Here is a 55,577-nt window from a genome sequence, read left to right as displayed (position 1 = left end):
ATTGACTGATACACCGCTATCGCGAGCAAGCTCGCTCCCACAAAGGTTCCCGCAGAGGTAGCTACAACCCTACATCCCACTCCGGCGTCTCGGGAAACCTGAGCACCAGGAAGTCCAGCAGGCTGCGCAGCGCCGAGGGCATGTGCTTGCGTGAGGCGTACACCGCGTACATGTTCATCCGGCGCGGTTCGGCGTGGGCGAGCAGGCGTACCAGTTCGCCGCTCTGGATATGAGGACCGGCCTGGTAGCTCGGCAGCATCGCCACGCCCGCGCCGGCTATCGTTGCCTGGAGCAAGGTGCTGGCTTCGTTGGCGCTGATGTTGCCTTGCACCGGCACCGAGACCTGTTCGCCGTCCTGCTCGAAATGCCACAGGCTCTTGCCGACGTAGGAATGGGTCAGGCAGTTGTGCCGGCTCAGGTCTTCCACTCGCTGCGGTGTCGAGTGTTCCCACAGATAACGCGGGGCGGCGCAGATGACTGAGCGGCAGACTGTGAGGCGCCGGGCAATCAGGTTCGGGTCGAGGTCGTTGCTCATGCGGATCGCCAGGTCGATGCGTTCGTCCACCAGGTTGACGGTGCGGTCGAGCATTTGCAGGTCAACGCTCACGCCTGGGTAGCGCTGGACGTATTCGGCCATCGCGCTCGCCAGTTGGGCCTGGCCGAACGAGGTGCTGGCGCTGATGCGCAGCATGCCCCGCGGCGCGTCTTCCGGCGTGCTGACGGCTGCTTGCATGTCGCCGGACAGCTCCAGCATCTGTCGGCAGCGCGGCAGGACCTCCGAGCCAGCGGCCGTCAGACTCAGCTTGCGCGTGGTGCGATGCATCAATCGGGCGCCGACCCAATCCTCCAATTCGGCCAAATAGCGCGACACCACCGGTCGCGACAGGTCCAGATGTTCGGCCGCCGCCGATTGGCTGCCCAGGTCCACCACGGTGACGAACACCTGCATTGCTTGTAGACGATCCATGATTTGCCCGATTTCAGAAACAAACTATGTTCCAGCATCGCATTTTTTGTAATGAGTTTGGCAACTAAGCTCTGTTCATTCCCTTGCGGGCCTTTGCACGACGGAGCACCTCATGACCGGTTTCACCCCCATCAAACGTTTGTTGCTGGCGACCGCGGCGCTGGCCTTCACGGCTCAGGCCTGGGCCGCCGACTTGACGCTGGATGCCTATAACCCCGGCGCGGCCGCAATCTTCCCGGTGACGTCGGTATTGGTCAGCGGTGAAAAGGAAGCGATCCTTGTCGACGCGCAGTTCGGCAAATCCCAAGCCGAACAGGTCGTCGAAAAAATCCGCGCCAGTGGCAAGCGGTTGACCACGATCTACATCAGCCATGGCGACCCCGACTACTATTTCGGCCTGGAAACCCTGGTGGCCGCTTTCCCTGAAGCCAACGTCCTTGCTTCCGCGCCGACCGTGGAGCACATCAAGGCCACTGCCGACGGCAAGTTGAAATATTGGGGGCCGATCCTGAAGAGCGATGCGCCGTCCAAGACCTTCGTGCCCCAAGTGCTCAAGGGCGACAGCCTGACGCTGGAAGGCAAGCGCTTGCAGATCGTCGGCCTCGAGGGTCCGCAGCCAGACCGCAGTTTCGTGTGGATTCCATCGATCAAGGCCGTGGTCGGGGGCGTGGTCGTGGCGGAGAACATTCATGTCTGGATGGCTGATACCCAGACGCCTAAGTCCCACAAGGATTGGCTGGCGACGCTGGATAACATTGAAAAGCTGCAACCGGCCACTGTGATTCCCGGCCATTTCCTGGGCGAAAGTGCCCGCTCCCTGGCGCCGGTGCGCTTTACTGCCGGTTACATCAAGGCCTTCGACGAAGAAACCGCCAAGGCCAAGGATTCCGCCGCGCTGATCGCCACCATGAAACTACGCTATCCGGACCTGGGGGAAGACAGTTCCCTGGCGCTCAGCGCCAAGGTGGCGAAGGGCGAGATGAAGTGGTGAAACACGAACGTTGATCTGAACGCTTTTGTGGCAAGGGAGCTTGCTCCCGCTGGGCTCCGTAGGAGCTGGCGAAGCCTGCGATCTTTTGATCTTTCGATCTTTCGATCTTTTGATCTTTTGATCTTTCGATCTTTCGCTTAAGACTCAATTGGCCGTGAAAGGATCGCAGCCTCGCTTCGCTCGGCAGCTCCTACACAGTTCCTACAGACCCAGCGGGAGCAAGCTCCCTCGACACAACAGCATGTATTTCTGACATCGCTAATTTACTGGAGAATCACATGAGCAAAATCGCAATCATCGGCGCCACTGGCCGCGCGGGTAGCCAGTTGTTGGAAGAGGCCCTGCGCCGTGGTCACAGTGTGACGGCCATTGCCCGCAACACCGCAAAAATCGGCGAGCGGGCCGGGGTGGTCAGCAAGCAATTGGATGTACTGGACAGCGAGGCATTGACCGCCGCTGTCGCCGACCATGACGTGGTCATCAGCGCCGCGCATTTTGCCACCGTACCGGCCGACAAGATCATCGCCCCTATGAAGGCCGCCGGGGTCAAGCGCTTGCTGGTGGTCGGCGGCGCCGGGTCGTTGCTGCTGCCGGACAACAGCCGTGTGATCGACAGCGATGGCTTCCCTGAGGAATACCTGGCCGAAGCGTCGGCCGGTGCCTTGTTCCTGGATGTGTTGCGCAACGAACAGGACCTCGATTGGACCTTCCTTTCGCCTTCGGCGGAGTTCGTCGAAACCGAGCGCACCGGCCAGTTCCGGGTCGGCAAGGACCACCTGTTGTTCGATCAGGGCGGGCGCAGTTGGATCAGCTTTGCCGACTACGCCATTGCAATGATCGACGAGGTCGAGACACCGCAGTTTTCGCGGACGCGGTTTACCGTCGGCTACTGATCCAGCATGACCTGCACGACCTGCACGACCTGCACGACTTGCACGGCCCTGTAGGAGCTGCCGAGCGAAGCGAGGCTGCGATCTTGTCCTGGCAATTGAGTCGCGAGCGAAAGATCAAAATCAAAAAATCCTCCGAACGCGGCCCGAGCCTTCGGCAGCTCCTACCGGGGGATGTGCGTCGCCGCAGGCTCAGCCGTGGACTCTCACCCAGACGCTGACCAGCACCGTCGCCGCCATCAGCCACGCCACGGCGGCGACGGCCAATGAGGCTTCGAGGCGCATCCGGTCGACCATCACGTATAGCGTTGCGAGATAGACGAAGTACGGAATGATCGACCACATGCCAAACACGATCGTGGTCTTCAGGTCGTCCACCGAGCGGCCCTTGCCGACGATGTAATGAGCGATCAGCGCGAAGGTCGGGAACAGGGGCACCAGCCCGGCAATGTAGTAATTCCTGGTCTTGGCCAGCATCGCCAGGATGACCACCACGGCTGCACCTAGCGCTGCCTTGAATATCAGATCCACAGGTTACCGTCCGGTTGATTAATGGCTCAGGCCATATTTTTTGACTTTGTCGAACAGCGTGGTCTTGGCCATGCCCAGTTCCTGGCTGGCCTGGGTCAGGTTTCCGCCGCTGCGTTGCAACGCGTCCACCAGCAGGTTGCGTTCGAAGGCCTCCACTGCTTCGGCGAAGGCCAGGCCCTGGCTGCCGGCGCTGGCACCGGAGCGCTTGAACGCTGGCAGGCCGAGGGCATAGCGTTCGGCGACGTTGCGCAGTTCGCGCACGTTGCCTGGCCAATCGTGGCTCATCAGGTTCGACAGGGTCTGGTTGTCCAGCTCCGGCACGGTACGGTCGAAGCGCAGGGAGGATTGGCGCAGGAAGTGTTCGAACAACTGCAGGATGTCCTCGCGCCGCTCGCGCAGGGGCGGCAGCTCAAGGGTTACCACGTTGAGCCGGTAATACAGGTCGCTGCGAAACTGTCCGGCCCGGCCCATTTCGTCGAGGTCGGACTTGGTCGCGGCGATCACCCGGCAATCCACGGCTACGCTCTGGTTCGAACCCAGGCGCTCGAGGGTGCGTTCCTGCAAAACACGCAATAGCTTGATCTGCAGGGGCAGGGGCATGCTTTCCACTTCATCGAGAAACAGCGTGCCGCCGTCGGCGTGTTCGATCTTGCCGATCCGACGTTTGCCGGCGCCGGTGAAGGCATTGGCCTCGTGGCCGAAGATCTCGCTTTCGAACAGGTTTTCCGGCAGGCCGCCGCAGTTCAGCGCGACGAACTGTTTGTCGTGGCGCCGGCTGAAGTCATGCAGGCAGCGGGCGACCAGTTCCTTGCCGGTACCGGTTTCGCCTTCGATCAGCACATTGGCCGAGGTGTCGGCAACGTTGGCAATCAACGCCCGCAGGTGTTGCATGGCCGGCGAGCGACCGATGATCCGGCCTTCGAGGGAATCGCGTTCGGCCAACTGCCGGCGCAACGATGACACTTCCCGGGCCAGGCCGCGCTGTTCAAGGGCTCGACGGGCGACGTCCACCAGGCGTTCGGGAGAGAACGGTTTCTCCATGAAGTCATAGGCGCCTTTCTGCATGGCGTCGACGGCCATGGAAATGTCGCCGTGACCTGTGATCAACACCACCGGCAGGCGGCTGTCCCGTGCCTTGAGGCGGGTGAGCAATTCCAGGCCATCGATGCCCGGCAAGCGGATGTCGCTGATGACGATACCGGCGAAATCGTCGCCGACTTGCTCCAGCGCCTCTTCGGCACTGCCCACGCCGATGCACGGAATGTCTTCCAGGCTCAAGGCCTGCTGGCAGCCCAGCAGGACATGGGGATCGTCCTCGACGATCAGTACGCTCAGGTCATTGTTCATAGCGGCTCGGCAGGTGAAAGGCTTACCAACGGCAAACTGAGGATGAACGTGGTTCCACCGCCATCCGGATGCTCGACGCCCAGGTGTCCGCCCGCGGCGGCGCACAGGCTCGCCGAAAGCGTCAGGCCCAGCCCCAGGCCTTGTTCGCCGGGTTTGGTGGTGAAAAACGGTTCGAAAAGATGCTTGCGGGCCTCCGGGTCGATGCCATGGCCATTGTCCCGTACCCGCAGGCGGTATTTGCCGTCGCTGGTCTTGCCTTCGAGCCATAGCGTCGGCTCGGGCTGGGCTTGCATGGCGTCCAGGGCGTTGCCGATCAGGTTCACCAGGATCTGCTCCAGGCGCGTCTGGTCGATCTGCACCTGGACGTCATCGAAACCGGAATGTATCTGGATCGCCCGGTTTTCCAAGCGTCCGCCCAGCAGTTGCAGCGCGGCTTCGATGGCCTTGCCCAGGCTTGCGCGGCCCTTGTCATCGCCGCGGCGGGCAAAGGCGCGCAGGCTGGCGGTGATGCGGCCCATGCGGTCGATCAATTCGTTGATGGTCTTGAGGTTGGCGCTGGCAACGTCCAGCTGACCACGTTCCAGGAAGCGCACGGTATTGCCTGACAGGGTGCGCAGGGCGGCCAGCGGCTGGTTGAGTTCATGGGCGATGCTGGTGGACATCTGGCCGATCGCTGCCAATTTACCGGCCTGCACCAGTTCGTCCTGGGCGTGGCGCAAGGTTTCCTCGGCCTGCCGCCGTTCACGGATCTGGCCCTTGAGCCGTTCATTGCTGGCCCGCAGGTCGGTGGTGCGTTCGGTAATCCGACGTTCGAGCTGGTTGTTCGCCTCTTGCAGCGCCTCGCGGGCGGCGAGGCGGGTGGCGATGACTTTGCGCCGCTCGTTCCAGGCGATCAACAGGAAGGCCACCAGGGCAAAGGCCACGGCCACCAGGATGCCTTGGTTGATCGCTTGGCGGCGCAGGTCGTCAAGCGGGGTCAGCAGGGTGAAATTCCACGGGGTGTCGCTCAACGGCCGGGTTTGCGAGAGATAGCTGGTGGCCTGCTGGTCATCCTCGATCTCGGTGTTGGCGGGGAAGGTCAGTTTCTCCATGCCCTCGGTGAGGTGTTCTCGTGCCAGGGGAATCAGCTCATTCAGCGGGAACCAATAATATTGCAGGCTGCGAGCCAGGCGTTCCTTGGTTTCGTCGCTCAGTGGGCGCACCGACTTGAGCCGTCGCGCCGGGTCGCTGGACAGGATGATGATGCCGTTTTCGTCGCTGACGAAGGCTTCCAGGCGGGCTCGCTGCCAGCGTTCCTCCATGGCTTCGAGGCGGACCTTGACCACGGCCACGCCGATGATCTTGCCTTGTTCCTCCAGGCCATGGGCCAGGTAGTAACCCGGTTCGCCATTGGTGCTGCCGATGCCATAGAAACGCCCTGGCTGGCCACGCACGGCGTTCTGGAAATAGGCACGGAAGGACAAGTCTTCACCCAGGTAACTGTCGACGTCGCGCCAGTTGCTGGTGGCCATGACCCGGCCGGTGGTGTCCATCACGTAGATGGCCCGGCTGCGGCTGCGCCGGTTGAGGCCTTCGAGGTATTCGTTGACGGTCTTGCGATGCTCGGGCGTCGGGTCGTCGAGCAGTTGCGAGACACTCGATTCAAGCTCCAGCAGGCTGGGCAGGTAGGTGTACTTGCTGATCTCGCTCTCGACCGCGCGGGCATGCAGTTCCAACTGGCGCTCGCCATTCTCGGCCAGGCCGCGAATGCCGTAGTGCTCGCTGATCCAGAAGCCGAGGTAGCCCAGGCCGACCATCAGGGCGATGATCAACGGCGGCAGGAACAGATGGCGGATCAGACGGGGCTTCACGGCGAGTGATGGCGGCGCGGCGCGATAAAGGGTGGGGTCGCATTTCATCACAGAAGCCTTGGGTCAACCAGTGTGGCGGCGGTCGTCCTTCGAGCGCGTTCCTGTGGCCAGAGCTTGTTTGCGCTCGGCTCTGTAGGCGCTGGCGAAGCCTGCGATCCTTTGATCTTTCACTTTGGATTCAAGTGTCAGGAAAAGATCGCAGCCTCGCTTCGCTCGACAGCTCCTACAGCGTCCAGTGGAAACAAGCTCTGGCCACAAGGATAAGCGCCTAGTAGAGGGCGACGCTTAGTGTTGCAGGATTTTCTCAAGGAAATGCTGCGCACGTTCGGAGCGGGCACTGATGTCGCCGAAGAACTCTTCTTTAGGGCAGTCTTCGATGATCTGGCCCTGGTCCATGAAGATCACCCGGTTCGCCACTTTGCGGGCGAAGCCCATTTCGTGGGTCACGCACATCATGGTCATGCCTTCGTGGGCCAGTTGCACCATCACGTCGAGCACTTCGTTGACCATTTCCGGGTCGAGGGCCGAGGTCGGTTCGTCGAACAGCATCACCACCGGGTCCATCGCCAGCGCCCGGGCAATCGCCACGCGCTGCTGCTGGCCGCCGGAGAGCTGGCCCGGGTGCTTGTGGGCATGGGCGGACAGGCCGACGCGCTCAAGCAGTTGCAGGCCTTTCTTGGTGGCTTCTTCCTTGCTGCGGCCCAGCACCTTGATCTGCGCGATGGTCAGGTTCTCGGTGATGGTCAGGTGCGGGAACAGCTCGAAATGCTGGAACACCATGCCCACGCGTGAGCGCAATTTCGGCAGGTTGGTCTTCGGGTCGGCGATGGACGTGCCATCGACCACGATGTCGCCTTTCTGGAACGGCTCCAGGGCGTTCACGCATTTGATCAACGTGGACTTGCCCGAACCCGACGGCCCGCACACCACCACAACCTCGCCCTTGCTGACCTCTGTGCTGCAATTGGTCAGTACCTGGAAGTCCCCATACCACTTGTTGATGTTCTTGATAGAGATCATACGGCGAACCTTTTTTGCAGACGCTTGACCAGCAGCGAGGCGGCAAAGCTGATTGTGAAGTACACGAGACCTGCGATGATCAGGAACTCATTGGAGCGGCCGATGATGTCGCCATTGGCCCGCGAAGCATTGAGGAAGTCCACCAGGCCGACCGTGTAGACCAGCGAGGTGTCCTGAAACAGGATGATGCTTTGTTGCAGCAACAGCGGGGTCATCTTGCGGAACGCCTGGGGCAGGATGATCAGGCGCATGACCTGGCCATAATTCATGCCCAGTGCCTGTGCCGCGCCCATCTGGCCCTTGGGGATCGACTGCACGCCGGCCCGGACGATTTCGCAGAAGTACGCCGCCTCGAACATCATGAACGCCACGACGCAGGAGCCGAACGCGCCGATGGGGGTGTCCTCGCCGGTGATCCAGCGCAGCACGAACGGCACCGCGAGGTAGAACCAGGTGATGACCAGCAGCAACGGGATCGAGCGGAAGTAGTTGACGTAGGCGCCAGCGATGTTCGAGATCAGCTTGTTGTGGGACAGGCGCATCAGCGCCAGGATCGTCCCGAGGATGATGCCGCCGACGACGCCCATGGCCATCAGCTTGAGGGTCATCACCATGCCGTTCCACAAGCCGGGAATGGCCGGGATGATGCCTGTGAAATCGAATTCCATTATTTACCCCCCACGGAGATCAGGCCGGGCACCGCGACTTTCTTCTCGACCAGGCGCATGAGCAGCATCAGGCTCATGTTCAGCGTGAAGTAGATCAGCGTCGCCAGGGTAAAGGCTTCGAACAGGTTGGCGGAGAACTCGGCGGTCTGCTTGGTCTGCGCGAGCAGCTCCATCAAGCCGATCAACGACGCCACGGAAGAATTCTTGAAGACGTTGAGGAACTCGGAGGTAAGCGGCGGAATGATGATCCGGTAGGCCTGGGGCAGCAGCACGTTCCAATAGATCTGCGGTAGCTTGAAGCCCATGGCACGGGCAGCGGATTCCTGGCCGCGTGGCAGCGCCTGGATGCCGGTGCGTACCTGTTCGCAGACCCGCGCGGCGGTGAACAGGCCCAGGCAGACGACAACGCTCAGGTAGGCCGAGGTGGTCGGGTTCAGGTCCTGCTTGTACCACTCCTGCATGTCGGCGGGCAGCAGGTCCGGCACCAGGAAGTACCAGATGAACAGCTGAACCAGCAGCGGCACGTTACGAAAGAGCTCCACGTAGCACGTCGCGATACCCGACACCAGCCGGTTCGGCACGGTGCGCATCACACCCAGGATCGAACCCAGCAGCAGGGCGATGATCCAGGCGACGACGGCGATGGCGATGGTCCAGCCCAGGCCGGCCACGTACCAGTCGAGGTAAGTCTCGCTGCCCACGCCGGTGGACTTGAAGAACACGCCCCAGTCCCAGTTGTAGTTCATTAGGGTCTCCCCTCAGATCGTTCGATGTACAAATACCTGCCTGGGGAAGCTCCGTTCCCGCCCGGCTTGGAGGCCAGGCACACGCAATCGGCTCGACAGCCACCGGTTCGAGTGTTTCCAGATTTGCCAGCAGGGAGTGACCATCCCCTGAAAGGGCAGGGCCCCTTCAGGAGATAAGGTTAGTCAGAAATCAGGATTTCTTTTCGTCAGCCGCTTTGTCGGTCGGGTTGGCGATCAGCTTCTTGAGTTCTTCGCTCATCGGGAAGTTGAGGTTCAGGCCTTTTGGCGGGATAGGTTGCATGAACCATTTTTCGTAGATCTTGTTGATCTCGCCCGAAGCGTAGGTGGCCTTGATGGCGTCATCCACGGCTTTTTTGAACGGCTCGTCGCCCTTGCGCATCATGCAGCCGTAGATTTCGTAGGACTGTGGCGTACCGGTGACGGCCCAGTCATCGGCCTTCTTGGCCTTGGCGGCTTCGCCGGCCAACAGGGCGTCGTCCATCATGAACGCGACGGCACGACCCGATTCCAGCATCTGGAAGGATTCGCCGTGGTCCTTGGCGGAGATCACGTTCATGCCCATCTGCTTGTCGGCGTTCATGGCCTTGAGGATGCGCTCGGACGTGGTGCCGGCGGTGGTCACGACATTCTTGCCCTTGAGGTCGTCGAAATCCTTGTACTTGGAATCTTTCTTGGACAGCAGCTTGGTGCCGATCTCGAAGATGCCAACGGAGAAGTCAACCTGCTGCTGACGCTCGACGTTGTTGGTGGTGGAACCGCATTCCAGGTCCACGGTGCCGTTCTGCACCAGCGGAATACGGGTTTGCGAGGTGACGAGGTTGTACTTGACCTGCAGGTTGGGCAGGTCCAGGTCTTTCTTGATGGCTTCGACGACTTTCAGCTGGATGTCATGGGAATAGCCGACCGGTTTGCCGGAAGCGTCCGCGATGTAGGAAAACGGAATGGAGGCGTCGCGGTGACCGAGCGTGATGACGCCGGACTCTTTGATCTTTTTCAGCGTGCCGGTCAGTTCGGCTGCGAAAACCGGAGTGCTGATCAGAGCGGCAGCAATGGCTGCGCCCAGGAGATGGGGAACGATGCGCATCGATGTTTCCTCGACATTGTTTTTTTTGTATTTGGCCGGTTCACCGGCCCTGAGTGCGTCGAATGCCTGGCAGCTCCTGTTGTGTTGGCGTAACAGGCGTTCGTCTCGAGGAGTGTAGAGCATGACTCGTGCCAAGCCAGTGGCTTGGTTATATCTAGCTGTTTTTAAAAGGAATTAATGTTTTGTTTCAGCTTTTTTAACCGTTGTTTATCCGGTTTGCCGAACTGACTGCCGGGTCGTGTTCGGAAAACCGAATGCCCTGAGATCGCTTTTGATCCTTGTGGGAGCGAGCTTGCTCGTGATAGCGGTGTGTCAGTCGCATAGATATTGAATGTGCTGGCCTCATCGCGAGCAAGCTCGCTCCCACCGGGTTCTGTGGTGGATTCCAGATAGCGAAAAGCCCCTGAATCGTGGGATTCAGGGGCTTTTGGTTTGGCGGGGTGCGGTTACGCCGCTTCGATCTTGCGGCGGTTGTGCTCGACCTTATCCAGGTACTGCTGGAGCTTCTGTTGTTCGGGGGCGGTGGTGAACAAGCCCAACTTGCTGCGGCGCCACAGGATGTCCTGGGCATCGACGGCCCATTCGTCGCTGCACAGGTAATCGACTTCCCGGGTGTAGAGGCCGGCGCCAATGTGTTCACCCATATCGGCCAGGCTGTGCACGCCTTCGAGCATGCGCCAGGTTCGGCTGCCATAGGTCGTGGCCCAGCGGCGGGCGATGTCGGTTGGCAGCCAGTCGAACTTGTCGCGGATCGCCGAGCACAGCGCCTGGGGCGTGGTCATGTTTTCACCACCGGGGAGGGCCTCGACGGCGGTCCAGCTTGGGCGCATCTGTGTGAAGTAAGGGGCCAGTTGCGCCATGGCCGATTCGGCCAGTTTGCGGTAGGTGGTCAGCTTGCCGCCGAACACCGACAGCAACGGCGCCTCTTCGCCGCTCCCGGAAAGTGCGAGGGTGTAGTCCCGGGTCACGGCGGAAGGGTTGTCGGACTCGTCGTTGCACAGCGGGCGGACGCCGGAATAACTGTGCAGGATATCCTCGCGGCTGAGCTGTTTCTTGAAGTGCGCATTGACCACTTTCAACAAGTAGTCGGTTTCGCCTTCGGTAATCGTCACCTTCGCCGGATCGCCCGTGTACTCGCGGTCAGTCGTGCCGATCAGGGTAAATTGGTTCAAGTAGGGAATGGTGAAGACGATGCGCTGGTCCTCGTTCTGGAGAATGTGCGCGTGCTCGCCTTCGTAGAGTTTCGGCACGATCAGGTGGCTGCCCTGGATCAGGCGGATGCCGTAGGGCGATTCCATCTTCAGGTCATCCCGAATGAACTTGGCCACCCACGGGCCGGCGGCGTTGACCAATGCCTTGGCGCGGATCGAAAACAGGCTGCCGTCGGCACGTTCCAGGTGCAAATGCCACAAGCCCTTGCTGCGGCGAGCGTTGATGCAACGGGTCCGGGTGTGGACATGCGCACCTTTCTCCCGGGCGGCCATGGCATTGAGCACCACCAGTCGTGCATCGTCTACCCAGCAATCCGAATATTCGAAGCCTTTGGTGATCTCGCTTTTCAAGGCGCTGTCGGCGCCGAACTTCAAGCTCTTGGAGCCGGCGAGTTGTTCACGCTTGCCCAGGTGATCGTAGAGAAACAAGCCGGCGCGAATCATCCAGGCCGGACGCAGGTGCGGGCGATGGGGCAGGACGAAGCGCATCTGCTTGACGATGTGCGGGGCCTTGGCCAGCAGTACTTCGCGTTCGGCCAGGGCTTCACGCACCAGGCGAAATTCATAATGTTCGAGATAGCGCAGGCCGCCATGAATCAGCTTGCTGCTGGCCGATGAAGTATGACTGGCAAGGTCGTCCTTTTCGCAAAGGAACGCCGAGAGACCGCGACCGGCAGCGTCCGCGGCAATCCCAACGCCATTGATCCCGCCGCCAATGACGGCGATGTCGTAGATCTCGGCGATAGGGGGCGTAGGCAAGGTGGAAGTGGGCATCGGCTGGCCTCGGGCTCTTTTCGAAATATTTGAATTCGAACATTTATGTTCATTTGCGAAAATACTAGCCCATAAGCACAGCCACAGCCAGTCGAATTCGATTGAAAATACTGATCGAACGCGGCTGAAAGGAAAATTTACGAACAAAAAGAGAATTGTGGAATGCTTCTGTGGCGAGGGAGCTTGCTCCCGTTGGGCTGCGTGTAGGAGCTGCCGAGTGCAACGAGGCTGCGATCTTTCCCAGGCGCTTGAATCACAAGCCAAGATCAAAGAATCGTCCGAACGCGGTCCGAGCCTTCGCCAGCTCTACAGAGCCGAGCGGGAGCAAGCTCCCTCGCCACAGCGGCTAAGTCAGACCACTTCCAGCCGAATCTTGTGCTGGCTCAGCAACTGCGCCAGGGCTGGCACCGGTTGCTGGTCGGTCACCAGGCAATCGATCAGGCTGATCGGGCCCAGGCGAACCATGGCGTTGCGCCCGAATTTGCTAGAGTCCGCCGCCAGCAATACCTGCCGGGCATTGGCGATGATGGCTTGGGATACCCGCACTTCCTGGTAGTCGAAGTCCAGCAGGCTGCCGTCTTCGTCGATCCCGCTGATGCCCACCAGGGCGAAGTCGACCTTGAACTGGTTGATGAAATCGACGGAGGCCTGGCCCACCACGCCGCCGTCGCGTCGTACGTTGCCGCCGGCGATCAGGACTTCGAAGTCGTCCTTGGCGCTGAGGATCGACGCCACGTGCAGGTTGTTGGTGATGACCTTGAGATGATTGTGATTGAGCAGCGCCCGAGCGATGGATTCGGTGGTGGTGCCGATGTTGATGAACAACGAGGCGTGGTCGGGAATCTGGGCGGCGATCGCCTCGGCGATGCGTTGTTTCTCATCGCGCATCTGATCGGCGCGCATGGCGTAGGCGGTGTTTTCCACGCTTGAATCATAGGCGGCGCCGCCGTGGTAGCGGCGCAGCAGGTTCACTTCCGCCAGTTGATTGATGTCGCGGCGAATGGTCTGTGGGGTAACGACGAATAATTGCGCCATTTCCTCGATGCTGACATAGCCGCGTTCGCGGACAAGCTCGAGGATTTGTTGCTGGCGGGGAGGCAGATTCATGGGGCTTCCTTTGGGCTGCCATACAAAATTTGCCCATGATGCCGCAGGAATCCCCTCCCGACCAGTTTCAGAGTTTTTTCGGGCCTTATTCAGCGTCTTCGTGAGGTTCCCAGTCGCGGGTGCGGCTGACGGCTTTTTTCCAGCCGGCGTAGAGTTTTTCCTTCGCTTGCTCATCCAGTTGCGGTTCGAATTCGCGCTCGATGACTGCCTTGCCGCGCAACTCTTCCAGGCTGCCCCAGAAACCGCACGCCAGGCCGGCCAGGTACGCAGCGCCAAGGGCCGTGGTTTCGCGCATCTTCGGGCGTTCGACGTGAGTGCCGAGGATATCGGCCTGGAATTGCATCAGGAAATTGTTGGCCACCGCGCCGCCATCCACGCGCAGGGATTTGAGGCGTTCGCCGGCGTCTTGCTGCATGGCGTCAAGCAAGTCGCGGGTCTGGTAGGCGATGGATTCCAGCGTGGCGCGAATGATGTGATCGACTCGCACGCCACGGGTCAGGCCGAACAGTGCGCCGCGGGCGTAGGGGTCCCAATACGGTGCGCCCAGGCCGGTAAAGGCCGGCACCAGGTAGACGCCGTTGCTGTCCTTGACCTTGTTGGCGAAGTATTCGGTGTCGAGGGCATCGTTGATGATTTTCAGCTCGTCGCGTAGCCATTGCACGGTGGAACCACCATTGAACACCGCGCCTTCCAGGGCGTAGGCCACTTCGCCGCGAGGGCCGCAGGCGATGGTGGTGAGCATGCCGTGGTTGGATTTGACGGCCTTGTTGCCGGTGTTCATCAACAAGAAGCAGCCGGTGCCGTAGGTGTTTTTCGCCTGGCCCGGCTCCACGCACATCTGGCCGAAGAGGGCGGCCTGCTGGTCGCCGGCAATGCCGCCGATGGCGATGCCACTTTTGGTCCGGCCGTAGATCTCGGAGGACGACTTGACTTCAGGCAGCATCTCCCGAGGGACGTTGAGGATGTCGAGCATCTTCGCGTCCCACTCCAGGGTGTGGATGTTGAAGAGCATGGTGCGCGAGGCGTTGGTGTAGTCGGTGACATGGACCTTGCCGCCGGTGAATTTCCAGATCAGCCAGCTATCCACGGTGCCGAACAGCAGTTCGCCATTGCGTGCGCGCTCACGGCTGCCCTCGACGTTGTCGAGAATCCATTTGAGCTTGGTGCCGGAGAAATACGGATCGGTGACCAGGCCGGTGGTTTCGCTGATGTATTGCTCGTGGCCGTCACGCTTGAGTTGCTGGCAGATTTCCGTGCTGCGTCGGCATTGCCAGACGATGGCGTTGTAGATCGGGCGCCCGGTGTTCTTGTCCCAGACCACGGTGGTTTCGCGCTGGTTGGTGATGCCGATGGCGGCGACCTGGTCGTGATGCAGGCCGGCCTGGGCCAACGCCTCTACCATGACTGCGCTCTGGGTGGCGAAGATCTCCATCGGATCATGTTCGACCCAGCCTGGCTGCGGGTAGTGCTGTACGAATTCCCGTTGGGCGGTACCGACCACGTTCGCGTCACGGTCGAAAATAATCGCACGTGAGCTGGTCGTGCCCTGGTCGAGGGCAATGATGTAGTTCTTATTCTCAATGTCGGTCATGTCGATTGCCTTGGGACGTAAATAAGGGATGGAGCCATGGCGCGCTGTAAGGGGCAGCGGCGCGCGCCCGTTGTGTCAAAACGTTCTGGGTTTGCCGTCAATGGCGGGTCCTGCATCCTTTTCCGTAGCCAAGGGGCTTGGCAAGTGGCGCGCGATCAAGCCGCGGTACGCGGCGGCGCCCAGGCATGCCCCGACAATCGGCGCAAAGACCGGCACCAGGAAGTACGGAATGTCGCGTCCGCCAGTGAGGGAAATTTCACCCCAGCCAGTAAGGAAAGTCATCAGTTTAGGACCGAAGTCTCGCGCTGGATTCATTGCGAAGCCCGTCAAGGGGCCCATCGAGCTGCCGATCACCGCGATCAACAGGCCGATCAACAGCGGTGCCAGCGGTCCGCGAGGCAAACCATTGTTGTCATCGGTGAGGGACATGATCACGCCCATCAGGATAGCGGTGATGATCACCTCCACCAGGAACGCCTGGCCAGTGGACAACGCGGAGTGAGGGTAGGTGGAGAACACCGAAGCCAGTTCGAGGCTCGCTTCTGTGCCACGAACCATATGACGGGACTGTTCGAAATCGAAGAACAGGTTGCTGTACAGCGTATAGACCAGCAGTGCGCCGCAAAAAGCGCCGGCCACTTGGCAAAGGATATAGAAGGGCAGTTTACGTTTTTCGAAGTCAGTGAAGAGGCTCAGGGCGATGCTGACGGCGGGGTTCAGGTGCGCGCCGGAAATGCCAGCGCTGAGGTAGATCGCCATGCTGACACCGACGCCCCAGATGATACTGATTTCCCATAGGCCAAAGCTGGCACCCGCGACCTTGAGCGCCGCAACGCAACCCGTGCCGAAGAATATCAGCAGGGCCGTCCCCAGGAATTCGGCCAGGCACTGGCTGGAGAGGGACGGTTGTTCTAAAGCAGTAGCCATTCAAACCTCAATTCTTTTTCTTGTCTTGCGCCGCCGATAAAGCTTGGTTGGGCGCTCTTCGCCAAAGGGCCTGATGTTCAGCCTGCCCTCGGAGTGTTTCTTGAGACACGTGTTTATGCTTTCAGTTTCGAAAAAATATAGACAAGAAACGCTGCTGTCAAAGGTCGAAAGTGAACCATTGGTCACATTAGGATTATTCGTAGCGTGAATGATTCTTTCGCGCTGGGCGTCTTGATAATGAAAGCAATGTCCCCGAAGCCTTTTGCCCGCTGATCGCATAGAATTTTGCCATTCGTTTCTCTTCAAGGAATGGTCATGACCCCTGCGTTGGATCTGCTTAAGAAAGTACGCGCTGAACATCGCATTCATAGCTACGAACATGATCCCAAGGCTGCGTCTTATGGCTTGGAGGCGGCGGAAAAGCTTGGATTGAACCCGGCGCAGGTGTTCAAGACCTTGCTGGCGGCCAGCGAAAAAGGCGAGCTGCTGGTGGCCGTGGTGCCAGTGGCGGGGAGCCTGGATCTGAAAGCACTGGCTCACGCTGCCGGGGTGAAGAAAGTCGAGATGGCCGATCCGTCCGCCGCACAGCGCTCGACCGGCTATTTGCTGGGAGGCATCAGCCCTTTGGGACAGAAAAAGCGCCTGCGCACGTTTATCGACAATTCCGCGCAGCCGCTCACCCATATGTTCGTCAGTGCGGGGAGGCGTGGCCTGGAAGTTGAATTGGCGCCTGCGGTATTGGCGGAGCATACCGGGGCGAAGTTTGCTGATATTGGACGTGCCTGACTGAAGGTGGGTAGCCGCTGCGCCACCCGGCAGGAGCAAGCGCCTCACAATGGAGGGAGTCTTCAAGGCTGAAAGGCTGTCGGATTTTTTATGCGCTGTAGGGCGAAAATTCTGCGGATCTGTCACTGGTTAAACGGTGCCATGGCCGGTCATGCTCGCGCATCAATAAAAAAGGAGAAGTGCCATGCAGCTTGCGTTTCATCAGGTCGATGCATTCAGTGACCGACCTTTTGGCGGTAACCCGGCCATGGTCTATCGGCTCGATGCCTGGCTCGCCGATGAGTTGATGCAGAAAATTGCCGCCGAACACAACCTGGCTGAAACCGCGTTCCTGGTACGAGAGAACCAGCAATGGCACATTCGTTGGTTCACCCCCACCACTGAAGTCCCGTTGTGTGGTCATGCCACGTTGGCCAGCGCCTACGTATTGTTCGAGGTCTATCAAGAAGCTTCGGAGCGACTGGATTTCATCTGTAAATCCGGCGCACTGAGCGTGACCCGCGAAGGTGATCGGCTGTGGTTGGATTTCCCGGCCATCGTGCCCGTTGAATTGGGCGCGTCACTGGCTGTCCAGAATGCCTTGGGCGTCGAGGCGGTGGACGTGCTGAGCTCGAACGAACTGTTCGTGGTGTTGGAATCGGAACAGGCTGTCCTTGAATGCAAGCCGGACATGGCAGCCCTGGCGAAACTGCCGTGGCCGGGCGCGATCGTTACCGCGCCGGGAAGCAAGCATGATTTTGTCTCGCGCTATTTTGCTCCGGCGATTGGCATCAACGAGGACCCGGTGACCGGATCGACCCATTGCAGCCTTATCCCCTACTGGTCCAAGCGCCTGAGCAAGCTGGGGCTGACGGCTTATCAATGCTCGGCCAGGGGCGGGGCGTTGTTTTGCCGGTTGGAAGGCGAGCGAGTGAAGATCGGCGGTAACGCGACGTTGGTGGCCAGCGGGACGCTGTCGCTGGGCTAATGCCCGATGCATCGGGTAGGAGCTGCCGAGCGAGGCGAGGCTGCGATCTTTTCCTGGCCCATTGAATCCAAACGGAAGATTAAAAGATCGCAGCCTTCGGCAGCTCCTACACAGTGCTGAACCGCCGCACACCACTCTCCGTCGATGGCAGGTGCGCCGCCGTGCTGCCCGAGGCCTGGAACAGCACCAAATGCTCGGCCGCCACGCGAATACCGACAGTGGCGCCGATCAGATGGTCGGCATGGCTCGGGAAAATCGATTCCAGTTGCGCGCCCGTCGGCAATTGCAGGCGATACAAGGTTGACGCGCCCTGGAAAGTCTTGCCGACGATAGTCGCCGTCAGCGGGCTGTCCGGCGCGTAGACGATGTCGTCAGGGCGCAGCAACACATCCACGGCACAGCCAACCGGCCAGGTGTAGGCCCGGTTCCCGCGCAGTGCGCCCAATTCTGTTTGCACCGATTCCGGGCTATCCAGCTGTCCCCGGATGAAATAGCCCTGGCCAATGAAACTGGCGACATAGGCCGTGAGCGGTTCGTGATACAGGTTGTAAGGCGTGTCCCACTGTTCCAGGCGACCTTCCCTGAATACGCCGACATGATCACTCACGGCAAAGGCTTCTTCCTGATCGTGGGTGACCAGGATCGCACTGGTACCCCGGGCCTTGAGAATGTCCCGGACCTCATGGCTGAGCTTGCGTCGCAGCTCGCCGTCAAGGTTGGAGAAGGGTTCGTCGAGCAACAGCAATTGCGGTTCGGGCGCCAATGCCCGGGCGAGTGCGACGCGTTGTTGCTGGCCTCCGGAGAGTTCATGGGGAAAGCGTTTACCCAGGTTCTTCAGGTTGACCAGCTCCAGCAGTTCGTCGACCACGCGGTCCTTTTCAGGGTGCTTGCGGATACCAAACGCCAGGTTCTCGGCGACGCTCAAATGCGGGAACAACGCATAATCCTGGAACACCATGCCGATGCGGCGTTTTTCCGGTGCCAGGGTAAAACCTGCGCGGGAGATGGTGTCCCCGGCCAATTGGATCTCACCTTCGTGTACGGGCTCGAACCCGGCGATAGCCCGCAAGGTCGTGGTCTTGCCGCATCCGGACGAGCCGAGCAGGCAGCCGATGTCGCCCGCATTGAGGTGCAGGTTGAGGTTTTGTACGACCCGCTGGTTCTGATAGCCGCAGGCGAGGTTTTGCAGGTTCAGCAGCAATGAATGGCTCATGCGTGGTGATACGCCGGCTCGACCAGGAATTCCAGCAGGGCTTTCTGCGCATGGAGACGGTTTTCCGCCTGGTCCCAGGCCACGGAGCGCGAGTCATCCAGCAAGTCGAGGCTGATCTCTTCGCCACGGTGGGCCGGCAGGCAATGCATGAACAGCACCTCGGCGTCCGCCAGGTCGAGCAGGGCACGATTGACCTGGAATGGCGCGAACAGCTTCAAGCGTTTGGCGGTTTCTTCTTCCTGGCCCATGGAGGTCCAGACATCGGTGCTTACCAAGTGCGCACCGGCGACGGCCTGTTTCGGGTCGCGCAGGATGGTCACCCGGTCACCGGCCCTGGCAACGAATTCCGGATTGGGCTCGTAGCCTTCAGGGCAGGCGATACGCAACTGGAAGTCGAATTGAATCGCCGCTTCTATATAGCTGTTGCACATGTTGTTGCCATCGCCGATCCACGCCACGGTCTTGCCCTGGATCGAGCCGCGATGCTCGAGGAACGTCTGCATGTCGGCCAGCAACTGGCAAGGATGCAAATCATCGGACAGGCCATTGATCACCGGCACGCGGGAATGGGCCGCGAACTGGGTCAGCGTGCTGTGGGCAAAGGTACGGATCATCACGGCGTCGAGCATGCTCGACATGACGATGGCGCAATCGCCAATGGGTTCGCCGCGCCCGAGCTGGGTGTCGCGGGGCGAGAGGAAGATCGCCTGGCCACCGAGCTGGATCATGCCGGCTTCAAATGAAATACGCGTGCGGGTCGATGACTTCTCGAAAATCATCCCCAGCACACGGTTTTTCAAGGGCTCGAACAGTACGCCGCGCTTACGCAGGTCCTTGAGCTCCACGCCTCGACGGATGACGCCGAGCAACTCTTCGGGCGTGAAATCCATCAGGGAGAGAAAGTGCCTTGCGCTCATGATTGACTACCTTTTTGTAACTGACCGCAGATGCTCAAAGCCTTGTTTAACGAAAAAACGGGCGAGACCTGCGGCAAAAGCCGCACGGGGCGACGAAAATAGGGGAAGGCGCGATATTGACATTAAATGTCGCGTCTTACCAATAGGGCTACGGTTTTAAGGGATTTCAGCGAAGCCATCACAGAGTTGCGATGGCATGGTCGAGGCCGGTTTCCTGACAGCAGCGGCCCATTTGTACACTGGCGTCGAGTCCCTTGGCAATCAAGCTGGGCGGGTGGCTGTCTGTCTGGCGAGCGATTGTGGAGGCCTGTCCCTGGCGCGCCTGTCCGTTGTCTGACGTGAAATATTTCCTAATGCAGGGGGCTGGGTTATAAATGAATCCCCAGATGCAGGAGCCCCGAAATGGATTTGAAAGAGCAACAACTGATGGAATTGCTGGGGCTGACGGCACGCTCCCTGACGCACCTCACCGCTTCGGTGACGTCCATGTCATTCGAATTGTTGCGCAGCGATGACGAAGTGACCAAGGCCGCTGGCCGGCGAATGATCGACCGCATGGCCACCATCAGCAGTGGGCTCGACGAACATTGGCGACTGATCGGCGAATTGACCGGGGTGCCCATCGCCCAGGAGCAGGTGGAGACCATCGAGGAAATCCAGTTGCTGGCGCCGCCGCCCGAACGGCCCTGACGCTGCTTCATCGGCGGGCCTGATGCCCGGCGATTCACGGGACGAACGTCGCTGGCGCCGTGGAGGATCACGGGCCATAGTTTTGCTCCCGCGGCCAAAAATGCCCGCCACGAATAAAACAGAGACTGGCCATGACCAAGACTCTTCACCACCGTGCGTGCCACCTGTGCGAGGCCATCTGCGGCCTGACCCTCGAAACCACTGAAACAGAAGGCCAGGGCCTGGCGATCACTTCGATCAAGGGCGATCCGCTGGACAGTTTCAGCCGTGGCCACATCTGTCCCAAGGCCGTGGCCCTGCAGGACATCCAAAATGATCCGGACCGGCTGCGCCAGCCGATGCGGCGGGTCGGCGGCGAGTGGCAGCCGATTGCCTGGGACGAAGCCTTCGCATGGGTGGCTGATCGCCTCGCGAGCATTCAAGAGCGTCACGGCCAGAACGCCGTGGCGGTCTACCAGGGCAACCCCAGCGTGCACAATTACGGGCTGATGACCCACAGCAATTATTTCCTGGGCTTGCTGAAGACCCGCAGTCGCTTTTCGGCGACTTCGGTGGACCAGCTGCCTCATCACCTGACCAGCCATCTGATGTACGGGCATGGTTTGCTCCTGCCCATCCCGGACATTGACCACACCGACTTCATGTTGATCCTGGGCGGCAACCCGCTGGCCTCCAATGGCAGCATCATGACCGTACCGGACGTGGAGAAGCGCCTGAAGGCGATCCAGGCCCGTGGCGGCCAGGTTGTGGTGGTTGATCCTCGGCGCAGCGAGACAGCGGCCATCGCCAACCAGCACATCTTCGTACGTCCTGGTGGCGACGCCGCGCTGCTGTTTGGCTTGCTCAACACATTGTTCAGCGAAGGCTTGACCCGCGACAGCCATTTACCGGTGGATGGCCTCGACGAAGTGCGCCAGGCCGTTGCAACCTTTACCGCCGACGCGATGAGCCCTCTCTGTGCCGTTCCGGCCCCACAGATCCGTCAGTTGGCCCGGGATTTCGCCGCTGCGCCGTCGGCAGTGTGTTATGGGCGGATGGGGGTTTCAACCCAGGCTTTCGGCACGCTGTGCCATTGGCTGATTCAGCTGATCAACCTGGTCACCGGCAACCTCGATCGGGTGGGCGGTGCGCTGTGCACCGAGCCGGCGGTTGATCTGGTGGCGACCACCTCGGGTGGCCATTTCAATCGCTGGCAAAGCCGGGTGTCCGGGCGCCCCGAATATGCCGGCGAGCTGCCTGTCTCGGCCCTTGCCGAAGAAATGCTCACCGAAGGCGAAGGCCAGATTCGCGCGCTGGTGACCGTGGCCGGCAATCCGGTCTTGTCCACGCCCAACGGGCGACAGCTCGAACAGGCGTTGGACGGACTTGAGTTCATGGTCAGCATTGACCTGTACATCAACGAGACCACGCGCTATGCCGACTTGATCCTGCCATCGACTTCTGCCCTGGAAAATGATCATTACGACACCACCTTCAATCTGTTCGCAGTGCGCAACGTCACTCGTTTCAACCGAGCGATCCTGCCCAAGCCCGAAGGTGCGTTGCACGATTGGGAGATCTTCGTTGGCCTGGCAAAAGCCTTTGCTGGCCGGACCGGCAAGGAACTCAAGCCGACCATGCCGCCGGCGCAGATGATCGATTTCGGCCTGCGGGCGGGGGGGTATGGGGATGCATCGCCGTACAAGTTATCCCTGGCGACGCTGTTTGATCATCCCCACGGCATCGATCTCGGTGCGCTCAAGCCCAACCTGGCTCCCCGGTTGAAAACCGAAAATGGCCGGGTACAGGCGGCGCCAGCGGTGATACTCGCCGACCTGGCGCGTTTTGCCGCGTTGCCGACACCAGCGTCCGACGAGCTGTTGATGATTGGCCGTCGTCATGTGCGCAGCAACAATTCCTGGATGCATAATTTCCATCGGCTGGTCAAAGGCAAGCCGCGCCACCAGTTGCTGATGCATCCGGACGATCTTGCCAGCCGAGGCCTTGTCGATGGGCAGCGGGTGAAGGTCAGTTCTCGCGTAGGCATGATTGAAGTGGAAGTGCAGGGCAGCCAGGACATGATGAAAGGCGTGGTCAGCCTGCCACACGGCTGGGGCCACGCCCGACCGGGTGTACAGATGACCATCGCCAGCGGGCAACCCGGTTCCAGTGCCAACGACCTGACGGATGACTGTCAGCTTGATGAGCTGTCCGGGAATGCGGCGCTCAACGGGGTTCCGGTGAAAGTCGCGGCTGCGTAAAATTGTCCCTGGGGCGGACCGAGCAGGGTGCTCGGCTTTCCGTTACAATGCGCCACCGTGTCGACATCTGTAGTCGCAAAGTTCTAGCCGAGGTGCTCCGTGGATATCATCGAAACGATCAAAGACCAGATTGCCAACAACACTATCCTGCTTTACATGAAAGGCTCGCCGAATGCCCCGCAATGCGGCTTCTCGGCCAAGGCTGCTCAGGCGGTGATGGCGTGTGGCGAGAAGTTCGCCTACGTGGACATCCTGCAGAACCCGGAAATCCGCGCCAACCTGCCAAAGTACGCCAACTGGCCAACCTTCCCGCAACTGTGGGTGGGTGGTGAGCTGATCGGTGGTAGCGACATCATGACCGAGATGGCGGCTGACGGTTCTCTGCAGACCACGATCAAGGCAGCTGTTGAAGCAGCAGCGGCGAACAAGTCCGAAGCCTGATCTGCCCCCAGCCCCTGTGGGAGCGAGCTTGCTCGCGATAGCGGTGTTCCGGTCGCATCAAGTCGACTGACACTCCTTCATCGCGAGCAAGCTCGCTCCCACATTGGTTTTGTGCGGGCCTGGAATCCAGGCAACAAAAAGCCCCGCGCCTCGAAAGAGGACGGGGCTTTTTAATGACTGGCTTGCGGGGAAGCTTACTCTTCACCCATCTGCGATTGCAGATAGTTCTCCAGGCCCACTTTGTCGATCAGGCCCAGTTGGGTTTCCAGCCAGTCGATGTGTTCTTCTTCGGATTCGAGAATATCTTCGAGCAGTTCGCGGCTGCCGAAGTCACCGACGCTTTCGCAGTGGGCGATGGCGGCTTTGAGGTCGGCGTGGCCAGTACGTTCGATACGCAGGTCGCACTCTAGCATTTCGCGGGTATGTTCACCGATATGCAGCTTGCCAAGATCCTGGACGTTTGGCAGGCCCTCGAGGAACAGGATTCGCTTGATCAGCTTGTCCGCGTGTTTCATCTCGTCGATGGATTCGTGGTACTCGTGCTTGCCCAGCTTGTTCAGGCCCCAATCTTCATACATGCGCGCATGCAGGAAGTATTGATTGATCGCGACCAGCTCATTGGCGAGGATCTTGTTGAGATGCTGGATGACTGTAATGTCGCCTTTCATGGTAACGGCCTGCCCTGTAATAGCTGTGTATAGAGCGGAGTTTGAGCTGCACAATGACCAGTGTCAAACCTAAGTAATTGAATAATAAATGAAAATTAATCGGAATAAGAATGTTTGTGTTCCGCGTCTGGGACCTAACCATTTGATTTACAGGCATAAAAAAACCGGACTTTGAGTCCGGTTCTTCAAGAAGCTGGATTTATGCGGCAGTAAATTCTACCGGATAAGGGATCGAGGCCTGGGCGGTCTGTACTTTGGCGAGCGTTTCACGCACCACTTCCTTGGCGAGGCAGGCGCATTTACCGCATTGGCTGGCTACGCCGGTGGCCTGGCGGACTTCGCGATAGCTGCAGCAACCTTCATAGATCGCTTCGCGGATTTGCCCGTCGGTGACGCCAGTGCAGAGGCATACATACATAAGTGAGAACCGTCGCTGGTTGTGACTCAATTGAGACGGATCTTAATGTTAACGAGAATGATTGTCAAAGTGGTTTCCGGGTTCTTTCATCACCTTTGCTTCGGGCTGACGAACGGTTTTGGGTTGGAGAGTCGATCATGCGCAACAGATTTTCGATGCCATGGAAAAACCGTTGAGGACAGTCCAAACGTGCGGTGTATGATGGTCGGTCCTTGCGAAGCGGGTTCGTGTCACAGGGCTGTCGCCTGGAGGTGGCAGGCTGGCGCGGACCTTGTTTTCACGTTACTACACCAGGAGATATCCAATGAGCGTACTCGTAGGCAAACAAGCCCCTGACTTCACCGTTCCGGCCGTCCTCGGCAACGGCGAAATCGTCGACAGCTTCACCCTGTCCTCGGCCATCAAAGGCAAATACGGCCTGGTGTTCTTCTACCCGCTGGACTTCACCTTCGTCTGCCCGTCCGAGCTGATCGCCCTGGATCACCGCATGGACGACTTCAAGGCGCGCAACGTGGAAGTGGTCGCTGTTTCGATCGACTCGCATTTCACCCACAACGCCTGGCGCAACACCGCTATCAACGCCGGCGGCATCGGCCCGGTGAAATACACCATGGCTGCCGACATGAAGCACGAAATCGCCAAGGCCTACGACGTTGAGTCCGAAGGCGGCGTGGCCTTCCGTGGCGCGTTCCTGATCGACGACAAAGGTGTCGTCCGTTCGCAGATCATCAACGACCTGCCGCTGGGCCGTAACATGGAAGAGCTGATCCGTCTGGTCGACGCCCTGCAATTCCACGAAGAGCACGGCGAAGTCTGCCCGGCCAACTGGAAAAAAGGCGACAAGGGTATGACTGCATCGCCTGAAGGCGTAGCCGCTTACCTGGGTGAGCACAGCGACAAGCTGTAAGCGCACCCGCGGCATAAAAAAACCGGCCCCTCGATGGGCCGGTTTTTTTATGGGGGGCTGAATACATACTGTGGCGAGGGGATTTATCCCCGCTGGACTGCGCAGCAGTCCCAAAAAGGTGAGTCCGCCACACCCAGTTGGCAGGTTTGGGGCCGCTTCGCGACCCAGCGGGGATAAATCCCCTCGCCACAAAGAGCTAAGCCTAGCTCTATATCAGTCGTCGAAATCCTGCCACCCGCCCATCTCTTTCCACCGGTTGACGATGCCGCAAAACAGCTCGGCGGTCTTTTCGGTGTCGTAGCGGGCCGAGTGGGCTTCGCGGCCATCGAAATCGATGTCGGCTGCCTGGCAGGCCTTGGCCAATACCGTCTGGCCGTATGCCAAGCCCGCCAGGGTCGCGGTGTCGAAGCTGGAGAACGGGTGAAACGGATTGCGCTTCATGTCCAGGCGTGCAACGGCGGCGTTGAGGAAGCCCAGGTCGAAGCTGCTGTTATGGCCGACCAGGATCGCTCGCTTGCAACCGTTGGCTTTCAGCGCCTTGCGCACGCCACGGAAAATGTCGGTCAGGGCGGTTTCTTCGCTGACCGCCATGCGCAACGGATGATCGAGCTTGATCCCGGTGAACTCCAGGGCGGCTGCTTCAACGTTGGCGCCTTCGAACGGTTCGACCCGGAAGAAATAGGTGTGGTCGGGGAAGACGAAGCCTTTCTCGTCCATGCCAATGGTCGTCGCGGCGATTTCCAGCAGCGCGTCGGTGGCTGAGTTGAAACCGCCGGTTTCTACGTCGACCACGACCGGCAGATACCCCCGGAAACGGGCAGCCATGGGGTGGCGAGGGCCGCCCGAGCCGCCATTGCCATCCAGTTCGTCGTCGAAATGATCTTCACTCACGCTTTTTCCTCCAGCAGGCGCCAGCGCAGTTTTTCACCGGCGCGCAGCGGGATGACAGTCTGCTCGCCAAACGGCAGGCTGGCAGGGGCGGTCCACTCGTCGCGGACCAGGGTAATACGATCGGTGTTCACCGGCAGCCCATAGAAGCGTGGGCCGTGCAGGCTGGCGAAGCCTTCGAGCTTGTCCAGGGCGTTGCGCTGCTCGAACGCCTCGGCGTACATCTCGATGGCGGCATAGGCGGTGTAGCAGCCGGCGCAACCGCAGGCCGCTTCCTTGGCGTGCTGGGCGTGGGGTGCCGAGTCGGTGCCGAGGAAAAACTTGGCGCTGCCGCGGGTGGCGGCGTCCAGCAAGGCTTCCTGGTGGGTATTGCGCTTGAGGATCGGCAGGCAATAGAAGTGTGGCCGGATCCCGCCCACCAACATGTGGTTGCGGTTGTACAACAGGTGATGGGCGGTGATGGTTGCGCCAACGTTGGCCGGGGCCTCGTTGACGAACTGCACGGCATCGCCCGTGGTGATGTGCTCGAACACGACCTTGAGGGTCGGGAAGCGCTCGACGACGCGGCGCATGTGCTCGTCGATGAAGATTTTCTCGCGGTCGAACACATCGACATCGCCCCGGGTCACTTCACCGTGGATCAACAACGGCATGCCGACTTCGGCCATCGCCTCCAGCGCCGGGAAGATCTTGTCGATGCTGGTGACGCCGGAATCCGAATTGGTAGTAGCGCCGGCCGGGTACAACTTGGCCGCGTGTACGAAACCGCTGGCCTTGGCCTCGCGTATTTCCTCGGGCTGGGTGCGGTCGGTGAGGTAAAGCACCATCAGCGGTTCGAAGCGGCTGCCAGCCGGGCGCGCGGCCAGGATGCGCTGGCGATAGCCATCGGCCTCGGCGGCGTTGCGCACGGGCGGAACCAGGTTGGGCATGATGATGGCGCGGCCAAAAGTGCGCGCGACATCGGCGACGGTATGGGTCAACACAGCACCATCGCGAAGATGAATATGCCAGTCGTCGGGACGCAGCAGGGTCAGGCGGTCGGACATGGGGGGCTTCCAGGCGGGTAAATCTCCGGGGAATGCTACCGGAAAAGACCGATCCGGGCACCCGCTATCAAGTTTTGCCGCAAGTTACCGATAGCCCCTTCAGGTGTGCCACGATTTTGTGCCCTGTCTCGGCCAAACGGCATGCCCAGCGTTTTCGATTTCCGTATAAAAAGCCAGTGGAGCCTCCCGTGCGCCAGCGTTATCTAGCCTTGCTCAGTGTGTTTGCCAGCCTTCCTGCGATGGCGCTCACTTTCCAGACCCGTCTGGAGAGCATTGAGTGGACGGTCGAAGGTGACAAGTTCGAGTGCCGGCTGAGTCAGCCGATCACCGATTTTGGCAGCGGCGAATTCGTGCGCAAGGCGGGCGAGCAGGCTACGTTCCGGCTCAAGGCGTATAACCCGATGCTCGGTGGTGGCTCCGCGACGTTGTTGGCGGCTGCGGCGCCGTGGCAGCCGGGGCGGGGCGATATCAATCTGGGCTCGGTCCGGATCGGCAGTGGCGACGTGTTGTTCAATAGCTCCCAAATACAGGCGGGCCGTCTGATCAGCGGGCTGATGGAGGGACGCAGTCCGGTGATTCGACGCAATACCGAGGATGGGCGCGTATCCGAAGTCCGGCTGCTGCCTGTGCGCTTCAACAAGGCGTTCAACGATTACCAGGGCTGTGTAGCGAAACTGTTGCCGAAGAACTTCGAGCAGATCAAGCAGACCCAGATCGGTTTTCCGGGCGAGGGGGTTGAGCTCGACGCCCAGGCCAAGGCCCAGTTGCAGGTCATGCTCGACTTCATCAAGGCTGACCCGAGCGTCAATCATGTCGAGCTTGATGGCCATTCCGACAACAGCGGCAATCGCTTGACCAACCGTGAGTTGTCACGTCGTCGTGCGCTGGCGGTCATGGATTTCTTCAAGGCCAACGGTTTCCAGGAGTCCCAGTTCACCGTGCGTTTCCACGGCGAGCGCTATCCGCTGGTTCCCAACAGCAACGCAGCCAATCGGGCCAAGAATCGCCGTGTCGTCGTTCAGTTGGAGCGTGTAGCGGCCACCCAGGCCCCGGCTCCTCAGTCGCCAACAGCCGCGCCAGCGCCAGCTACTCCTGCCGTGGCGCCCGCTGCTGCGCCGGGCAAGGCACCGACGCCGGTTGCTCCGGCCAAGGCGGCTGCACCTGCCGCGGCAACTGCACGCACTTCCTGATCCCGTCCTGATCGTCGCTCAATCGACATAATCTGTCGCTTCGTCGTCATAAGCTGTCGCGCCTCTGTAAATTATCCGCGCTGGACGTTAGACTTCCCGGCTTTCCGTACAACCCGTGGAGTGATGGCATGGCGGACGTAAACAAGGTCGTTCTGGCGTATTCCGGCGGCCTGGACACTTCGGTGATCCTCAAGTGGCTGCAGGACACTTATAACTGCGAAGTGGTGACCTTCACCGCAGACCTGGGGCAGGGCGAAGAAGTCGAGCCTGCACGCGCCAAGGCCCAGGCCATGGGCGTCAAAGAAATCTACATCGATGACCTGCGCGAAGAGTTCGTCCGTGACTTCGTGTTCCCGATGTTCCGCGCCAACACCGTTTACGAAGGCGAGTACCTGCTGGGTACCTCCATCGCCCGCCCGCTGATTGCCAAGCGCCTGATCGAAATCGCCAACGAAACCGGCGCCGACGCCATTTCCCATGGCGCCACCGGTAAAGGTAACGACCAGGTGCGTTTCGAACTGGGTGCCTATGCCCTCAAGCCTGGCGTGAAAGTCATCGCCCCGTGGCGTGAGTGGGACCTGCTGTCCCGTGAAAAACTGATGGACTACGCCGAGAAGCATGCGATTCCGATCGAGCGCCACGGCAAGAAGAAATCCCCGTACTCGATGGATGCCAACCTGCTGCACATCTCCTATGAAGGCGGCGTGCTGGAAGACACCTGGACCGAGCACGAAGAAGACATGTGGCGCTGGACCGTCTCCCCTGAGAAGGCTCCCGATACCCCGCAATACCTGGAACTGACCTACCGCAACGGTGACATCGTCGCGCTGGACGGCGTGGAAATGAGCCCGGCCACCGTGCTCGCAACCCTGAACCGTATCGGCGGCGAACACGGCATCGGTCGCCTGGACATCGTCGAGAACCGCTATGTCGGCATGAAGTCCCGTGGCTGCTATGAAACCCCAGGCGGCACGATCATGCTGCGCGCTCACCGGGCGATCGAATCGATCACCCTGGATCGCGAAGTGGCTCACTTGAAGGACGAGCTGATGCCCAAGTATGCCAGCCTGATCTACACCGGTTACTGGTGGAGCCCGGAGCGTCTGATGCTGCAACAGATGATCGATGCCTCCCAGGCTCACGTGAATGGCGTGGTACGCCTGAAGCTGTACAAGGGCAACGTGATCGTGACCGGGCGCAAGTCCGACGAGTCGCTGTTCGACGCCAACATCGCGACCTTCGAAGAAGACGGCGGTGCCTACAACCAGGCCGACGCGGCCGGCTTCATCAAGCTCAACGCCCTGCGCATGCGCATCGCGGCGAACAAGGGTCGCAAGCTGTTCTGATCTGATCCGGTTCAATAAAAAACGGCCTGCGATGAGCAGGCCGTTTTTTTTGTCCGTCGAACAGGGGTCACGGCTTTCTTCTCCGACGAAGACGCATCAAGTGACGCTGGTTTTTCCTTCCTCGACGTAAGGCATGTCCGCGCCGGCCGGCTGAGCCGCTCGTGGTCTTTTTGACGTGCTTGCTTTTATGGAAGTCCGAAGGGGTATACAGAGAGCGGTGATTGAAATTGAGTGTGAGAAAAAACAGCAGCGACAAGTAAAAGGGGAAGCCGATCAGGAACCAGATATAGTATTCACGATCTTCATCATCCAAGAAGGGTAAGACTATCGCTGCGGATGTTTCTGATAGCGTTGCAAGTATGGCAATCAGGGTCATGGGGTTGGTGATGGTTTTTTGAGTGTTGTTCATGATAAGTGCTCATGGATAATTTCATGCTCGGTGATTGAGGTTTTAATTGAAGGGATTTGATGCGTTGGCTCGAAACAAAACAGTCGTCCCCAACAGCGCAGTTACGTTTTGAAATCGCGGATATCGAGCAATTCTTTTTATACAGAACCTCATTCGATGGCGTGAAATTTTTACCGTTTGTCTATAAATAAATTAGTTACTTTTTATGAAGATATTTGTCGGTATGAACTGGAATGTGTTTTGTTTTCCAGGAAAAGTCGCGTCATTCATAGGGTCTTCGGTGCGTCAGATTCACCGCTTCGATTTTATCGGAAAATTCGTGCCACATTATTTCGCGGCTTATTTGTAGGAATTTTCTGTAATGTTTGTAGGATATGTCTTTCGCTGCGAGCACTCAGGGAGAGCGGCATGCCAAGGGAAAATGACTAGGCTATTGTGCATGCTCTAAAAATTCGAACAGCGAAATTGGATTTGCCCATGAATAAAGTGCTGATCGTGGATGATCACCCCGTCATTCGTCTTGCTGTACGTTTGCTAATGGAGCGTCATGGATATGAAGTTATCGCCGAAACGGATAATGGCGTTGATGCATTACAGATTGCCCGGGAACAAGCGCCCGATATCGTTATCCTGGATATTGGAATTCCGAAGTTGGATGGGTTGGAAGTCATCGCACGCCTGACCGTCAATCCTTCGCCCTTGAAAGTATTGGTATTGACGTCCCAGGCTCCCGGACATTTTTCGATGCGTTGCATGCAGACGGGGGCGGCGGGCTATGTTTGCAAACAACAGGACCTGACCGAGCTGTTAAGTGCAATAAAGGCCGTGCTGTCGGGCTACAGTTATTTTCCCAACCAAGCACTGCACACGGTACGTTCAAGTCTTGGCAATGCCAGCGAGTCCGAGATGGTGAACCGTTTGTCCGGTCGAGAAATGATGGTCTTGCAGCAACTGGCTCGCGGGAAAACCAATAAGGAAATAGCCGACGCGATGTTCCTGAGCAACAAGACCGTCAGCACCTACAAGACCCGTCTGTTGTTGAAACTCAACGCCCGTTCGCTGGTCGACCTGATCGAATTGGCACAGCGAAATGGATTGGTCTGAGTTCAAGGCCACAGACACACAGTAAAAAGCCTCCACCAGGGAGGCTTTTAGGTGTCAAAGGTCAAAATCGTAATCGGCCAGTTGTTTCTGCAAGCGACGCTCTTCCAAGAGGTTATCGATGGTGCGACGTTTGCTCAGGTTGGTTTTTGCCACTTCCACCACCACCGGTTCCGCGTCGTCAGCCTCAACGGCGATGAAATCGTCATCTACATCCAGTTGTTCTTTGCCAGTACTCATGGGTTCGGCTCCAGGCTAAGACTGCCATTCGCGCCCCTTATAGCGATAAACCACCGGCGGGTAAAAAAGATTTTTTCAATCGACGGATGAACAAAAGCAATAGCGCATCAATCGTCGGATGTCTTGTCCTTGTACTCGCACAGGTCTTCGATCCGGCAGCTCCCGCAACGGGGCTTGCGCGCCAGGCAGACGTAACGTCCATGCAGGATCAGCCAGTGATGGGAATCCAGAAGGTATTCCTTGGGAACGAACTTCATCAGCTTCTTTTCCACTTCCACTACGTTCTTGCCCGGGGCCAGTCCAGTCCGGTTGCTGACGCGGAAAATGTGGGTGTCGACTGCCATCGTCAATTGCCGGAATGCAGTATTGAGGACCACGTTGGCTGTCTTGCGACCGACACCCGGAAGGGCCTCCAACTCCTCGCGGGTCTGGGGAATCTCACCGCCGTGGCGCTCGATCAACAGGCGACAGGTTTCGATCACGTTCTTCGCCTTGCTGTTGAACAACCCGATAGTCTTGATGTACTCGGACAGCCCCTCGACGCCCAAGGCAAGGATCGCCTGCGGCGTATTGGCGACGGGAAAGAGTTTGGCGGTGGCCTTGTTGACGCCGACATCGGTGGATTGGGCCGACAGGATCACCGCGATCAGCAATTCGAAAGGGGAAGAGTAGGCCAGTTCGGTCTTCGGCTCCGGATTGTCTTCATGGAAGCGGCGAAAGATTTCCAGACGTTTTGCGGCGTTCATGGGCGCGGCGTTTCCTCTAGGGTTGAACGGGGTTTAATGCCAGTCCAGGCTTGATAGGCGGCGAGCAACAGGCCGAGCAGGATGAATCCGCCGGGGGCGAGCAGGGCCAATGGGACGCTTGTGCCGATCATCTCGCGCAGAGCGCCCAGGCTGGTGATCAGCAGGCCGAATTGTCCCGCCAGCCTGAGATGGGCAAGCAGGCGGGGTTCGACGACTGTCAGGCGTTCCAGTGTCACGCAGCTCAGCGCGACCCATCCGATATACAAACTCAACGCGCCATGCCGTTCCAACAGCCAGGCTTGTGCCAGCAAGTCTGCGCAAGCGGTCATTGTGGCTGCCAGGACGATGGATGCGAGAAGTTGCTGGCAGGCTGCGAGGCGTGTCCTTAGAAACGTCATTGCCGAGCCGTGGGCGAGGCTGATCAAAACCCAGGCAATCCATAGCGCCAGCGCATTGACCAACGAGTCGCTGGCGCCTACCAGGGGAACGAGCACGAGGCCGCGGGGCCAGGACGCAGGCTTAATCATGCTCTATCGCTCCGGTCAGTTGAACCGTGTGCTCATCGAAGTAGCGCAGCGCATCGTGGACCGCTTCAAGGACTGCCCTGGACGTCACCGTCGCGCCAGCCAGTTGATCGAATTGGCCTTGGTCCTTCTTCAAGGCCCAACCTTCATCCGTGGGCGCCTGGCGCGACTTGCCTTGGAACATCTGTAGCCAGCTGTTCGGCCAACCGGCGATTGCCGCGCCCAAGCCGGGCGTTTCCGACTGGCGCAGGGTCTTCACACCCAGCAGTCGGCCGGTGGGGTCGATGGCGACCAATAATTCGATACTGCCTTCATAACCCAGTGCCTGACTGCGCAAGAGCACAGCCGTGGGCTGGCCGCCGCGGGTCGCCAGGTAACCGTTCAGCAGCGTGCTGTGGGGCAATATCACCGGGGCTGCGACAACGGACTGCGCGAGTGGCTGGTTGTCATATTGGCCGGCTGGCAACACGTCGAGCAACGTTCTGTTGGCGGTGATTTGCCGCTGGGCTTCGATGCGCGCAGTGGTATTGATTTGCACAAGGTACGTTGCGCCGATACCGAGGCCGGCCAGCAAGGTCAGGATCGCAATGCCCGCGGTTTTCTTCATGTCGGCGACCGCCTTTGCCGCGCCTCGACGAAGCGGTCCAGTGCTGGGACACCGAGGTTCATCAACAGCACCGCAAACGCCACGCCATCCGGGAAGCCGCCCCAGGTGCGAATCAGATAAACCAGCAAGCCCGCGCCTGCGCCGAACAACAACCGCCCAAGCGGTGTCCTGGCCCCGGACACGGGCTCGGTCACGATAAAAAACGCGCCCAGCATGGTCGCGCCGGTCAGCAGATGAAACAGCGGCGAGCCGTGGGAGTCGGAGCCTGACCCGTTCCAGCACAACAGGCTCACAGTAAACAGGCTGGCAAGCATGCCCACCGGGGCGTGCCAACTGAACACGCGTTGTTGCAACAGAAACAGGCCGCCAGCGAGGAAGGCCAGGTTGACCCACTCGACACCACGTCCACCCCAACGACCGAACGCCGGGTCACTGGCAAACAGTTCGTCGATGGTCAGGCTTCGATTGATTTGCAGGCTGTCCAGCGCAGTGGCGCCAGCCCATCCATCGGGTGCCTGGGCAATGCCAGCAACGTGCCGCAACCCATCGCTCAGGCCGATGCCATGAAGCGTCGGCCATTGACTCATGTGTTGGGGGAATGCCAACAGGACCAGGGCGTATCCCAGCATGGCCGGATTGAACGGATTGCTGCCGACCCCGCCCCACACATGTTTGCCAAACAACAAGGCGCAGGCGGTCGCTATGACCGTCAGCCACCCGGGGCAATAGGCCGGCAGGGCAACGGCCAACAAGGTGGCGCTGACCAGTGCGCTACCATCGCCCAGTGCCGGTTTGAGTGGTCGGCGTCGCACACGCAGCACCAGCGCCTCGACCGCCAGTGCGGTGAGGCCGGACAGTATCAGATTGAATATCACGCCCCAGCCATAAACCCACATCAAGACCAGCACGCCCGGCAGCGTCGCCAGTAATACCCGGCCCATCGCCTGTCGCAGTCGCTCATCCAGCGGCTCAGGAAGCGGCATGGGCGGCCACCTGCCGTTCGGCGTCTTCCACGGCTTGCCCCAGCGCTTTCAATTGCTCATCCGAAGCGGCGGCGGCCCGGGCCTTGGCGAGCTCGGCGCGACGCATCGCCAGTTGGATCTTGGCCCGCTTGAGATCGGCGTCGTTTACCAGCGCAGGAGTAGGGGCTGCGGCGGGCGGCGTAGTGCTTTCCAGTTGGGCCAGCGCCTGTTCCGCCGCTTCGAACTGGCGTTGCAGGACGATCAATTGCGACTGCTGCTCGAACGTGGGCGGATGGCCGAACGCTTTCAAGGATTTGTTCAGCTGCGCCCGGCTCATAGCCAGGTCGATCTTGGCCTTCTTCAACGCGGCATCGGCACTGGCGGCTTTTTGCGCGCGCACTCGCTCCAGCGCGGCTTGCACCGGATCCAGGGGCTGGGCTTGGGATTGGGCTTGGGCGCTGCGCTGGATCCGCGCCAGACGCTCGGCCTGACGCTGCTCCTCTTCGCGACGCAGACGCGCGTTGCGCTGTTCGAAGCGCTGGCGGGCGTGGTTGCGCTTGGCGGCACGCCCTTGCAGCGCTTCGATGCTGAGGGCCAGGCCGCCGACGACCGGCAGCACGGTCTCCATGGGCAGTGGCCGCATTTCAATGCAGTCCACCGGGCAAGGCGCCACGCAGAGATCGCAACCGGTGCATTCGTCGATGAGAACGGTGTGCATCAGCTTTGCCGCGCCGACTATCGCGTCCACCGGGCAGGCCTGGATGCACTTGGTGCAACCGATGCACTCGGCCTCACGGATAAAGGCGATCTGCGCCGGCGCTGAGCCGCGGCTGGCGTCCAGCTCCAGCACGGGCACTTTCATCAGCTCGGCCAGGGCCGCGATGGTTTCACCGCCGCCGGGGGGGCATTTGTTGATCGGCTCACCTTGGGCGATGCCTTCGGCGTAGGGCTTGCAGCCGGGATGGCCGCATTTGCCGCATTGGGTCTGCGGCAGCAGGGCGTCGATACTTTGGATCAGGTTCATGTCTTGACCAGCCCGCGTAATCCGAGGAAGGCCACCGCCATCAAGCCGGCGCTGATCAACTGAATCGGCAGGCCCCGAAAGGGCAGGGGAATATCATTGTTGAAGGTGCGCCGGCGCAAGTCGTCGAACAGACTCAGCACCCACCAGAAGCCCAACCCGGCGCCCAGGCTGAAAGCCATCGCAGACCCCAGCCCCTGATCACTTCGTCCGTTGAGCAACGCGACACCGAGGATACCGGCATTGCCGAGCAGCAGCGGCCACAAGCCATCGAACGGCAGCGAGGGAAGCCAGCGCGCCAGCAGGCGCAGCACCGGCGCGATCAGCAGCACGCTCAGCGGCAGCCAGGCGAATAACCGGAGCGATGTCAGGTGTGTCGGAGCCAACAGCCACTCGTCGACCATATAACCGAAGGTCCCGACCATTAGCATCAGGCACGCCGTCGCCAGACCCAAGGCGTGGACTTGGCGCCTGCCCTTGGCCTCTAGCAGCGGATCGATGCCCAGCGGCCATTGCAACACAAGGTTGTTGATCAGGGCGGCGCTGAACAGGGAGAGGAGGATGTCGGTCATGGTCCGTTGGTGACGAGGAGCCTGTAGGCAAGGTTAGGCATTATCCGGCACGCCGTGAGGGTGGGCCAGATATGAAAATCCCACAGTCGCTGGGAGGCGGCTGTGGGATCGGTGCCGTACGCGATCGGATTATTTGATCCGCTGGCCCGGCTTGGCGCCGCTGTCCGGACTCAGCAGGTAGATCTCTTCACCGCCGGGGCCCGCCGCCATCACCATGCCCTCGGACATGCCGAAACGCATTTTGCGTGGCTTGAGGTTGGCGATCATCATCGTCAACCGACCTTCAAGCTTGGCCGGGTCCGGGTAGGCACTTTTGATGCCGGAGAACACGTTGCGTTGCTCATCGCCGATGTCCAGGGTCAGGCGCAGCAGTTTGTCGGCCCCTTCCACGGCCTCGGCCTTGACGATCAGTGCCACGCGCAGGTCGACCGCAGCGAAGGCGTCGAAGTCGATTTCCGGCGACAGCGGGTCCTTGGCCAACTCTCCGTTGCCGCTCGGGCCGCCGGTATCGGTCTGGCTGGCGGCCAGGTCTTCCTTGGACGCGTCGATCATGGCCTGGACCTTGGTGGCGTCGATGCGGGTCATCAACGGCTTGAACTCGTTCAGCTGATGGTTGCTCAGCAGGGTCTGGTGATCGTTCCAGGTCAGCGGCGCAACATTGAGGAACGCCTCGGCATCGGCGGCCAGCAACGGCAGCACCGGCTTGAGGAAAATCACCAGTTGGCGGAACAGGTTGATGCCCAGGGCGCAGATGGCCTGGACTTCGTCCTGCTTGCCTTCCTGCTTGGCCAGCGACCACGGGGCCTTGTCGGCGATCCAGGCATTGGCGCGGTCGGCCAGGGCCATGATCTCGCGCATGGCGCGGGCAAAGTCGCGACCCTCGTAGGCGTCGGCAATGCTTGGCGCGGCGGCGAGGAAGGCATCGGTCAGTTCCGGCGCGGCATTACCGGCCACCAGTACACCGGCGTTGCCCTTGTGGATGAAACCGGCGCAACGGCTGGCAATGTTGACGACCTTGCCCACCAGGTCGGAGTTGACCTTCTGCACGAAGTCTTCGAGGTTCAGGTCCAGGTCGTCGACGCCACGGCCGAGCTTGGCCGCGTAGTAGTAGCGCAGGTATTCCGGCGACAGGTGATCCAGGTAGGTACGCGCCTTGATGAAGGTGCCACGGGACTTGGACATTTTCTGGCCGTTGACGGTCAGGTAGCCATGGACATTGATACCGGTCGGCTTGCGGAAACCGGCGCCTTCGAGCATGGCCGGCCAGAACAGCGCATGGAAGTTGACGATGTCCTTGCCGATGAAGTGGTACACCTCGGCCGTGGATTCCTTGGCCCAGAACGCATCGAAGTCCAGCCCCGGGGTCCGGTCGCACAGGTTCTTGAAGCTCGCCATGTAGCCGATCGGTGCGTCCAGCCACACGTAGAAATATTTGCCGGGTTCGCCGGGAATCTCGAAGCCGAAGTACGGCGCATCGCGGGAGATGTCCCACTCCTGCAAGCCCGAATCGAGCCACTCGGCGAGCTTGTTGGCGACCGCGTCCTGCAGCGTGCCGCTGCGGGTCCAGCTTTGCAGCATCTGCTGGAAGTCAGGCAGCTTGAAGAAGAAATGCTGGGAGTCCCTGAGCACCGGGGTGGCCCCGGAAATCGCCGACTTCGGGTCTTTCAGGTCGGTCGGTGCGTAGGTGGCGCCGCATTTTTCGCAGTTGTCGCCGTACTGGTCTTCGGTGCCGCATTTCGGGCAGGTGCCCTTGATGAAGCGGTCGGCCAGGAACATCTTCTTTTCCGGGTCGAAATACTGGGTGACCGAACGGGTGGAGATATGCCCGGCGTCACGCAGCTTCAGGTAGATCTGGCTCGACAGCTCACGGTTTTCTTCGGCGTGAGTGGAGTGGAAGTTGTCAAAATCCACCAGGAACTCGGCAAAGTCGGCGCTGTGTTCAGCCTGGACGTTGGCGATCAGTTGTTCCGGGGTGATGCCTTCCTTTTCCGCGCGCAGCATGATGGCCGAACCGTGGGCGTCGTCGGCGCAGACATAGATGCATTGGTTGCCGCGATGTTTCTGGAAGCGCGTCCACATATCGGTCTGGATGTATTCCAGCATATGGCCAAGGTGAATCGAACCATTGGCATAGGGCAGGGCGCTGGTGACGAGGATCTTGCGTGGCTCGGACATGGGGCTCGGCTACTTGATGAAACGGAGGTCGGCCACTATAAAGCGCCGGGAAATATATTTCACCCCGCTGGCCTGTTTCCCACCGAATCCGTGGCCCTGTAGGCGCTGGCGAAGCCTGCGATCTTTTGACTTTGGTTTTCGCTTGAGACTCAATTGCGGGGGGAAAAGATCGCAGCCTCGTTGCACTCGGCAGCTCCTACGCAGCTCCTACGCAGCTTCTACAGCTCCTGCAGGGGGAGCGGGAGCGTTGACGGTCCTTAATCGGGTCGCCACAAAAGCATGCGCGGCGTAGGATAGCGGCCTGTTTTCAAGTCTTGCTATCGGAGTTGCCCATGAGCGCCGTCAATCGCGCAGCGGTGGAAACCGTCCTTCGCCAGTACACCGACCCCTACCTGAACCAGGACCCGGTCAGCGCCGGATGCGTGCGCGCCATCGACATCCAGGGCGATCGCGTCAGTGTCCAGCTGGAAATCGGCTATGCCGCCGATCTGTTCAAGAACGGCTGGGCGCAAATGCTGCAGATGGCGATCGAGGGCCTGGACGGCGTGGCCGCCGCCAAGGTCGAGATCAACAGTATGATCGCCGCGCACAAGGCCCAGGCCCAGGTGCCGGGGCTGGCGAACGTCAAGAACGTGATTGCCGTGGCGTCGGGCAAGGGCGGCGTGGGCAAGTCCACCACCGCCGCCAACCTGGCGCTGGCGCTTGCCCGCGAAGGGGCAAAGGTGGGGATTCTCGACGCGGACATCTACGGTCCGAGCCAGGGCATCATGTTCGGTATTGCCGAGGGTACCCGCCCGCAGATCAAGGACCAGAAATGGTTCGTGCCGCTGCAATCCCACGGCGTTGAAGTCATGTCCATGGCCTTCCTGACCGACGACAACACGCCGATGGTCTGGCGCGGGCCGATGGTGTCCGGGGCCTTGCTGCAATTGGTCACGCAAACCGCCTGGGGCAACCTGGATTACCTGGTGATCGACATGCCCCCAGGCACCGGCGATATCCAGTTGACCCTGGCGCAGAAAGTCCCGGTGGCCGGCGCGGTGATTGTCACCACGCCCCAGGACCTGGCCCTGCTGGACGCGCGCAAGGGCGTGGAGATGTTCCGCAAGGTCAACATCCCGGTGCTGGGCGTGGTGGAAAACATGGCGGTGCACATCTGCTCGAACTGCGGGCATGCCGAGCACCTGTTCGGCGAAGGTGGCGGGGAAAAACTGGCGACCCAGTACGGCGTCGAGCTGTTGGCCTCGCTGCCGCTGTCGATGGTGATCCGCGAACAGGCCGACGGTGGCAAGCCGACCGTCATCGCCGAACCGGACAGCCAGATCGCCATGGTCTACCAGGAGCTGGCCCGCCACGTCGGCGCGCGGATCGTGTTGCAGGAAGCGGCGTCACCGGCGATGCCGAACATCACTGTCAGCGACGATTGAGCAAGCCGTAGCACCATCCATTGTGGGAGCGAGCTTGCTCGCGATAGCCGCCTGACATTCAACATTGATGCAAGTTGACCCGGCGCCATCGCGAGCAAGCTCGCTCCCACATTGATTGTGTGCAGTCCCTTAGATCCGCATCCCGCCATCCATCTCCAGGATCCGACCGGTGTAGTAGTCATTCTCGAAGATATAGGCGGCCGAATGGGCAATTTCCTCGGGCTTGCCCATGCGCTTGAGCGGGATTGCGGAGGTCATTCTTTCCAAGGCCTCGGGCTTCATGCCCAGGGTCATTTCGGTTTCGATGAAACCTGGCGCGATGCCTGCCACGCGGATGCCATAACGCGCCAGTTCCCTGGCCCAGGTCACGGTGGCGGCGACGACGCCAGCCTTGGCGGCGGAATAGTTGGTCTGGCCGATATTGCCCGCGCGGGAGATCGACGAGATATTGATGATCGCGCCGCTGTTCTTCAGTTCGACCATTTTTGCCGCCACTTCACGGGTGCACAGGAATACACCGGTGAGGTTGACGTCGATCACGGCTTGCCATTGGGCCAGGCTCATCTTGGTCATTTCGCCGTCCTTGACCTTGAGCAGCAGCCCATCACGCAAAATGCCAGCATTGTTGATCAGGCCGTGAATCGCGCCGAAATCCCCGGCCACGCGGGCAACCATGTCGCTGACCTGGTCCTCGTTCGCCACGTTGCACAGATAGGAACGGGCCTCGACACCCTTGGCGGCACACGCGGCGACCGCCTGGTCGAGCTTTTCCTGATTGAGGTCGACCAGGGCGAGCTTGGCGCCCCTGCCAGCCAGGTACTCCGCCATGGATCGGCCCAGGCCCTGGCAACCGCCAGTGATAATGATTACTTTGTCGGTGAGTTGCATTCGCATGTCCCGGTGGCAGAACGTTGGAGGATTACCTTTATGGAGGCCTCTCGATCTGCGACGGTGTAGCCCGGCTGCACATGAGAACTGCCCCGACGGCGCACTGAAACACCCATCAGTCGCCTGTCCGTTTTTTAAACGGATTTCTTCAAAGGAGTCATAAATTGAGCGTTGACGTTGCCAAGCATGCCCGAGAATTGCTGCTCAAGGAATACCGGGGGATGCTCTCCACCCATTCCAAGTCGATGCCGGGTTTTCCGTTCGGCTCCGTTGTGCCGTATTGCCTGGACGAGCAGGGCCGGCCGTTGGTCCTGATCAGCCGCATCGCCCAGCACACTCACAACCTGCAGAAAGATCCCAAGTGCTCGATGCTGGTAGGGGAGCGGGGCGCTGAGGATGTGCAAGCGGTGGGGCGCCTGACCTGTCTGGCCGAGGCCCGCAGACTCGAAGACAGCATCGCGATCGAGGCCGCTGCCGAGCGTTACTACCGCTATTTCCCTGAGTCGCAGAACTACCACAAGGCCCACGACTTCGACTTCTGGGTCCTGGACCCGGTGCGCCATCGCTACATTGGCGGTTTCGGCGCGATTCACTGGATCGACCACCTCACCCTGGCCAATCCTTTCGCCGGCAAGGCCGAAGCCAGCATGATCGAACACATGAATGCCGATCACGCCAAGGCGATCGCCCATTACGTGGCGCTGACGGGGCTGCCGAAAACAGAACCGGCGCAGTTGGTCGGCATCGACAGCGAAGGCATGCACCTGCGCATCGGGCAGGGATTGCATTGGCTGGCGTTTCCGAACCCTTGCAACACGCCGACACAAGTTCGCGAGGCCTTGGTTTATCTGGCCCACGCCGAGCAATGGCCAAAAAATGCCGAGGTCGGTGCTTGAATTCACGAAAGGGCGACGTCATCTAGGTTTTCATAGCAAGGCATTCTTGCGTTGAGGAACCTTTTGATGCGCCCTTTTTTGTTGCTCTTTCTGCTGTTCCCGGTGTTGGAGCTGTTCGTATTCGTCAAGGTCAGCGGTGCGATCGGGTTCTTCCCGGCGCTGTTGCTGGTCATTCTCGGTTCGATGCTCGGCGTGTTCGTGCTGCGCATCGCCGGTCTCGCCACGGCGCTGCGGGCCCGTGAAAGCCTGAGCCGTGGCGAGTTGCCTGCCCAGACCATGCTCGAAGGCCTGATGCTGGCCTTGGGCGGCGGCCTGTTGATCCTGCCAGGTTTCATCAGCGACGTGCTGGGCCTGGTCCTGCTGTTGCCGTTTACCCGTCGGTTGCTGGCCAACAAGATGCGCCAGCGCGCCGAAGATCAGGCGATGCGTCAGCGAGCCTTTGCCGATGACCTCCAGCCTCGTGGCGGCCCTGCCCCCAGGGAGCCCGTAGGCCGCGAGCCGAACGTGATCGAAGGTGAATTCGAACACCGCGATACCCAGTGAATATCCTGCGACACGGCACCTTCGGGTGCCGTGTCCGTTTTTGCCCGGATGAAGTAAAAATTTTCATCTCTTGCCCTTGTAATCGCCTTGCTCGCCCTTATGTATGGGTCACCGCAAGGTTTCCGGTGGCGACACTGGACAGACTTCCGCGGTTCGCTTGACGAACCGCACCCCGGCTCCGCCGGCTTTTGTTAAACCCGCCGGGACTACACCGGCCGATGAAAACCAAAATTAGGAGAGATCGACAATGAAGCTTCGTCCTCTGCATGACCGCGTCGTCATCCGTCGCAGCGAAGAAGAGAAGAAAACCGCTGGCGGTATCGTCCTGCCAGGTTCGGCTGCCGAGAAAGCCAACCACGGTGAAGTTCTCGCTGTAGGTCCAGGCAAGGCACTGGAAAACGGTGAAGTACGTGCGCTGGCCGTGAAAGTGGGTGACAAGGTTGTGTTCGGCCCTTACTCCGGCAGCAACACTGTGAAAGTCGACGGCGAAGACCTGTTGGTGATGGGCGAGAGCGAAATCCTCGCCGTTCTCGAAGGCTGATTCCCCCGCTCATTTTCCCGCTACTAAAAAGTATTTAAGGAATATCGATCATGGCTGCTAAAGAAGTTAAATTCGGCGATTCCGCCCGCAAGAAAATGCTCGCCGGTGTCAACGTCCTGGCTGACGCAGTAAAAGCGACCCTGGGCCCGAAAGGCCGTAACGTGATCATCGAGAAGAGCTTCGGCGCTCCGACCATCACCAAGGACGGCGTTTCCGTAGCCAAGGAAATCGAGCTGAAAGATCGCTTCGAAAACATGGGCGCGCAACTGGTCAAGGACGTTGCCTCCCGTGCCAACGATGACGCCGGTGACGGTACCACCACCGCGACCGTACTGGCCCAGTCGATCGTCAACGAAGGCCTGAAAGCCGTCGCTGCCGGCATGAACCCGATGGACCTCAAGCGCGGCATCGACAAGGCGACCATCGCCATCGTCAAGGAACTCAAAGGCCTGGCCAAGCCTTGCGCTGACTCCAAGGCAATCGCCCAGGTGGGTACCATCTCGGCCAACTCCGACAACTCCATCGGCGACATCATTGCCGAAGCCATGGAAAAAGTCGGCAAGGAAGGCGTGATCACCGTTGAAGAAGGCTCGGGCCTGGAAAACGAACTGTCGGTTGTAGAAGGCATGCAGTTCGACCGTGGCTACCTGTCGCCATACTTCGTCAACAAGCCAGACACCATGGTTGCCGAGCTGGACAGCCCGCTGATCCTGCTGGTCGACAAGAAGATCTCGAACATCCGCGAAATGCTGCCAGTGCTGGAAGCCGTTGCCAAAGCCGGTCGCCCACTGCTGATCGTGGCCGAAGACGTCGAAGGCGAAGCCTTGGCGACCCTGGTCGTGAACAACATGCGCGGTATCGTCAAGGTTGCTGCCGTCAAGGCACCAGGCTTCGGCGACCGTCGCAAGGCCATGCTGCAGGACATCGCCGTACTGACCGGCGGTACCGTTATCTCCGAAGAGATCGGCCTGAGCCTGGAAAGCACCACCCTGGAGCACCTGGGTAACGCCAAGCGCGTGATCCTGTCCAAGGAAAACACCACCGTGATCGACGGCGCTGGCAACGATGCCGATATCCAGGCTCGTGTGACCCAGATCCGCGCCCAAGTGGCCGAGACTTCGTCCGATTACGACCGTGAAAAACTGCAAGAGCGCCTGGCCAAGCTGTCCGGCGGTGTTGCGGTGATCAAGGTTGGTGCCGGTTCCGAAGTTGAAATGAAAGAGAAGAAAGCCCGCGTTGAAGACGCCCTGCACGCAACCCGCGCAGCCGTCGAAGAAGGCGTGGTACCTGGCGGTGGCGTGGCACTGGTTCGTGCCCTGCAGGCCATCAGCGAGCTGAAAGGCGACAACGATGACCAGAACGTCGGCATCCAGTTGCTGCGTCGCGCTGTTGAAGCACCTCTGCGCCAGATCGTTGCCAACTCCGGCGACGAGCCAAGCGTCGTGGTCGACAAGGTCAAGCAGGGTTCGGGTAACTACGGTTACAACGCTGCCACCGGCGAATACGGCGACATGATCGAAATGGGTATCCTGGACCCAGCCAAAGTGACTCGTTCGGCCCTGCAAGCGGCTTCGTCGATTGCCAGCCTGATGATCACCACCGAGGCGATGATCGCTGAAATCAAGGAAGACGCTCCAGCTGGCGGCGGCATGCCAGACATGGGCGGCATGGGTGGCATGGGCGGCATGATGTAAGCCAGCCTTACCCCTGTAGCGAAAAACCCCGCCTGCGAAAGCAAGCGGGGTTTTTTATTGCCCTGGATTCATGACGCAGGAGGTCATTTTTCCCTGGGAGACCTGTGGGAGCGAGCTTGCTCGCGATGGCGGTACATCAGTGCCAGATATAGAAACTGACACACGGCCATCGCGAGCAAGCTCGCTCCCACAGGATTACTCCATGCTCAGGCGTTGGCGGGTTGGTTCAGCGCTACGCGATCGGCCATGGCAGCCGGCCGGTACAGCACGAAGTAATAACACCCCAGGCAAATCAGCCAGCAGAACACTGCTGTCCACACATTGTGGGAAAAGAAATGCGCCCCTTGCATCATCCGGCCCACGGAGAAAACGGTGCCCAGTGAGAAGGCAAATATCAGCGATTGACGGGCCAGGCGCGGACGGCGGTCGCGCAACACGAAAAACAGCGCAAACAACGTGAAACCCGTGGCGGCGTGTCCACCGGGCCAGCATCGGCCAGGCTTGTCGGTGGCTGGACGTGGGCTCAGCAATTCACTGTAGGTTTCCTTGCCACCGAATTCTTTCAGGCTCCAAGGGCATTGCACCGCGGTGACCGCCTTCAGGGGCGTGACAAAGGCCGTTGCCAGCGCGAGCGACAAGACCAGACAGCCCAGCTCGCGTTTGAAAGGTTTGAGTCGGGCGATAAAAAAAGAAGCGATGAACCCCAGGACGGCCAGGAGAGAGAATGCAATAACGAGCTGTTTGGCCCGGTCGTGCAGGATATCTTCAAGGAAAAAACTGTGCCGGCCGATGAATCCCCCGCCAGCGGAGTTGTAGAACAGACGGGCCAGGTCCATGTCCAGCGTGGTCAGTTCCAGTAATACCAGAATGACCGCGACCACGGCGGGAATACCCAGGGCGACCGGCACGTTCAGCGGTCTGGAAGCGGGGCGCAGGAGGGTGGAAACCATGGCGGTACCTTTAAGGGAATGTTCGTGAACAGCGCGTCGCGCGAAGTGTGGGCCGCGCAGCGTTGGCGAGGTGTGAATGTTCGGTGAAAAACTCGTCAATGCGGTCCGGTCCGTGCAATGCGTTCTACTGGTTCGCCCCGACACAGGCAGATACAACCCTAGCCGCGAGACACGCTTGGCCTTAAGCTGCGCGGGCCACGACGATTGCCTACGTGTGCAGAGGAGATGCCCATGCGAATTCTATTGGTCGAAGACAACCGTGACATCCTGGCCAACCTGGCCGACTACCTGGGGCTCAAGGGCTACACCGTCGATTGTGCCCAGGACGGTTTGTCGGGGCTGCACCTGGCCGCGACCGAACACTATGACTTGATCGTGCTCGACATCATGCTGCCGGGCATCGACGGCTACACCCTGTGCAAGCGTCTGCGCGAAGACGCCCGGCGCGACACACCGGTGATCATGCTCACCGCGCGCGACCAATTGGATGATCGTTTGCAGGGCTTCAAATCCGGGGCCGACGATTATCTGGTCAAACCCTTCGCCTTGTCGGAGCTGGCGGCGCGGATCGAGGCGGTCATGCGCCGGGCCCAGGGCGGTGGTCGGCGCGCCTTGCAGGTCGGCGACCTGAGCTACGACCTCGATACCCTGGAGGTTACCCGTGAAGGCAAGCTGCTCAAGCTCAACCCCGTAGGCCTCAAGTTGCTGGCGGTATTGATGCAGAAAAGTCCTCATGTGCTACGTCGCGAGATACTCGAGGAAGCCTTGTGGGGCGATGATTGCCCGGACAGCGACAGCCTGCGCAGCCACGTGCATCAACTGCGACAAGTGATCGACAAACCGTTCGAAAAACCGCTGCTGCATACGGTGCACGGCGTCGGTTACCGCTTGGCCGAGGGCCGCGATGGAGTTTAAGCAAAGCCTTGCCCAGCGGATCATCATCGCGTTCGCGTTGATGAGCGCGTTGGTGGCGGGGGCCTTTGCCCTTGGCATCGTGGCAACGGTCCACTTGGTGGAAGAAAAACTGATTTCCGCAGGGCTCGGCGGCGACTTGCAACGCTTGCTGCTGATGGACAGCGTTTCCGACTGGAGTCATCGGCCCGAACCCGACCAGTTGTTCTATTTCAGCGGCGGCCCGGGTGACTTCGAGCTGCCCAAGGATCTCCGTCACCTCGACCGTGGCTTTCACGAGGTGTTTCGCGAACAACTGTCCTACCACGCCATGGTGGAGATCGTAGACGGTCGGCATTACGTGTTGCTGCAGGACCAGAGCGATTTCGAAGAGCGTGAACGGGTCCTGTTCGCCGTGGTGTTGGTCGGCTTCGTGCTCAGCCTTGCATTGGCGGTGTTCCTGGGCTGGGTGTTGGCCCGTCGGGTGATGGCGCCGGTCGTGCGCCTGGCCCGCCAGGTTCGGCATCGCGACCAGCTCCTCGGACTCGCGCCACCGCTGGCCCCGGACTATGCCGCCGACGAAGTGGGCGAGCTGGCCGTGGCGTTCGACGCTACGTTGGGCCGACTGCGCCAAGCCTTGACCCGTGAGCGGCTGTTCACCAGTGACGTCAGCCATGAGTTGCGCACGCCATTGATGGTCTTGGCCACGTCCTGCGAACTGTTGTTGGAGAATCCGGCACTCGACCAGCGGGGGCGTACTCAGGTCGAACGCATCAACCGGGCCAGTGAAGAAATGCGCGAATTGGTGCAGACCTTCCTGATGCTTGCCCGGGCCCAGCGCGAAGACAACGGCATGGCACCCCGGCTGACGCTTGGTCAGGTCGCGGAAAACCTGCTCGGTGTATGGCGGGCTCCTATCGAATCCAAAGGGCTGGCGTTGGTCTTCGAACCGGGGCAGACCCTTGATACACCGTATAACGCCACCTTTCTCACCGCTGTCATGGGTAACCTGTTGCGCAATGCCTTGCATTACACCGATCAGGGGTTCATTCGTGTTTCGCTGACCGCGACAGGTTTCGTGGTCGAAGACAGCGGCGTGGGCATCCCCGAGGAGAAGCGCGAGGCGATGTTCGAGCCTTTCGTGCGAGGGAACGAAAAGCGCGGCGAAGGCCTGGGGCTGGGGCTGTCGTTGGTGCAACGGATCTGCGAGAACCAGGGTTGGACGGTCAGCCTCAGCACAATGGAACCCAATGGCTGCCGTTTCGAGGTAGAACTGAATCCGAAGGGCTGACACTGGTGCTTGGAAAAACCTTGAAACGATTCGTCAATTTTCGTGACGGATTTTTCACAAAGAGATGACATGCCGGTTCATAAGGTGGGGGCATTCGTAACGGAGTGCCCCCATGCCGAAGACCGTCAAGCTGGATTTTTCCGAGAAATACGACGAGCAGCACGCCAGGCAATATTTTCTCAAGCATCGCAGTGGATTGAGCCGTCGTCTCTCCCACCATCGCGACCAGCAATTGGCCCGCCGCGCCCTGACCCTGGCGGGTGACCCTGGCTTGGTGCTGGACCTGCCATGCGGAGCGGGGCGTTTCTGGCCCCTGCTGGCCGAAAAACCGAACCGGGTCATTATCGGTGCGGACAATTCCGAAGCCATGCTTCAAACCGCAATGAGCGCTCAGCCCGCCGATGTCGTTAAACGGGTACGACCTTTGCAGACTTCTGCGTTCGACATCGCCTTGCCTGATAACGCCGTCGATAGCATTTTTTGCATTCGCCTGCTCCACCACATCGGTGAACCCGCGCACCGCCTGGCGATTCTGCGGGAATTCGAGCGTGTCAGCCGGGACAGCGTGATCGTTTCATTGTGGGTCGATGGTAATTTCAAGGCCTGGAAACGCAAACGCGCGGAGCGAAAGCGTGGGCAGAAAGGCTACCAAAACCGATTTGTGTTACCTGCTGTTACGGTGGAGGAAGAGTTTCGACAGGCCGGGTTTCGGATCCAGGAACAATTGGATTTCCTACCGCTTTATGCCATGTGGCGAGTTTATGTATTGCGCAAGGGGTAACGGGAATGGCAGTGCAGGCAGCAGGAGCCCCAGCGGCTTCTCGTAGTTGCTTCGATCATTTTTGGAATCAGCGCGGCGAATGGGTGGAAGAGCCCAATACGCGCCGTGGCGGCGAAAGTGGCGTACAACGGATCAGCAGTAATGGCGAACTGTTGTATTCCAAGCGTCAGACGGGGCACATCTACCGCAGCCTGATGCATCCGTTTGGCCGCCCGACTGTGCTGCGTGAGCAGCGCGCGCTGTCGGCTCTGAGCGAGCTCAACGTCACGGTTCCCCAGATTTTTTTCTGCGGCGCCCAAAGAGACCCAGTGCATAAGTGGCGTGCGCTATTGGTGACTCACGCGATGGATGGCTTCCAGGAAATCGAACACTGGTATGCCGGGGGCGGACGCGAACGTCATGGCGAAGCAGTGCATGACCGTATTCTCCAGTCGTTGGCAGACAATCTCGCCCGTATGCACAAAGGCCGCTGGCAACATGGATGCCTCTACATCAAGCATGTGTTTGTCCGCGTGACCGGAGAAGGCGAGTCGGCGAATGCCGAAGTCGCCCTGCTGGATTTCGAGAAATGCCGACAACGTTTGACTGCCCGAAGCGCGGCCTCCCACGACATGAAGCAACTGCGGCGCCATTCGTCGTTTCGTGATTCTGACTGGAAGAAACTGGTCTATTTTTATGAGACGGCGTTTGGCAGCGCTATCAAAGGTTTATAGCGATGAAACTAGAAATTGCTAGAGGTTTGTTTCTAGTCGGAGCCCTGGCAGTTGCATCAATGGCGGTCGCGGTATGGGAGCAGCCCCGATCACAGATCCTCAGCGCCTCCAACCATACTTCCACCGTTGGCGCGCATTGCCCTTTGCCTCGAGTAGCAAAGGCGACGGATGCTATCCGACCGGATAACGATCTGTTGCTGTTCATGTTTGGCCTGTCCCAAGGCATGAAGCCTCAGAGTTGAGCGTCCTGATTCAAAACAAAGGCCTCGCATTTGCGAGGCCTTTGTTTTTTGCACCGTCACAGGTCTCAGTGTTTGTCGGCTTTGGCCAGCAAGGTGTAGACACAGGGCAATACGAACAACGTGAACAGGGTGCCGATCGACATGCCCGTGGCGATGACCGTGCCGATGTCGAAGCGGCTGACCGCTCCGGCGCCGGTGGCCAGGATCAACGGCACCATGCCGAATACCATTGCCGCAGTTGTCATCAGTACGGGCCGCAGTCGTATCGACGCGGCCTGCTCGACGGCATCGCGCGGGCTCAGGCCTTGTTCCTTGCGCAATTGGTTGGCGAACTCGACGATCAGGATACCGTGCTTGCTGATCAGTCCGATCAGCGTCACCAGCCCGACCTGGGTATAGATGTTCATGCTCGACCAGCCGAGGAACAGCGGAATGAGCGCGCCGCAAATGGACAGCGGCACCGTGACCAGGATGACCAGTGGATCCCGGAAACTTTCGAACTGCGCGGCCAGCACCAGGAAGATAATCGCCAGCGCCAGGCCAAAGGTCACCCACAGCGCACTGCCTTCCTGTACGAATTGGCGCGAAGCTCCGGCGTAATCGAAGGCGAACCCCACCGGAGCTTCCTCGCGGGCAATCTGGCGGACGGTTTCAATGGCCTCGCCCATGCTTACGGTTGGAAAGCCTGAAATCGTCACCGCATTGAGCTGCTGGAACTGATTCAATTGGCGCGGTCGTGCCCGGTCGCTGACCTTGATCAGCGTCGACAGCGGGAGCGATTCGCCCTGGGTATTCTTTACGTAGTAATTGTTCAGCCAGTCCGGATTGTCCCGGAACGGTCGTTCGACCTGGGCAATCACTTTGTAGCTGCGCCCTTCCAGGGTGAAGCGGTTTATTTCGGACTCACCCAGCAGTGTTGCCAGGGTTCCGCCCAGGTCCTGCATCGACACGCCCATCTGGGCGGCCTTGGCGCGATCGATATCCACCACGACTTCGGGTTTGTCGAAGGCCAGGTCGATGTCCATGAAAGCGAATTTGCCGGACTCCAGCGCGCGTTTCTTGACCCGTTCGGCGATCTGCAGCAGCGTCGTGTAGTCCTTCGGCGAATTGATGACGAACTCGAAGGGCAAGCCTTCGCCGGTGCCCGGCAGCGAGGGCAGGTTGAAACCGAAGATCTGCAGGCCCGGGATGCTTTCCAGCTTGGCCTGGACCTCGGGCAGGATTTCCATCTGGGTGCGGCTGCGTTCGTTCCAGGGTTTGAGCAGGAAGCCGCCGATACCAGACTGGACGCCGTTGTAGCCGTTGATCTGGAACGAGGAGTAGTACTCGGGGAACTCCTTGAAGATCGTGATGAAGTGATCGGTGTAGGCGTTCAGGTAATCGAGGTTGGTTGTCTTCGGTGCGTTGGCCATCATGAAGATGATGCCTTGGTCCTCGTCGGGCGCCAGCTCGGACTTGGTGAACATGATCAGCACGGGAATGAGCAACAGCACGATCACCGCGAATACCAGCACCACGGGCCGACTGTTGAGCGTGCCATGGAGCAGGCGTTGGTAACGGTTTTTCAGGCGTTCGAAAATCACGTCCAGTCGATGGGCCAGCCCCGAGGGATTCTCGTCATGGCGCAGGAGCATTGCGCACATCATGGGCGACAAGGTCAGCGCGACGATGCCTGAAATGACCACTGCGCCAGCCAGGGTCAAGGCGAACTCCTTGAACAATGCCCCCGTCAGGCCTTCAAGCAGGCCGATAGGCGCGTACACCGCCGCGAGGGTGATGGTCATCGAGACCACCGGCATGGCTATTTCCCGCGCGCCTTCAATGGCGGCGTCGAATGGGGTCTTGCCTTCCTCGATGTGTCGGTGGATGTTTTCCACGACCACGATGGCATCGTCCACCACCAGGCCGATGGCGAGCACCATGGCCAGCAGCGTCAGCAGGTTCATGGAGTAGCCCATCAACTGCATGAAGAACATGACGCCGATCATCGACAGTGGAATGGTCACTACCGGGATGAGCACCGAACGCAAGGCACCGAGGAACAGGAAGACCACGACGATGACGATCAGTACCGCCTCGAACAGGGTCTTCACCACCTCGTCGATGGAGGCCTGGATGAACAACGTGGCGTCATAGGCGATCTCGGCCTTGAGGTTGGTCGGAAGCTGGGCTTCCATCTCCGGCATGATCTTGCGCACTTCCTTGATCACGTCCAGTGGGTTCGCGCCGGGTGTGGCCTTGATCCCGATGTATACCGAAGGCGTGCCGCCAAAGGAGCTGATGGTGTCGTAGTTTTCGGCGCCCATTTCCACGCGAGCGACGTCCCGCAGCAACACGCGGCTGTCGCCAGCGGTCTTGAGGGGGATCGCGGCGAACGCTTCGGCGGACTTGAGTTCGGTGTTGGCGTTGATACTGGTAACGACGTACTCGCCTTTCACTTCGCCGGCGGCGGAAAGGAAGTTTTGCTGGCGCACCGCATTGGTCACGTCGGCGGCCGTCAGCCCAAAGCCTGCGAGCTTGACCGGGTCCAGCCAAAGGCGCATGGCAAAGACCTGGTTGCCGAGAATCTCCGCCTCAGCCATGCCGGGCAGGGTTGCCAGTTTGGGCTGGATCACCCGTGACAGGTAGTCGGTGATCTGCGGATTGTTCAATTCCTTGCTGAAGAAACTGATGTACATCAGCGCCGAGGCGTCGGCAGCCTCTCGGCTGAGAACGGGGTCCTCGGCGTCCTGGGGCAGCTGGTTCTTGACCTCGTTGGCCTTGGCCAGCAGTTCGGTAAAGAGCCGGTCGCTGTTGGAGCCGATACGGGCATAGACCGAGATCACCGAGAAATTCTGTCGGCTGACCGAGGTCATGTAGTCGATGCCTTCGGCACTGGCCAGGCTTTGTTGCATTGGCTGGGTGATATAGCCCTGGATGGTCTCGGCATTGGCGCCGGGGTAGGCGGTGGTCACCGTGATCAGGGCGTTTTCCATCTGCGGATACTGGCGCAGGGGCAACTTGCTCCAGGCCTGGAAGCCCAGCAGCACGATCAACAGGCTGACCACGGTGGCGAGCACCGGGCGGCGGATGAACGGATCGGTAAAAGCCATGGGGGTTCCTTGATCAGTCCGCGCGCGGCGTGCTGTTCTGTTCGGTCAGGGTCTTGTCGTCGCTGATGGCGATGGACGTGCCGTTGTCGAGCTTGAGCTGGCCGGCAATCACCACGTCTTCACCGCTGTGCACGCCCCTGGTCACCAGGACCTGCCCGTCGCGACGCTCACCGGTCTCGACGAAGCGCCGCTCGGCGATCAGGACCGGCTGGCCCTTGTCATCTTTCTCGACGCTGCCATCGGCGGCTTTCTTCTGGGTGACCACGTACATCGAGTTGCCGTAGAGCGTGTAGGTCACGGCGCTCTCCGGCACGACGATGCCGGCGGCCACGTCTGGCAAGACGACCTGCAGGTTGGCAAACATGCCGGGCAACAGCTTGCCATCGGGGTTGGCGAGGGTGGCGCGCACCAGCACATTGCGGGTGCTGTCCTCGACCTTGGGGTTGATGGCGCTGATGGCACCGACGAACGTCTGGCCGGGATAGGCCGAGACGCTGACATTGATCGGTTGGGCGACGGCCAGTCGGGGCACCGTCTGTTCGGGAACGTAGAAGTCTACGTACAGGCTACTGAGGTCCTGCAGGGTGGCGATCACCGTGCCGCTGGCCAGGTAGTCGCCAACGTCCACTTGGCGAATGCCGATGGTGCCGCTGAACGGCGCGACGATGTGTTTCTTCGCCAGCGATGCCTTGAGCTGGTTGACCGTGGCCTGGTTTTTCTTCAATTGGGCCGCGAGCCGATCGAATTCACCTTTGGAAATCGCCTGGCTTCCGACCAGTTGTCGACCCCGGCCGAAATCCAGCTGCGACAGGCCAAGGTCAGCCTGGGCGGTTTCCAGCAGGGCGCTTTCGACTTCGCTGTCCAGCTGCAGGAGCGGTTGGCCGGCCTTGACCTTTTGTCCCGATTCGAACTGCAGCTTTTGCACCGTGCCGGCAATCTCCAGGCTCAGGTCAACGCCTTGCAAGGCCTTCAGGCTGCCGACGGTGGGCAGGCGAGACTGCCAGGGTTGCTCGGTGGCCTTGGCCACGGCAACGCTGACGGGCGGTTTCGGGACAGAAAACATCTGGATCTGCTGGTAGATGGAGAAGGCCTTGTAGCCTGCCAGCAACAGCACCACCAGCAGGACAACACCCAACATGATCAGCATGCGGCGTCGCAGCATGTTCCACTTCCTTGGAAAAGAGCTGAGAGAAAATACAGATAGGCGGGCACATTACCCTGTGCGCGCGGGGTATTCCAGATGCTGGCAGGGCGGTGGGGCGTAGGATTCTTCCGAAAAGTCAGGGCGCCCAGCACCGACCGCCTTCGCTTCCCCGCTCAGACCAGATGCAGATGGTTGTCCCAGAGCCCTGCCGGCAGGTCCAGCGGTTTCGCCACCCATTTCGATTGCCGGCAATCGTAATAGCGGCAACGTCCCTGGCCTGACGTCACGACGAAACCGTCGGCCACCGCGCCCACTCCGGCGCAATCCGGTAACGGCGCGTCCAGGCGAACTTCGCCGCTGTCCAGGTCCCAGATGAAAAAGCGATTGCCCCGTGGCGCCGTCAACGCCACCAGGCGCAGTGCGCTGTGCACGGCCACGCTGGCGGTATAGTGCCCCATGGCTTGCAGTTGGTGTTCGGGCACCGGGAAGGCCTGGAAGGGTTGGCCCGGTCGTTTGATGGCCAGCAGTTCCGACGGCTCGTGTGCGGCGCCCATGAATTGCTGGCCGGAGACGATGGTCCCGTCGCTGGCGATGCCCAAATGGCGCACGCTGTTCATCTGCTGGGCGAGGGTTTCCTTGCTCAGCAGCGTGCCATCGCGCTGCATCAGGACCAGGCTCGGCTCCATGGCGTCAAGGTTCATTTCGACCCGACTTTCGGCCTCGGTGCGAATGCCGCCGTTGGCGACGACCAATGTCTCGCCGTCGGGCATCCATGACACTTGATGGGGACCGATGCCGTGGGTGGAGATTTCGCCGCTGTGGACCAGCCGCTCGCCTTCGAAACGATACACGCCCAGCAGGCCACGCCCCGGGTCGCGGGTGTCGTTCTCTGTGGCGTACAACCACTCGCCACTCTTGTGGATCACGGCATGACCGTAGAAATGCCGGTTCGGCAACGAGGCGATGGTCTGCAGCAGCGTCCCGTCGCGCAGGTCGATCAGATAGCTTTCGGTGCCTGGACGGCGGGCAACGAACAGCGCGATCGGCAGCGTCGGGTGGTTGATGATGTCATGGCAACGCTGGCCGACCTGGGTGGCGAACACCCGGGTGCCGTCCAGTCGATAGCCGACGGCGAAGTGATTGCCATCGCCATCGTCCCGTGCCGAAAGCAGTAGCGGACTCTTGTCCTTTTGCTTGAACAGCGTCCAGCCGCCCAGGGTAACGGCACCCAGCAGCAAGCTGCCGAGTGCCAGAGCCTGACGTCGAAACATGATCAATCACCGTCGTTGGCGTTAAAGCCCAGTTGAATGCCCAACGCCTTGGCCAGTTCGCCTTCGTGCAGGCGGTGGACAACGTTGAGGCTGTCGTACAAATCGTTGAGTTGCTGGCGCCCGGCGTCGTCGTTGAGCATATCGGTCAGCGAGCGCTGGCTGCTGGCGAACAACTTCAACGAGGCATCGTAGGCAGCATCGATCTTGTCCGCCAACGGCTTCTGATCGCTTGGCAACAGACCGCGCAGGCCTTTGTTATCGACGCCGACCCACACGATCCTGGCGGCGCTCAGGCTGGCTTCCAGACCTTGCAGTGACGATTGGCTGCGCCAGGCATCGGCCTGGAACGGTTGCGGCACGCCCTTGCTCTGGCGGCCCATTGGCGTGCCGAGCTTTTTCTTCAAGGTGTCCAGGGCGGTGACCTGGACCCGCAGGAGATCGGCGATTGCCTCGTGGGAATCGGCGTAGCGCTGGTTGGGAAACTTGCTCATCTGGGCGAGCATGCCGTCGTTGGTGTTCCAGCGGGACAGGATTTCTTCGGCCAGTTGCTTCTGGCGTTCACCGATGGCGGTGAGCAACGGGCAATACTTGGCTTTCTGGGCGCTGTCGGCCATGTCGATCTTGGCGTCGAACAGCAGGTATTCGTAGGCGGAGAGCCCTTGCACGACCACACTGGACTTGGCCAGGCCGGCGGCGTCGATCTGCGGCTCGCTGTTGACCAGTTGCTCGACCTGACGGCCCACCAGGTTTTTCTTGTCGGGCCAGAATTGGACCTGCCAGGCACGGTTGCCCTCGGCCAATGGACCGATCAGCAGCGGTTGCAGTTCGGCCCAGGCTTTTTGCGCCTTGAGGAAGTCGGCGCGGGCGGTCTCCAGGGTTTCCTTGCCTTGGCAGAACGCCAAGGCACTGGTCGCCAATTGCCGGTCGGCCTCGACCCAGCGGCTGTAGGTCGGCAGGATCACTTGCTTGGCAATGGCCGCCGACGTGACCGCCTGGGGATCCTGGGGCGAGCAGGCACCGAGGGCGAGGGCGGCGAGGCTGGTGAACAACAGCTTGGGACGGAACATGTCGGGCTCCCGTTTCAGGAAATTACGTTTAAAGGGAATTCAGGAAAGCCAACAGCGCAGCGCGCTGCTCGGCGTTGAAAGCTAAGACCTGTCGCTGCGCCGCCTGGGCTTCGCCGTCATGCCAGAGCACGGCTTCGAGGAGGTTGCGGGCGCGACCGTCGTGCAGGAACTGGGTATGACCGCTGACGGTTTCGGTCAGGCCGATACCCCACAACGGCGGAGTCCGCCAATCGCGGCCGCTGGCCTGGAACTCGCTGCGGTTGTCTGCCAGGCCTTCGCCCATGTCGTGCAGCAGCAGATCGGTGTAGGGGCGGATGATCTGGTTCGCCAACTCCGGCTCGGCAGCG

General features: G+C 60.2%; 54 protein-coding genes and 1 pseudogene (1 of these 55 running past the window's edge). 21 read left to right on the top strand and 34 right to left on the bottom strand.

From position 1 onward, the window contains the following. Positions 1 to 61: 61 nt before the first annotated feature. Positions 62 to 967, bottom strand: coding sequence for a LysR family transcriptional regulator (locus tag M8Q45_RS18600; protein WP_249875903.1), 906 nt, complete (start codon positions 965 to 967; stop codon positions 62 to 64). A gap of 112 nt (positions 968 to 1,079) precedes the next feature. Between M8Q45_RS18600 and M8Q45_RS18595 the strand changes: the two genes are divergently transcribed. Continuing rightward, entirely contained in the window at positions 1,080 to 1,958 is an 879-nt protein-coding gene (locus M8Q45_RS18595; protein WP_249875902.1) for an MBL fold metallo-hydrolase, read from the top strand. Between the two features lie 278 nt (positions 1,959 to 2,236). Next, positions 2,237 to 2,851, top strand: a complete 615-nt coding sequence (locus M8Q45_RS18590) for an NAD(P)-dependent oxidoreductase (protein WP_249875901.1) — start codon at positions 2,237 to 2,239, stop codon at positions 2,849 to 2,851. A gap of 189 nt (positions 2,852 to 3,040) precedes the next feature. Here the strand turns inward: M8Q45_RS18590 and M8Q45_RS18585 are convergent, their stop codons facing one another. The 11 genes from M8Q45_RS18585 to M8Q45_RS18535 all read right to left on the bottom strand — a co-directional run bounded on the left by M8Q45_RS18585 (position 3,041) and on the right by M8Q45_RS18535 (position 15,725). Beyond that, positions 3,041 to 3,370, bottom strand: a complete 330-nt coding sequence (locus tag M8Q45_RS18585) for a GlpM family protein (RefSeq protein ID WP_170862026.1) — start codon at positions 3,368 to 3,370, stop codon at positions 3,041 to 3,043. Between the two features lie 27 nt (positions 3,371 to 3,397). After that, positions 3,398 to 4,726, bottom strand: a complete 1,329-nt coding sequence (gene aauR, locus M8Q45_RS18580) for a two-component response regulator AauR (protein ID WP_283939057.1) — start codon at positions 4,724 to 4,726, stop codon at positions 3,398 to 3,400. Further along, positions 4,723 to 6,624, bottom strand: a complete 1,902-nt coding sequence (gene aauS, locus M8Q45_RS18575; RefSeq protein ID WP_249875900.1) for a two-component sensor histidine kinase AauS — start codon at positions 6,622 to 6,624, stop codon at positions 4,723 to 4,725. Before aauS ends, aauR begins: the two co-directional genes overlap by 4 nt. Positions 6,625 to 6,861: 237 nt before the next feature. Then, complete coding sequence (locus M8Q45_RS18570) at positions 6,862 to 7,596, bottom strand: amino acid ABC transporter ATP-binding protein (RefSeq protein ID WP_018614195.1); 735 nt, start codon at positions 7,594 to 7,596, stop codon at positions 6,862 to 6,864. Beyond that, positions 7,593 to 8,264, bottom strand: coding sequence for an amino acid ABC transporter permease (locus tag M8Q45_RS18565; protein WP_249875899.1), 672 nt, complete (start codon positions 8,262 to 8,264; stop codon positions 7,593 to 7,595). The genes M8Q45_RS18570 and M8Q45_RS18565 overlap by 4 nt, the downstream gene beginning before the upstream one ends. Continuing rightward, positions 8,264 to 9,010 (bottom strand): amino acid ABC transporter permease, encoded by a 747-nt coding sequence (locus M8Q45_RS18560; RefSeq protein WP_249875898.1) that lies wholly within the window; start codon positions 9,008 to 9,010, stop codon positions 8,264 to 8,266. The genes M8Q45_RS18565 and M8Q45_RS18560 overlap by 1 nt, the downstream gene beginning before the upstream one ends. Before the next feature lie 190 nt (positions 9,011 to 9,200). Continuing rightward, positions 9,201 to 10,115: a glutamate/aspartate ABC transporter substrate-binding protein gene (locus M8Q45_RS18555; protein WP_249875897.1), complete on the bottom strand. Its 915-nt coding sequence runs from the start codon at positions 10,113 to 10,115 to the stop codon at positions 9,201 to 9,203. A gap of 446 nt (positions 10,116 to 10,561) precedes the next feature. Further along, entirely contained in the window at positions 10,562 to 12,100 is a 1,539-nt protein-coding gene (gene glpD, locus M8Q45_RS18550; protein WP_249875896.1) for a glycerol-3-phosphate dehydrogenase, read from the bottom strand. A 351-nt stretch (positions 12,101 to 12,451) separates the two neighbouring features. Then, positions 12,452 to 13,207 (bottom strand): DeoR/GlpR family transcriptional regulator, encoded by a 756-nt coding sequence (locus M8Q45_RS18545; protein ID WP_003204973.1) that lies wholly within the window; start codon positions 13,205 to 13,207, stop codon positions 12,452 to 12,454. Positions 13,208 to 13,292: 85 nt separating this feature from the next. Beyond that, positions 13,293 to 14,798, bottom strand: coding sequence for a glycerol kinase GlpK (glpK, locus tag M8Q45_RS18540; RefSeq protein WP_249875895.1), 1,506 nt, complete (start codon positions 14,796 to 14,798; stop codon positions 13,293 to 13,295). A 75-nt stretch (positions 14,799 to 14,873) separates the two neighbouring features. After that, positions 14,874 to 15,725, bottom strand: a complete 852-nt coding sequence (locus tag M8Q45_RS18535; RefSeq protein ID WP_249875894.1) for an MIP/aquaporin family protein — start codon at positions 15,723 to 15,725, stop codon at positions 14,874 to 14,876. A 315-nt stretch (positions 15,726 to 16,040) separates the two neighbouring features. Between M8Q45_RS18535 and ybaK the strand changes: the two genes are divergently transcribed. Beyond that, positions 16,041 to 16,511, top strand: a complete 471-nt coding sequence (gene ybaK, locus M8Q45_RS18530; RefSeq protein WP_249875893.1) for a Cys-tRNA(Pro) deacylase — start codon at positions 16,041 to 16,043, stop codon at positions 16,509 to 16,511. A 184-nt stretch (positions 16,512 to 16,695) separates the two neighbouring features. Then, on the top strand, positions 16,696 to 17,478 hold the full coding sequence (locus M8Q45_RS18525) for a PhzF family phenazine biosynthesis protein (protein WP_249875892.1): 783 nt from the start codon (positions 16,696 to 16,698) through the stop codon (positions 17,476 to 17,478). A gap of 106 nt (positions 17,479 to 17,584) precedes the next feature. On the opposite strand, the gene M8Q45_RS18520 is transcribed toward M8Q45_RS18525, so the two are convergent. Further along, positions 17,585 to 18,691 (bottom strand): ABC transporter ATP-binding protein, encoded by a 1,107-nt coding sequence (locus M8Q45_RS18520; RefSeq protein ID WP_249875891.1) that lies wholly within the window; start codon positions 18,689 to 18,691, stop codon positions 17,585 to 17,587. Next, a complete protein-coding gene (argF, locus tag M8Q45_RS18515; protein WP_249875890.1) occupies positions 18,688 to 19,608 on the bottom strand; it encodes an ornithine carbamoyltransferase in 921 nt (306 codons plus the stop codon). The genes M8Q45_RS18520 and argF overlap by 4 nt, the downstream gene beginning before the upstream one ends. 402 nt (positions 19,609 to 20,010) lie before the next feature. Here argF and plzR point away from each other — a divergent pair, with 402 nt between their 5' ends. The 3 genes from plzR (at position 20,011) to grxD (ending at position 22,979) form a co-directional block, all read left to right on the top strand. Next, the gene (gene plzR, locus M8Q45_RS18510; protein WP_249875889.1) at positions 20,011 to 20,298 is read left to right on the top strand and encodes a PlzR type 4 pili assembly inhibitor; all 288 of its coding nucleotides are present in this window, start codon (positions 20,011 to 20,013) and stop codon (positions 20,296 to 20,298) included. A gap of 131 nt (positions 20,299 to 20,429) precedes the next feature. Next, complete coding sequence (locus M8Q45_RS18505) at positions 20,430 to 22,538, top strand: molybdopterin oxidoreductase family protein (RefSeq protein WP_249875888.1); 2,109 nt, start codon at positions 20,430 to 20,432, stop codon at positions 22,536 to 22,538. Between the two features lie 99 nt (positions 22,539 to 22,637). Then, entirely contained in the window at positions 22,638 to 22,979 is a 342-nt protein-coding gene (gene grxD, locus M8Q45_RS18500; protein ID WP_030140761.1) for a Grx4 family monothiol glutaredoxin, read from the top strand. A 194-nt stretch (positions 22,980 to 23,173) separates the two neighbouring features. On the opposite strand, the gene bfr is transcribed toward grxD, so the two are convergent. After that, positions 23,174 to 23,647 (bottom strand): bacterioferritin, encoded by a 474-nt coding sequence (bfr, locus tag M8Q45_RS18495; protein ID WP_003178701.1) that lies wholly within the window; start codon positions 23,645 to 23,647, stop codon positions 23,174 to 23,176. Positions 23,648 to 23,846: 199 nt separating this feature from the next. After that, positions 23,847 to 24,065, bottom strand: a complete 219-nt coding sequence (locus M8Q45_RS18490; RefSeq protein WP_003178704.1) for a bacterioferritin-associated ferredoxin — start codon at positions 24,063 to 24,065, stop codon at positions 23,847 to 23,849. A gap of 304 nt (positions 24,066 to 24,369) precedes the next feature. On the opposite strand from M8Q45_RS18490, the gene M8Q45_RS18485 reads away from it, so the two are divergent. Continuing rightward, positions 24,370 to 24,972, top strand: a complete 603-nt coding sequence (locus M8Q45_RS18485; protein WP_039591751.1) for a peroxiredoxin — start codon at positions 24,370 to 24,372, stop codon at positions 24,970 to 24,972. A 213-nt stretch (positions 24,973 to 25,185) separates the two neighbouring features. On the opposite strand, the gene rnt is transcribed toward M8Q45_RS18485, so the two are convergent. Together rnt and pyrC are read right to left on the bottom strand one after the other, a co-directional pair. Further along, the gene (gene rnt / locus M8Q45_RS18480) at positions 25,186 to 25,863 is read right to left on the bottom strand and encodes a ribonuclease T (protein ID WP_030142532.1); all 678 of its coding nucleotides are present in this window, start codon (positions 25,861 to 25,863) and stop codon (positions 25,186 to 25,188) included. Continuing rightward, positions 25,860 to 26,906 (bottom strand): dihydroorotase, encoded by a 1,047-nt coding sequence (gene pyrC / locus M8Q45_RS18475; protein ID WP_249875887.1) that lies wholly within the window; start codon positions 26,904 to 26,906, stop codon positions 25,860 to 25,862. The genes rnt and pyrC overlap by 4 nt, the downstream gene beginning before the upstream one ends. A gap of 188 nt (positions 26,907 to 27,094) precedes the next feature. Here pyrC and M8Q45_RS18470 point away from each other — a divergent pair, with 188 nt between their 5' ends. Further along, positions 27,095 to 28,096 carry a flagellar protein MotY gene (locus M8Q45_RS18470; protein WP_249875886.1) on the top strand — a complete coding sequence of 334 codons (1,002 nt, stop codon included), beginning with the start codon at positions 27,095 to 27,097 and terminating at the stop codon, positions 28,094 to 28,096. A gap of 128 nt (positions 28,097 to 28,224) precedes the next feature. Then, positions 28,225 to 29,442 carry an argininosuccinate synthase gene (locus M8Q45_RS18465; RefSeq protein WP_003204943.1) on the top strand — a complete coding sequence of 406 codons (1,218 nt, stop codon included), beginning with the start codon at positions 28,225 to 28,227 and terminating at the stop codon, positions 29,440 to 29,442. A gap of 165 nt (positions 29,443 to 29,607) precedes the next feature. Here the strand turns inward: M8Q45_RS18465 and M8Q45_RS18460 are convergent. After that, positions 29,608 to 29,851, bottom strand: a pseudogene (locus M8Q45_RS18460) (hypothetical protein); the annotation flags it as partial. Between the two features lie 477 nt (positions 29,852 to 30,328). Here M8Q45_RS18460 and M8Q45_RS18455 point away from each other — a divergent pair. Continuing rightward, complete coding sequence (locus tag M8Q45_RS18455; protein WP_249875885.1) at positions 30,329 to 30,955, top strand: response regulator transcription factor; 627 nt, start codon at positions 30,329 to 30,331, stop codon at positions 30,953 to 30,955. Between the two features lie 54 nt (positions 30,956 to 31,009). Here the strand turns inward: M8Q45_RS18455 and M8Q45_RS18450 are convergent, their stop codons facing one another. The 8 genes from M8Q45_RS18450 to metG all read right to left on the bottom strand — a co-directional run bounded on the left by M8Q45_RS18450 (position 31,010) and on the right by metG (position 37,799). After that, positions 31,010 to 31,192 carry a PA3496 family putative envelope integrity protein gene (locus M8Q45_RS18450; protein WP_249875884.1) on the bottom strand — a complete coding sequence of 61 codons (183 nt, stop codon included), beginning with the start codon at positions 31,190 to 31,192 and terminating at the stop codon, positions 31,010 to 31,012. A 107-nt stretch (positions 31,193 to 31,299) separates the two neighbouring features. Then, on the bottom strand, positions 31,300 to 31,938 hold the full coding sequence (gene nth / locus M8Q45_RS18445) for an endonuclease III (protein WP_249875883.1): 639 nt from the start codon (positions 31,936 to 31,938) through the stop codon (positions 31,300 to 31,302). Continuing rightward, on the bottom strand, positions 31,935 to 32,465 hold the full coding sequence (locus M8Q45_RS18440; protein WP_249875882.1) for an Rnf-Nqr domain containing protein: 531 nt from the start codon (positions 32,463 to 32,465) through the stop codon (positions 31,935 to 31,937). Before M8Q45_RS18440 ends, nth begins: the two co-directional genes overlap by 4 nt. Next, positions 32,458 to 33,069, bottom strand: a complete 612-nt coding sequence (locus tag M8Q45_RS18435) for an RnfABCDGE type electron transport complex subunit G (protein ID WP_249875881.1) — start codon at positions 33,067 to 33,069, stop codon at positions 32,458 to 32,460. The genes M8Q45_RS18440 and M8Q45_RS18435 overlap by 8 nt, the downstream gene beginning before the upstream one ends. Further along, entirely contained in the window at positions 33,066 to 34,052 is a 987-nt protein-coding gene (locus tag M8Q45_RS18430; RefSeq protein ID WP_249875880.1) for an RnfABCDGE type electron transport complex subunit D, read from the bottom strand. The genes M8Q45_RS18435 and M8Q45_RS18430 overlap by 4 nt, the downstream gene beginning before the upstream one ends. After that, entirely contained in the window at positions 34,039 to 35,055 is a 1,017-nt protein-coding gene (gene rsxB / locus M8Q45_RS18425; RefSeq protein ID WP_249875879.1) for an electron transport complex subunit RsxB, read from the bottom strand. The genes M8Q45_RS18430 and rsxB overlap by 14 nt, the downstream gene beginning before the upstream one ends. Then, entirely contained in the window at positions 35,052 to 35,624 is a 573-nt protein-coding gene (locus tag M8Q45_RS18420) for an Rnf-Nqr domain containing protein (RefSeq protein ID WP_249875878.1), read from the bottom strand. Before M8Q45_RS18420 ends, rsxB begins: the two co-directional genes overlap by 4 nt. Positions 35,625 to 35,753: 129 nt before the next feature. Then, entirely contained in the window at positions 35,754 to 37,799 is a 2,046-nt protein-coding gene (gene metG / locus M8Q45_RS18415) for a methionine--tRNA ligase (RefSeq protein WP_249875877.1), read from the bottom strand. A gap of 332 nt (positions 37,800 to 38,131) precedes the next feature. Here metG and apbC point away from each other — a divergent pair, with 332 nt between their 5' ends. Next, positions 38,132 to 39,226 carry an iron-sulfur cluster carrier protein ApbC gene (apbC, locus tag M8Q45_RS18410; RefSeq protein WP_249875876.1) on the top strand — a complete coding sequence of 365 codons (1,095 nt, stop codon included), beginning with the start codon at positions 38,132 to 38,134 and terminating at the stop codon, positions 39,224 to 39,226. Positions 39,227 to 39,355: 129 nt separating this feature from the next. Here the strand turns inward: apbC and M8Q45_RS18405 are convergent, their stop codons facing one another. Further along, positions 39,356 to 40,114 (bottom strand): SDR family oxidoreductase, encoded by a 759-nt coding sequence (locus M8Q45_RS18405; RefSeq protein ID WP_249875875.1) that lies wholly within the window; start codon positions 40,112 to 40,114, stop codon positions 39,356 to 39,358. Between the two features lie 164 nt (positions 40,115 to 40,278). Here M8Q45_RS18405 and M8Q45_RS18400 point away from each other — a divergent pair, with 164 nt between their 5' ends. From M8Q45_RS18400 to groL, 4 genes are all read left to right on the top strand, one after another. Next, positions 40,279 to 41,010 carry a HugZ family pyridoxamine 5'-phosphate oxidase gene (locus M8Q45_RS18400; RefSeq protein WP_249875874.1) on the top strand — a complete coding sequence of 244 codons (732 nt, stop codon included), beginning with the start codon at positions 40,279 to 40,281 and terminating at the stop codon, positions 41,008 to 41,010. 66 nt (positions 41,011 to 41,076) lie between these two features. Then, complete coding sequence (locus M8Q45_RS18395) at positions 41,077 to 41,553, top strand: FxsA family protein (RefSeq protein ID WP_249875873.1); 477 nt, start codon at positions 41,077 to 41,079, stop codon at positions 41,551 to 41,553. Between the two features lie 247 nt (positions 41,554 to 41,800). Then, positions 41,801 to 42,094, top strand: a complete 294-nt coding sequence (locus tag M8Q45_RS18390; RefSeq protein ID WP_030142515.1) for a co-chaperone GroES — start codon at positions 41,801 to 41,803, stop codon at positions 42,092 to 42,094. 50 nt (positions 42,095 to 42,144) lie between these two features. Beyond that, positions 42,145 to 43,788 (top strand): chaperonin GroEL, encoded by a 1,644-nt coding sequence (groL, locus tag M8Q45_RS18385; RefSeq protein ID WP_030142514.1) that lies wholly within the window; start codon positions 42,145 to 42,147, stop codon positions 43,786 to 43,788. A 206-nt stretch (positions 43,789 to 43,994) separates the two neighbouring features. On the opposite strand, the gene M8Q45_RS18380 is transcribed toward groL, so the two are convergent. Further along, entirely contained in the window at positions 43,995 to 44,738 is a 744-nt protein-coding gene (locus M8Q45_RS18380; RefSeq protein WP_249875872.1) for a phosphatase PAP2 family protein, read from the bottom strand. Between the two features lie 231 nt (positions 44,739 to 44,969). Between M8Q45_RS18380 and colR the strand changes: the two genes are divergently transcribed. The 5 genes from colR (at position 44,970) to M8Q45_RS18355 (ending at position 48,656) form a co-directional block, all read left to right on the top strand. Continuing rightward, positions 44,970 to 45,653: a two-component system response regulator ColR gene (colR, locus tag M8Q45_RS18375; protein WP_030142512.1), complete on the top strand. Its 684-nt coding sequence runs from the start codon at positions 44,970 to 44,972 to the stop codon at positions 45,651 to 45,653. Next, positions 45,643 to 46,920 carry a sensor histidine kinase gene (locus M8Q45_RS18370; protein ID WP_249875871.1) on the top strand — a complete coding sequence of 426 codons (1,278 nt, stop codon included), beginning with the start codon at positions 45,643 to 45,645 and terminating at the stop codon, positions 46,918 to 46,920. Before colR ends, M8Q45_RS18370 begins: the two co-directional genes overlap by 11 nt. Before the next feature lie 112 nt (positions 46,921 to 47,032). After that, the gene (locus tag M8Q45_RS18365) at positions 47,033 to 47,701 is read left to right on the top strand and encodes a class I SAM-dependent methyltransferase (RefSeq protein ID WP_249875870.1); all 669 of its coding nucleotides are present in this window, start codon (positions 47,033 to 47,035) and stop codon (positions 47,699 to 47,701) included. A 5-nt stretch (positions 47,702 to 47,706) separates the two neighbouring features. After that, positions 47,707 to 48,414 (top strand): lipopolysaccharide kinase InaA family protein, encoded by a 708-nt coding sequence (locus tag M8Q45_RS18360; RefSeq protein ID WP_249875869.1) that lies wholly within the window; start codon positions 47,707 to 47,709, stop codon positions 48,412 to 48,414. A 2-nt stretch (positions 48,415 to 48,416) separates the two neighbouring features. Continuing rightward, the gene (locus M8Q45_RS18355; RefSeq protein WP_030142508.1) at positions 48,417 to 48,656 is read left to right on the top strand and encodes a hypothetical protein; all 240 of its coding nucleotides are present in this window, start codon (positions 48,417 to 48,419) and stop codon (positions 48,654 to 48,656) included. A gap of 65 nt (positions 48,657 to 48,721) precedes the next feature. Here M8Q45_RS18355 and M8Q45_RS18350 read toward each other — a convergent pair whose 3' ends face one another. The 5 genes from M8Q45_RS18350 to M8Q45_RS18330 all read right to left on the bottom strand — a co-directional run. Next, complete coding sequence (locus M8Q45_RS18350; protein ID WP_249875868.1) at positions 48,722 to 51,748, bottom strand: multidrug efflux RND transporter permease subunit; 3,027 nt, start codon at positions 51,746 to 51,748, stop codon at positions 48,722 to 48,724. A gap of 13 nt (positions 51,749 to 51,761) precedes the next feature. Continuing rightward, positions 51,762 to 52,910 (bottom strand): efflux RND transporter periplasmic adaptor subunit, encoded by a 1,149-nt coding sequence (locus M8Q45_RS18345; protein WP_249875867.1) that lies wholly within the window; start codon positions 52,908 to 52,910, stop codon positions 51,762 to 51,764. Positions 52,911 to 53,065: 155 nt separating this feature from the next. Next, on the bottom strand, positions 53,066 to 54,163 hold the full coding sequence (locus tag M8Q45_RS18340; RefSeq protein ID WP_249875866.1) for a DUF1513 domain-containing protein: 1,098 nt from the start codon (positions 54,161 to 54,163) through the stop codon (positions 53,066 to 53,068). A gap of 2 nt (positions 54,164 to 54,165) precedes the next feature. Then, positions 54,166 to 55,230, bottom strand: coding sequence for an imelysin family protein (locus M8Q45_RS18335; protein ID WP_249875865.1), 1,065 nt, complete (start codon positions 55,228 to 55,230; stop codon positions 54,166 to 54,168). Positions 55,231 to 55,258: 28 nt separating this feature from the next. Continuing rightward, on the bottom strand, positions 55,259 to 55,577 hold the end of the coding sequence (locus M8Q45_RS18330; protein ID WP_249875864.1) for a di-heme oxidoreductase family protein. Its footprint extends 1,109 nt past the window's final position; 319 of the gene's 1,428 nt are visible here — the last part of the coding sequence; the start codon falls outside the window, past its right edge — the gene reads right to left on this strand; the stop codon is at positions 55,259 to 55,261.

Origin of the sequence: Pseudomonas sp. T1.Ur, from assembly GCF_023516725.1 — a bacterium.
GTDB classification, from domain to species: domain Bacteria; phylum Pseudomonadota; class Gammaproteobacteria; order Pseudomonadales; family Pseudomonadaceae; genus Aquipseudomonas; species Aquipseudomonas alvandae.
The sequence above is the reverse complement of the archived record's forward strand: the minus strand, read 5'-3'. Positions and strand labels throughout refer to the sequence as shown.

What these genes read in the sequence shown, in the direction of transcription:
- rsxB (WP_249875879.1), bottom strand. Translation starts at nt 35,055, where the DNA reads ATGAACCTGATCCAAAGTATCGACGCCCTGCTGCCGCAGACCCAATGC.
- M8Q45_RS18485 (WP_039591751.1), top strand. Translation starts at nt 24,370, where the DNA reads ATGAGCGTACTCGTAGGCAAACAAGCCCCTGACTTCACCGTTCCGGCC.
- M8Q45_RS18345 (WP_249875867.1), bottom strand. Translation starts at nt 52,910, where the DNA reads ATGCTGCGACGCCGCATGCTGATCATGTTGGGTGTTGTCCTGCTGGTG.
- glpK (WP_249875895.1), bottom strand. Translation starts at nt 14,798, where the DNA reads ATGACCGACATTGAGAATAAGAACTACATCATTGCCCTCGACCAGGGC.
- M8Q45_RS18405 (WP_249875875.1), bottom strand. Translation starts at nt 40,114, where the DNA reads ATGCAACTCACCGACAAAGTAATCATTATCACTGGCGGTTGCCAGGGC.
- colR (WP_030142512.1), top strand. Translation starts at nt 44,970, where the DNA reads ATGCGAATTCTATTGGTCGAAGACAACCGTGACATCCTGGCCAACCTG.
- metG (WP_249875877.1), bottom strand. Translation starts at nt 37,799, where the DNA reads ATGTCCGAGCCACGCAAGATCCTCGTCACCAGCGCCCTGCCCTATGCC.
- M8Q45_RS18505 (WP_249875888.1), top strand. Translation starts at nt 20,430, where the DNA reads ATGACCAAGACTCTTCACCACCGTGCGTGCCACCTGTGCGAGGCCATC.
- M8Q45_RS18435 (WP_249875881.1), bottom strand. Translation starts at nt 33,069, where the DNA reads ATGAAGAAAACCGCGGGCATTGCGATCCTGACCTTGCTGGCCGGCCTC.
- M8Q45_RS18340 (WP_249875866.1), bottom strand. Translation starts at nt 54,163, where the DNA reads ATGTTTCGACGTCAGGCTCTGGCACTCGGCAGCTTGCTGCTGGGTGCC.
- ybaK (WP_249875893.1), top strand. Translation starts at nt 16,041, where the DNA reads ATGACCCCTGCGTTGGATCTGCTTAAGAAAGTACGCGCTGAACATCGC.
- M8Q45_RS18560 (WP_249875898.1), bottom strand. Translation starts at nt 9,010, where the DNA reads ATGAACTACAACTGGGACTGGGGCGTGTTCTTCAAGTCCACCGGCGTG.
- bfr (WP_003178701.1), bottom strand. Translation starts at nt 23,647, where the DNA reads ATGAAAGGCGACATTACAGTCATCCAGCATCTCAACAAGATCCTCGCC.
- groL (WP_030142514.1), top strand. Translation starts at nt 42,145, where the DNA reads ATGGCTGCTAAAGAAGTTAAATTCGGCGATTCCGCCCGCAAGAAAATG.
- M8Q45_RS18350 (WP_249875868.1), bottom strand. Translation starts at nt 51,748, where the DNA reads ATGGCTTTTACCGATCCGTTCATCCGCCGCCCGGTGCTCGCCACCGTG.
- M8Q45_RS18545 (WP_003204973.1), bottom strand. Translation starts at nt 13,207, where the DNA reads ATGAATCTGCCTCCCCGCCAGCAACAAATCCTCGAGCTTGTCCGCGAA.
- M8Q45_RS18455 (WP_249875885.1), top strand. Translation starts at nt 30,329, where the DNA reads ATGAATAAAGTGCTGATCGTGGATGATCACCCCGTCATTCGTCTTGCT.
- M8Q45_RS18390 (WP_030142515.1), top strand. Translation starts at nt 41,801, where the DNA reads ATGAAGCTTCGTCCTCTGCATGACCGCGTCGTCATCCGTCGCAGCGAA.
- glpD (WP_249875896.1), bottom strand. Translation starts at nt 12,100, where the DNA reads ATGCCCACTTCCACCTTGCCTACGCCCCCTATCGCCGAGATCTACGAC.
- M8Q45_RS18600 (WP_249875903.1), bottom strand. Translation starts at nt 967, where the DNA reads ATGGATCGTCTACAAGCAATGCAGGTGTTCGTCACCGTGGTGGACCTG.
- M8Q45_RS18440 (WP_249875882.1), bottom strand. Translation starts at nt 32,465, where the DNA reads ATGATTAAGCCTGCGTCCTGGCCCCGCGGCCTCGTGCTCGTTCCCCTG.
- M8Q45_RS18335 (WP_249875865.1), bottom strand. Translation starts at nt 55,230, where the DNA reads ATGTTCCGTCCCAAGCTGTTGTTCACCAGCCTCGCCGCCCTCGCCCTC.
- M8Q45_RS18520 (WP_249875891.1), bottom strand. Translation starts at nt 18,691, where the DNA reads ATGAGCCATTCATTGCTGCTGAACCTGCAAAACCTCGCCTGCGGCTAT.
- M8Q45_RS18430 (WP_249875880.1), bottom strand. Translation starts at nt 34,052, where the DNA reads ATGCCGCTTCCTGAGCCGCTGGATGAGCGACTGCGACAGGCGATGGGC.
- nth (WP_249875883.1), bottom strand. Translation starts at nt 31,938, where the DNA reads ATGAACGCCGCAAAACGTCTGGAAATCTTTCGCCGCTTCCATGAAGAC.
- M8Q45_RS18355 (WP_030142508.1), top strand. Translation starts at nt 48,417, where the DNA reads ATGAAACTAGAAATTGCTAGAGGTTTGTTTCTAGTCGGAGCCCTGGCA.
- apbC (WP_249875876.1), top strand. Translation starts at nt 38,132, where the DNA reads ATGAGCGCCGTCAATCGCGCAGCGGTGGAAACCGTCCTTCGCCAGTAC.
- M8Q45_RS18565 (WP_249875899.1), bottom strand. Translation starts at nt 8,264, where the DNA reads ATGGAATTCGATTTCACAGGCATCATCCCGGCCATTCCCGGCTTGTGG.
- M8Q45_RS18535 (WP_249875894.1), bottom strand. Translation starts at nt 15,725, where the DNA reads ATGGCTACTGCTTTAGAACAACCGTCCCTCTCCAGCCAGTGCCTGGCC.
- M8Q45_RS18450 (WP_249875884.1), bottom strand. Translation starts at nt 31,192, where the DNA reads ATGAGTACTGGCAAAGAACAACTGGATGTAGATGACGATTTCATCGCC.
- M8Q45_RS18420 (WP_249875878.1), bottom strand. Translation starts at nt 35,624, where the DNA reads ATGACCGACATCCTCCTCTCCCTGTTCAGCGCCGCCCTGATCAACAAC.
- M8Q45_RS18590 (WP_249875901.1), top strand. Translation starts at nt 2,237, where the DNA reads ATGAGCAAAATCGCAATCATCGGCGCCACTGGCCGCGCGGGTAGCCAG.
- M8Q45_RS18380 (WP_249875872.1), bottom strand. Translation starts at nt 44,738, where the DNA reads ATGGTTTCCACCCTCCTGCGCCCCGCTTCCAGACCGCTGAACGTGCCG.
- aauS (WP_249875900.1), bottom strand. Translation starts at nt 6,624, where the DNA reads ATGAAATGCGACCCCACCCTTTATCGCGCCGCGCCGCCATCACTCGCC.
- pyrC (WP_249875887.1), bottom strand. Translation starts at nt 26,906, where the DNA reads ATGTCCGACCGCCTGACCCTGCTGCGTCCCGACGACTGGCATATTCAT.
- M8Q45_RS18395 (WP_249875873.1), top strand. Translation starts at nt 41,077, where the DNA reads ATGCGCCCTTTTTTGTTGCTCTTTCTGCTGTTCCCGGTGTTGGAGCTG.
- M8Q45_RS18525 (WP_249875892.1), top strand. Translation starts at nt 16,696, where the DNA reads ATGCAGCTTGCGTTTCATCAGGTCGATGCATTCAGTGACCGACCTTTT.
- M8Q45_RS18490 (WP_003178704.1), bottom strand. Translation starts at nt 24,065, where the DNA reads ATGTATGTATGCCTCTGCACTGGCGTCACCGACGGGCAAATCCGCGAA.
- M8Q45_RS18360 (WP_249875869.1), top strand. Translation starts at nt 47,707, where the DNA reads ATGGCAGTGCAGGCAGCAGGAGCCCCAGCGGCTTCTCGTAGTTGCTTC.
- M8Q45_RS18465 (WP_003204943.1), top strand. Translation starts at nt 28,225, where the DNA reads ATGGCGGACGTAAACAAGGTCGTTCTGGCGTATTCCGGCGGCCTGGAC.
- M8Q45_RS18570 (WP_018614195.1), bottom strand. Translation starts at nt 7,596, where the DNA reads ATGATCTCTATCAAGAACATCAACAAGTGGTATGGGGACTTCCAGGTA.
- M8Q45_RS18370 (WP_249875871.1), top strand. Translation starts at nt 45,643, where the DNA reads ATGGAGTTTAAGCAAAGCCTTGCCCAGCGGATCATCATCGCGTTCGCG.
- M8Q45_RS18555 (WP_249875897.1), bottom strand. Translation starts at nt 10,115, where the DNA reads ATGCGCATCGTTCCCCATCTCCTGGGCGCAGCCATTGCTGCCGCTCTG.
- M8Q45_RS18595 (WP_249875902.1), top strand. Translation starts at nt 1,080, where the DNA reads ATGACCGGTTTCACCCCCATCAAACGTTTGTTGCTGGCGACCGCGGCG.
- plzR (WP_249875889.1), top strand. Translation starts at nt 20,011, where the DNA reads ATGGATTTGAAAGAGCAACAACTGATGGAATTGCTGGGGCTGACGGCA.
- M8Q45_RS18365 (WP_249875870.1), top strand. Translation starts at nt 47,033, where the DNA reads ATGCCGAAGACCGTCAAGCTGGATTTTTCCGAGAAATACGACGAGCAG.
- aauR (WP_283939057.1), bottom strand. Translation starts at nt 4,726, where the DNA reads ATGAACAATGACCTGAGCGTACTGATCGTCGAGGACGATCCCCATGTC.
- argF (WP_249875890.1), bottom strand. Translation starts at nt 19,608, where the DNA reads ATGAGCGCAAGGCACTTTCTCTCCCTGATGGATTTCACGCCCGAAGAG.